The organism is Micromonospora sp. NPDC048063 (genome assembly GCF_043202855.1).
Taxonomy (GTDB): domain Bacteria; phylum Actinomycetota; class Actinomycetes; order Mycobacteriales; family Micromonosporaceae; genus Micromonospora.
The window spans coordinates 55,685-112,076 of record NZ_JBIDBG010000013.1 but is presented as its reverse complement, the minus strand read 5'-3'; the positions used below and the strand labels follow the sequence as shown (position 1 = coordinate 112,076).

General features: G+C 74.0%; 51 protein-coding genes, 1 tRNA gene and 1 pseudogene (2 of these 53 cut by a window edge). 26 read left to right on the top strand and 27 right to left on the bottom strand.

Translation table 11 applies throughout. The features are described 5' to 3' along the window. The 3 genes from eccCa to ACGFZ2_RS26655 form a co-directional block, all read left to right on the top strand. Positions 1-1,417, top strand: the 3' end of a protein-coding gene (gene eccCa, locus ACGFZ2_RS26665; protein ID WP_393458006.1) for a type VII secretion protein EccCa. The gene continues 2,528 nt to the left of window position 1, outside the view; the window shows 1,417 of its 3,945 coding nt (coding positions 2,529-3,945); its start codon lies off the left edge, out of view; its stop codon occupies positions 1,415-1,417. A gap of 88 nt (positions 1,418-1,505) precedes the next feature. Continuing rightward, a complete protein-coding gene (gene mycP / locus ACGFZ2_RS26660; protein WP_393458003.1) occupies positions 1,506-2,888 on the top strand; it encodes a type VII secretion-associated serine protease mycosin in 1,383 nt (460 codons plus the stop codon). A gap of 151 nt (positions 2,889-3,039) precedes the next feature. Continuing rightward, complete coding sequence (locus ACGFZ2_RS26655) at positions 3,040-3,774, top strand: phosphatase PAP2 family protein (RefSeq protein ID WP_393458000.1); 735 nt, start codon at positions 3,040-3,042, stop codon at positions 3,772-3,774. A 248-nt stretch (positions 3,775-4,022) separates the two neighbouring features. Here ACGFZ2_RS26655 and ACGFZ2_RS26650 read toward each other — a convergent pair whose 3' ends face one another. The 6 genes from ACGFZ2_RS26650 to ACGFZ2_RS26625 all read right to left on the bottom strand — a co-directional run bounded on the left by ACGFZ2_RS26650 (position 4,023) and on the right by ACGFZ2_RS26625 (position 9,453). Next, positions 4,023-5,201 carry a MarP family serine protease gene (locus tag ACGFZ2_RS26650; RefSeq protein WP_350709467.1) on the bottom strand — a complete coding sequence of 393 codons (1,179 nt, stop codon included), beginning with the start codon at positions 5,199-5,201 and terminating at the stop codon, positions 4,023-4,025. A gap of 63 nt (positions 5,202-5,264) precedes the next feature. After that, positions 5,265-5,957, bottom strand: a complete 693-nt coding sequence (locus ACGFZ2_RS26645) for a CoA pyrophosphatase (protein ID WP_357696116.1) — start codon at positions 5,955-5,957, stop codon at positions 5,265-5,267. Positions 5,958-6,048: 91 nt separating this feature from the next. Further along, positions 6,049-6,675: a TlpA family protein disulfide reductase gene (locus ACGFZ2_RS26640; protein WP_393457997.1), complete on the bottom strand. Its 627-nt coding sequence runs from the start codon at positions 6,673-6,675 to the stop codon at positions 6,049-6,051. A gap of 55 nt (positions 6,676-6,730) precedes the next feature. Continuing rightward, the gene (gene nth / locus ACGFZ2_RS26635) at positions 6,731-7,519 is read right to left on the bottom strand and encodes an endonuclease III (protein WP_393457994.1); all 789 of its coding nucleotides are present in this window, start codon (positions 7,517-7,519) and stop codon (positions 6,731-6,733) included. Between the two features lie 60 nt (positions 7,520-7,579). Further along, positions 7,580-8,734 carry a CapA family protein gene (locus ACGFZ2_RS26630; protein ID WP_393457991.1) on the bottom strand — a complete coding sequence of 385 codons (1,155 nt, stop codon included), beginning with the start codon at positions 8,732-8,734 and terminating at the stop codon, positions 7,580-7,582. A 56-nt stretch (positions 8,735-8,790) separates the two neighbouring features. After that, positions 8,791-9,453, bottom strand: a complete 663-nt coding sequence (locus ACGFZ2_RS26625; protein WP_393268415.1) for an adenosylcobinamide amidohydrolase — start codon at positions 9,451-9,453, stop codon at positions 8,791-8,793. 215 nt (positions 9,454-9,668) lie between these two features. On the opposite strand from ACGFZ2_RS26625, the gene ACGFZ2_RS26620 reads away from it, so the two are divergent. The 9 genes and pseudogenes from ACGFZ2_RS26620 to ACGFZ2_RS26580 all read left to right on the top strand — a co-directional run bounded on the left by ACGFZ2_RS26620 (position 9,669) and on the right by ACGFZ2_RS26580 (position 21,170). Further along, positions 9,669-10,346, top strand: coding sequence for a Crp/Fnr family transcriptional regulator (locus ACGFZ2_RS26620; protein WP_089003062.1), 678 nt, complete (start codon positions 9,669-9,671; stop codon positions 10,344-10,346). Positions 10,347-10,540: 194 nt separating this feature from the next. Then, entirely contained in the window at positions 10,541-11,284 is a 744-nt protein-coding gene (locus ACGFZ2_RS26615) for a metallophosphoesterase family protein (RefSeq protein ID WP_393457988.1), read from the top strand. Between the two features lie 536 nt (positions 11,285-11,820). Next, positions 11,821-12,426, top strand: a complete 606-nt coding sequence (locus ACGFZ2_RS26610; RefSeq protein ID WP_393268417.1) for a TetR/AcrR family transcriptional regulator — start codon at positions 11,821-11,823, stop codon at positions 12,424-12,426. 38 nt (positions 12,427-12,464) lie between these two features. After that, positions 12,465-13,250 (top strand): annotated as a pseudogene (locus tag ACGFZ2_RS26605) (TIGR03084 family metal-binding protein); the annotation flags it as partial. Between the two features lie 65 nt (positions 13,251-13,315). After that, positions 13,316-15,145 (top strand): acyclic terpene utilization AtuA family protein, encoded by a 1,830-nt coding sequence (locus ACGFZ2_RS26600; RefSeq protein ID WP_393457980.1) that lies wholly within the window; start codon positions 13,316-13,318, stop codon positions 15,143-15,145. Beyond that, positions 15,142-16,281, top strand: a complete 1,140-nt coding sequence (locus tag ACGFZ2_RS26595) for an acyl-CoA dehydrogenase family protein (protein WP_393457977.1) — start codon at positions 15,142-15,144, stop codon at positions 16,279-16,281. The genes ACGFZ2_RS26600 and ACGFZ2_RS26595 overlap by 4 nt, the downstream gene beginning before the upstream one ends. Before the next feature lie 10 nt (positions 16,282-16,291). Further along, positions 16,292-17,893 (top strand): acyl-CoA carboxylase subunit beta, encoded by a 1,602-nt coding sequence (locus ACGFZ2_RS26590; protein ID WP_393457974.1) that lies wholly within the window; start codon positions 16,292-16,294, stop codon positions 17,891-17,893. A gap of 11 nt (positions 17,894-17,904) precedes the next feature. Next, a complete protein-coding gene (locus ACGFZ2_RS26585) occupies positions 17,905-19,962 on the top strand; it encodes a biotin carboxylase N-terminal domain-containing protein (protein ID WP_393457971.1) in 2,058 nt (685 codons plus the stop codon). A 17-nt stretch (positions 19,963-19,979) separates the two neighbouring features. After that, positions 19,980-21,170, top strand: a complete 1,191-nt coding sequence (locus ACGFZ2_RS26580; RefSeq protein ID WP_393268427.1) for an acyl-CoA dehydrogenase family protein — start codon at positions 19,980-19,982, stop codon at positions 21,168-21,170. A gap of 52 nt (positions 21,171-21,222) precedes the next feature. On the opposite strand, the gene ACGFZ2_RS26575 is transcribed toward ACGFZ2_RS26580, so the two are convergent. Further along, the gene (locus tag ACGFZ2_RS26575) at positions 21,223-23,028 is read right to left on the bottom strand and encodes an alpha/beta hydrolase (protein WP_393457968.1); all 1,806 of its coding nucleotides are present in this window, start codon (positions 23,026-23,028) and stop codon (positions 21,223-21,225) included. A 268-nt stretch (positions 23,029-23,296) separates the two neighbouring features. Then, the gene (locus tag ACGFZ2_RS26570) at positions 23,297-23,731 is read right to left on the bottom strand and encodes a hypothetical protein (RefSeq protein ID WP_393457965.1); all 435 of its coding nucleotides are present in this window, start codon (positions 23,729-23,731) and stop codon (positions 23,297-23,299) included. 99 nt (positions 23,732-23,830) lie between these two features. On the opposite strand from ACGFZ2_RS26570, the gene ACGFZ2_RS26565 reads away from it, so the two are divergent. Further along, positions 23,831-24,175: a hypothetical protein gene (locus tag ACGFZ2_RS26565; protein WP_393457962.1), complete on the top strand. Its 345-nt coding sequence runs from the start codon at positions 23,831-23,833 to the stop codon at positions 24,173-24,175. On the opposite strand, the gene ACGFZ2_RS26560 is transcribed toward ACGFZ2_RS26565, so the two are convergent. The 7 genes from ACGFZ2_RS26560 to ACGFZ2_RS26530 form a co-directional block, all read right to left on the bottom strand. Further along, complete coding sequence (locus tag ACGFZ2_RS26560) at positions 24,152-25,657, bottom strand: protein kinase (protein ID WP_393457959.1); 1,506 nt, start codon at positions 25,655-25,657, stop codon at positions 24,152-24,154. The two genes, ACGFZ2_RS26565 and ACGFZ2_RS26560, sit on opposite strands and share 24 nt — an antisense overlap. Positions 25,658-25,689: 32 nt before the next feature. Next, the gene (locus ACGFZ2_RS26555; RefSeq protein ID WP_393457956.1) at positions 25,690-26,160 is read right to left on the bottom strand and encodes a hypothetical protein; all 471 of its coding nucleotides are present in this window, start codon (positions 26,158-26,160) and stop codon (positions 25,690-25,692) included. A 138-nt stretch (positions 26,161-26,298) separates the two neighbouring features. Then, entirely contained in the window at positions 26,299-29,889 is a 3,591-nt protein-coding gene (locus tag ACGFZ2_RS26550) for an adenylate/guanylate cyclase domain-containing protein (RefSeq protein WP_393457953.1), read from the bottom strand. Further along, on the bottom strand, positions 29,886-30,713 hold the full coding sequence (locus tag ACGFZ2_RS26545) for an MBL fold metallo-hydrolase (protein WP_393457950.1): 828 nt from the start codon (positions 30,711-30,713) through the stop codon (positions 29,886-29,888). The genes ACGFZ2_RS26550 and ACGFZ2_RS26545 overlap by 4 nt, the downstream gene beginning before the upstream one ends. Before the next feature lie 120 nt (positions 30,714-30,833). Then, positions 30,834-31,295, bottom strand: a complete 462-nt coding sequence (locus ACGFZ2_RS26540; RefSeq protein ID WP_393268440.1) for a RidA family protein — start codon at positions 31,293-31,295, stop codon at positions 30,834-30,836. 76 nt (positions 31,296-31,371) lie between these two features. Continuing rightward, positions 31,372-31,527, bottom strand: a complete 156-nt coding sequence (locus ACGFZ2_RS26535; RefSeq protein ID WP_013736319.1) for a DUF4177 domain-containing protein — start codon at positions 31,525-31,527, stop codon at positions 31,372-31,374. Positions 31,528-31,573: 46 nt separating this feature from the next. Next, a complete protein-coding gene (locus tag ACGFZ2_RS26530; RefSeq protein WP_393458093.1) occupies positions 31,574-32,062 on the bottom strand; it encodes a hypothetical protein in 489 nt (162 codons plus the stop codon). 311 nt (positions 32,063-32,373) lie between these two features. Between ACGFZ2_RS26530 and ACGFZ2_RS26525 the strand changes: the two genes are divergently transcribed. From ACGFZ2_RS26525 to ACGFZ2_RS26515, 3 genes are read left to right on the top strand one after another with little or no spacing between them, the layout of a single operon-like run. Next, on the top strand, positions 32,374-33,084 hold the full coding sequence (locus ACGFZ2_RS26525) for a hypothetical protein (protein ID WP_393457947.1): 711 nt from the start codon (positions 32,374-32,376) through the stop codon (positions 33,082-33,084). A gap of 26 nt (positions 33,085-33,110) precedes the next feature. Next, positions 33,111-34,088 carry an ArsA-related P-loop ATPase gene (locus ACGFZ2_RS26520; protein ID WP_393457944.1) on the top strand — a complete coding sequence of 326 codons (978 nt, stop codon included), beginning with the start codon at positions 33,111-33,113 and terminating at the stop codon, positions 34,086-34,088. A 54-nt stretch (positions 34,089-34,142) separates the two neighbouring features. Then, positions 34,143-35,294, top strand: a complete 1,152-nt coding sequence (locus ACGFZ2_RS26515; RefSeq protein WP_350679355.1) for an ArsA-related P-loop ATPase — start codon at positions 34,143-34,145, stop codon at positions 35,292-35,294. 6 nt (positions 35,295-35,300) lie between these two features. On the opposite strand, the gene ACGFZ2_RS26510 is transcribed toward ACGFZ2_RS26515, so the two are convergent. Then, positions 35,301-35,621, bottom strand: a complete 321-nt coding sequence (locus ACGFZ2_RS26510) for a WhiB family transcriptional regulator (protein ID WP_319460489.1) — start codon at positions 35,619-35,621, stop codon at positions 35,301-35,303. A 404-nt stretch (positions 35,622-36,025) separates the two neighbouring features. On the opposite strand from ACGFZ2_RS26510, the gene ACGFZ2_RS26505 reads away from it, so the two are divergent. Continuing rightward, positions 36,026-38,452, top strand: coding sequence for a penicillin-binding protein (locus ACGFZ2_RS26505; RefSeq protein WP_393457941.1), 2,427 nt, complete (start codon positions 36,026-36,028; stop codon positions 38,450-38,452). Positions 38,453-38,537: 85 nt separating this feature from the next. Here ACGFZ2_RS26505 and ACGFZ2_RS26500 read toward each other — a convergent pair whose 3' ends face one another. After that, on the bottom strand, positions 38,538-38,993 hold the full coding sequence (locus ACGFZ2_RS26500) for a GatB/YqeY domain-containing protein (RefSeq protein WP_393457938.1): 456 nt from the start codon (positions 38,991-38,993) through the stop codon (positions 38,538-38,540). Positions 38,994-39,018: 25 nt separating this feature from the next. Between ACGFZ2_RS26500 and ACGFZ2_RS26495 the strand changes: the two genes are divergently transcribed. After that, a complete protein-coding gene (locus tag ACGFZ2_RS26495) occupies positions 39,019-39,912 on the top strand; it encodes a metallophosphoesterase (protein ID WP_393457935.1) in 894 nt (297 codons plus the stop codon). Between the two features lie 164 nt (positions 39,913-40,076). Beyond that, positions 40,077-40,150 (top strand) — tRNA-Pro (locus tag ACGFZ2_RS26490). A 6-nt stretch (positions 40,151-40,156) separates the two neighbouring features. Here the strand turns inward: ACGFZ2_RS26490 and xerC are convergent. The 4 genes from xerC to ACGFZ2_RS26470 form a co-directional block, all read right to left on the bottom strand. Then, entirely contained in the window at positions 40,157-41,215 is a 1,059-nt protein-coding gene (gene xerC, locus ACGFZ2_RS26485; protein ID WP_393457932.1) for a tyrosine recombinase XerC, read from the bottom strand. Further along, a complete protein-coding gene (locus ACGFZ2_RS26480) occupies positions 41,215-41,412 on the bottom strand; it encodes an excisionase family DNA-binding protein (protein ID WP_393111491.1) in 198 nt (65 codons plus the stop codon). The genes xerC and ACGFZ2_RS26480 overlap by 1 nt, the downstream gene beginning before the upstream one ends. After that, positions 41,409-42,944 (bottom strand): replication initiator, encoded by a 1,536-nt coding sequence (locus tag ACGFZ2_RS26475; RefSeq protein WP_393458090.1) that lies wholly within the window; start codon positions 42,942-42,944, stop codon positions 41,409-41,411. The genes ACGFZ2_RS26480 and ACGFZ2_RS26475 overlap by 4 nt, the downstream gene beginning before the upstream one ends. Positions 42,945-44,042: 1,098 nt before the next feature. Continuing rightward, positions 44,043-44,504 (bottom strand): hypothetical protein, encoded by a 462-nt coding sequence (locus ACGFZ2_RS26470; RefSeq protein ID WP_393457929.1) that lies wholly within the window; start codon positions 44,502-44,504, stop codon positions 44,043-44,045. A gap of 298 nt (positions 44,505-44,802) precedes the next feature. On the opposite strand from ACGFZ2_RS26470, the gene ACGFZ2_RS26465 reads away from it, so the two are divergent. Both ACGFZ2_RS26465 and ACGFZ2_RS26460 read left to right on the top strand, forming a co-directional pair. After that, positions 44,803-45,231, top strand: a complete 429-nt coding sequence (locus ACGFZ2_RS26465) for a hypothetical protein (protein ID WP_393457926.1) — start codon at positions 44,803-44,805, stop codon at positions 45,229-45,231. A gap of 236 nt (positions 45,232-45,467) precedes the next feature. Continuing rightward, positions 45,468-45,671, top strand: coding sequence for a hypothetical protein (locus ACGFZ2_RS26460; RefSeq protein WP_393457923.1), 204 nt, complete (start codon positions 45,468-45,470; stop codon positions 45,669-45,671). Positions 45,672-45,899: 228 nt separating this feature from the next. On the opposite strand, the gene ACGFZ2_RS26455 is transcribed toward ACGFZ2_RS26460, so the two are convergent. Beyond that, positions 45,900-46,217 carry a hypothetical protein gene (locus ACGFZ2_RS26455; RefSeq protein ID WP_393457920.1) on the bottom strand — a complete coding sequence of 106 codons (318 nt, stop codon included), beginning with the start codon at positions 46,215-46,217 and terminating at the stop codon, positions 45,900-45,902. Positions 46,218-46,755: 538 nt separating this feature from the next. Then, a complete protein-coding gene (locus ACGFZ2_RS26450) occupies positions 46,756-46,980 on the bottom strand; it encodes a winged helix-turn-helix domain-containing protein (RefSeq protein ID WP_091269831.1) in 225 nt (74 codons plus the stop codon). A gap of 698 nt (positions 46,981-47,678) precedes the next feature. Between ACGFZ2_RS26450 and ACGFZ2_RS26445 the strand changes: the two genes are divergently transcribed. Next, entirely contained in the window at positions 47,679-47,852 is a 174-nt protein-coding gene (locus ACGFZ2_RS26445; protein WP_393457917.1) for a hypothetical protein, read from the top strand. 264 nt (positions 47,853-48,116) lie between these two features. On the opposite strand, the gene ACGFZ2_RS26440 is transcribed toward ACGFZ2_RS26445, so the two are convergent. After that, the gene (locus ACGFZ2_RS26440; protein ID WP_393457914.1) at positions 48,117-48,590 is read right to left on the bottom strand and encodes a hypothetical protein; all 474 of its coding nucleotides are present in this window, start codon (positions 48,588-48,590) and stop codon (positions 48,117-48,119) included. A 162-nt stretch (positions 48,591-48,752) separates the two neighbouring features. On the opposite strand from ACGFZ2_RS26440, the gene ACGFZ2_RS26435 reads away from it, so the two are divergent. Further along, complete coding sequence (locus ACGFZ2_RS26435) at positions 48,753-50,036, top strand: MFS transporter (RefSeq protein ID WP_393457911.1); 1,284 nt, start codon at positions 48,753-48,755, stop codon at positions 50,034-50,036. A 70-nt stretch (positions 50,037-50,106) separates the two neighbouring features. On the opposite strand, the gene ACGFZ2_RS26430 is transcribed toward ACGFZ2_RS26435, so the two are convergent. Then, positions 50,107-51,819, bottom strand: a complete 1,713-nt coding sequence (locus ACGFZ2_RS26430) for a bifunctional metallophosphatase/5'-nucleotidase (protein WP_393457908.1) — start codon at positions 51,817-51,819, stop codon at positions 50,107-50,109. Between the two features lie 310 nt (positions 51,820-52,129). Here ACGFZ2_RS26430 and ACGFZ2_RS26425 point away from each other — a divergent pair, with 310 nt between their 5' ends. Both ACGFZ2_RS26425 and ACGFZ2_RS26420 read left to right on the top strand, forming a co-directional pair. Beyond that, the gene (locus ACGFZ2_RS26425; protein WP_393457905.1) at positions 52,130-52,924 is read left to right on the top strand and encodes an alpha/beta fold hydrolase; all 795 of its coding nucleotides are present in this window, start codon (positions 52,130-52,132) and stop codon (positions 52,922-52,924) included. 90 nt (positions 52,925-53,014) lie between these two features. Further along, positions 53,015-53,644, top strand: coding sequence for a hypothetical protein (locus tag ACGFZ2_RS26420; protein ID WP_393457902.1), 630 nt, complete (start codon positions 53,015-53,017; stop codon positions 53,642-53,644). A 102-nt stretch (positions 53,645-53,746) separates the two neighbouring features. On the opposite strand, the gene ACGFZ2_RS26415 is transcribed toward ACGFZ2_RS26420, so the two are convergent. Next, on the bottom strand, positions 53,747-54,529 hold the full coding sequence (locus tag ACGFZ2_RS26415) for a phosphodiesterase (protein WP_393457899.1): 783 nt from the start codon (positions 54,527-54,529) through the stop codon (positions 53,747-53,749). 217 nt (positions 54,530-54,746) lie between these two features. Here ACGFZ2_RS26415 and ACGFZ2_RS26410 point away from each other — a divergent pair, with 217 nt between their 5' ends. Then, positions 54,747-56,168, top strand: a complete 1,422-nt coding sequence (locus ACGFZ2_RS26410) for a diguanylate cyclase (RefSeq protein ID WP_393457896.1) — start codon at positions 54,747-54,749, stop codon at positions 56,166-56,168. Positions 56,169-56,328: 160 nt separating this feature from the next. Here the strand turns inward: ACGFZ2_RS26410 and ACGFZ2_RS26405 are convergent, their stop codons facing one another. Beyond that, positions 56,329-56,392, bottom strand: partial view of an aspartate-semialdehyde dehydrogenase gene (locus tag ACGFZ2_RS26405; RefSeq protein ID WP_393268490.1) — the end only. 998 nt of this gene lie beyond the right edge of the window; only the last 64 of its 1,062 coding nucleotides appear in the window; its start codon lies off the right edge, out of view; its stop codon occupies positions 56,329-56,331.

Below are 56,392 nucleotides of genomic sequence, written 5' to 3'. Positions count from 1 at the left end.
GGCGCTGCGCACGCTGATCTGCGCGCTGGCGCTCACCCACACCCCGGCCGAGGTGCAGGTCTACTGCCTCGACTTCGGCGGCGGCGGGCTGGCCGCGCTGCGCGACCTGCCGCACGTCGGGGGCGTCACCGGCCGCGCCGACCCGACGGCCGTCCGGCGTACGGTCGGCGAGATCGCCACCCTGCTGGTCGACCGGGAACGCCGCTTCGCCGAGCTGGGCGTGGAGTCGATGGCCGCCTGGCGGCAGCGGCGGGCCGCGGCGGCCGGCGCCGACCCGTTCGGCGACGTGTTCCTGGTGGTGGACGGCTGGACCACCCTGCGCGGCGAGTACGACGACCTGGAGCCGCTCGTCACCGACCTGGCCACCCGGGGCCTGTCGTACGGGGTGCACGTGGTGGCGACGGCGGTGCGCTGGCTGGACTTCCGGCCGGCGATCCGGGACCTCTTCGGTTCCCGGCTGGAGCTGCGCCTCGGCGACCCGTCCGACTCGCTGGTGGCCCGCCGGGCGGCGGCGAACGTGCCGGAGAAGACCCCCGGCCGGGGCGTCACCGCGGAGAGCCTGCACTTCCTCACCGCGCTGCCACTGCTGGCCGCCTCCGGCGGGGACACCACCGATCTCGTCAAGCGGGTCGCCGGGAGCTGGACGGGGCCGGCCGCGCCCCCGGTGCGGCTGCTGCCGCCGGTGCTCCCGTACGCCGAGCTGGACCTGACCTCGACCACCGGCCTGCGCATCCCGGTCGGGATCGCCGAGGCGGACCTGCGCCCGGTGGTGCTGGACTTCGCCACCGAGCCGCACTTCGTGGTCTTCGGCGACGCCGAGTGCGGCAAGTCGTCGTTCCTGCGCGCGCTGGCCACCTCGATCATCACCCGGTTCACCCCCGAGCAGGCCCGGGTGATCCTGGTCGACTACCGGCGCAGCCTGTCGGACCTCACCGAGGCCCCGCACCTGATCGGGTACGGCTCCGCCGCGGCGCACACCACCGAGCTGATCGATTCGGCCGCCGGCTACATGCACGGCCGGGCTCCCGGGCCGGAGGTCACTCCCGCGCAACTGCGGGAGCGGTCGTGGTGGTCCGGGCCGGAGCTGTTCGTGCTCGTGGACGACTACGACCTCGTGGCCGGCGGGCCGGCCAACCCGCTGCGCGCGCTGGAGGAGCACCTGCCGCACGCCCGGGACGTCGGGCTGCACCTGGTGCTCGTCCGACGCTCCGGCGGCGCCGGCCGGGCCCAGTACGAGCCGATCGTGCAGCGTCTCCGCGAGCTGTCCACGGCCGGGCTGGTGATGGCGGGCAGCCCGGACGAGGGGGCGCTGGTCGGTCCGGTCCGGCCCGGGCCGCTGCCCCCGGGGCGCGGCCGGCTCGTCACCCGGCGCGAGGGCGTACGGCTGGTCCAACTGGCGTATCTGCCGTCGCCGTGACGGGTGTCCCCGGATCGCCCCGCAAGGCCGCGGGGAACCGGTAATCTCCGATCGTCATGTTTGCGTCTGGGATGAACGGCTTGAGGATGTGACCACGGTGCGGCACAGCTGTCCGCCGGCGGGCCGGCGGATCGCCGGACGCGCGTTGCTCGGGGTGGCGGCTGCCGTCGCCTCGGTTGCCGGTCCGGTCACCCCGGCCGACGCCGCCCCCCGACCGGTCGCCGCCGCCCAGCCGGTCGCCGCCGTCCCGGTGCCGCTCGCGCCCACCGACAGCCAGAGCCGCCCCGACCAGATCCGCGACGAGCAGTGGCAGCTCGACGCGTTGCAGGCGAAGGCGGCCTGGCGCAGCTCGACCGGGCGCGGGGTCACCGTCGCGGTGATCGACTCCGGGGTGGACGCCTCCCACCCCGACCTGGCCGGCCAGGTGCTGCCCGGCCTCGACCTGGTCGACCCCGGGGGCTCCGCCGACGAGCCCGACCCGGTCGGCCACGGCACGACCGTGGCCGGGCTGATCGCCGGGCGGAACGACGACAAGCGCGGCGCGGTGGGCCTCGCGCCCGACGCCCGGATCCTTCCGGTCCGCGTCCTCGACGCCGAGAACCGCTACGACGACGCGATGATCGTCGCCAAGGGTGTGCGCTGGGCCGTGGACAACGGCGCCCAGGTGATCAACCTGTCCCTCGGCGGCAGCGGCGACAGCGCCGCCCTGGCCGCCGCGATCGACTACGCCTTCGCCCGGGACGTGGTGGTGATCGCCTGCACCGGCAACGTGGCCACCTCGTCCAGCTCAGAGGTCTGGTACCCGGCCCGGGAGCCCGGCGTGATCGCGGTCGCCGGGCTGGATCGCGACAGCGACAACCTCTGGTCCGGGTCGATCACGGGGCGGGCCACGGCGCTCGCCGCCCCGGCCACCAGCCTGGTCGGGGCCCGCCCCGGCGGCTACTGGCGCGTGCAGGGCACGAGCTTCGCGGCGCCGCTGGTCGCCGCCACCGCCGCGCTGGTGCGGGCCCGCTACCCGCAGCTCTCCGCCGGCGACGTGGTGAACCGGCTGCTGACCACCGCCCGCGACATCGGCCCGACCGGTCGGGACGACCGCTTCGGGTACGGCCTGGTCGACCCGGTCGCCGCGCTGGACGCCGAGGTGACCCCGGTGGGCCGCAACCCGCTCGACGACCAGTCCTCGCCGGGCGTGGTCGGGTTCGGTCCCGCGCCCGGCTCGGCGCAGGCCGACGTCTCCGGGGCCGGCAGCGACCGGCTCGGCCTCACCGTGCCGCGTGGGCAGACCCGCTGGGCGGCGCAGCCGGCGGGCACGCACGAGGAGGCCACGCCGGAGCGGCTCTGGACCGGGGCCGCCCTCTTCGTCGCCCTGCTCACCGGGGCGGCGTTGATGGCGCGCCGGTTCCGCCAGTGGACTCCACCGGCCGCCCCGCCTCGCCCGGCCCGGGTGGAGCGCCGCCCGCCCGCGAGCTGAGCCGGCGATCCGAGCCGGCGGGCGAGTTGGCAGCCCGAGCCGGCGGGTTGGGGCGGCGGCCGGGCCGACCCGACCAGCACCCGCACGGCGAGGGCGATCCGACTGCCCGGTCCGCGTCTGGCCGGCCCGGGTACCGGGTAGAACGGATGTCATGAGCACGCCGGGCCCGCGTACCCTCGCCGCGCCGCCGCGACCCTCGTGGCGCAGCCGCCGCCTGCACCCGGACCACTCCCGCGGCCTGCGGCTCACCCTCGCCGTCGGGGCCGCGTTCCTGGTGGTGGTGCCGTTCACGCTGCTGGCGCTCCTGGTCCGGGGAGACTGGCCCCCGCTGCGCCGGCTGGACACGGCGGCGACCGACGCGCTGGCCGGCTACGCCGCCGACCACCCGGCCTGGGTACGCCTGATGTCCCTCTGGACCGACGTGTTCGCCCCGATGCCGCTGCGTGTCGGCGCACTGGTCCTGGTCCTCTGGCTGGTGCGGCGGGGGGCCCGGCAACTGGCGGTCTGGGTCGCCGTCACGATGACGGTGGGCGGCCTGCTCAGCCCGCTGCTCAAGCTGCTCTTCGGCCGGTCGCGGCCCGACCTGCCCGACCCGGTGGCCCAGGCGCCCGGCCTGGCATTCCCGTCGGGGCACGCGCTCAACGCCGCCCTGGCCGCCGGGGTGCTGCTGGTGGTGTTCCTCCCGCACGCCGGGCCGGTCGCCCGCCGGGTGGTGGTCGCGGCCGCGCTGCTGCTCGCCCTGGTGACCGGCTTCAGCCGGGTCGCTCTCGGCGTGCACTGGACCAGCGACGTGCTGGCCGGCTGGCTCCTCGGCGTGGCCGTGGTCGCCGCGACCGCCGCCGCCCTCACCGTCTGGCGGGCCACCCCGCCCAGCCGCCCGTCCTGACGCGGGCAGCGCCCGCCGGGCACGGACGGCCCGGGGCGGCCGGCAGAGCCCGGCCCATCGGGCGCCGACCGCCGGGAACGGCCGTCAGGACCTGGGCCGGCGCGCGCCGGGCGCCCGGGACCGTCGTCGGAACCCGGGCCGGCGGGCGGTATGGGCGGTGTGGCACCGCGCTGACGGGTCTCCGCGCCGACGCCGACCGGGAGAGCACGCGACTGCCTCCCGTCGCCCCCGCGACCCGGCGGGCAGGGTCAGGTGCACTCGCCGGTGCCGACGGCGCGGGTGCGCTCGGCGCCGGCCAGGGCGACCGGGCGGGCCTCGGCCGCGGTCACCGCGAACCCGGTGTTCGGGTCGTCGGCCGCCGCCGCGAAGATCACCCCGAGGACCAGCCCGTTCGACGAGACCAGCGGGCCGCCGGAGTTGCCGCTCTGCACGAGGGCCCGGATCGTGTAGATCTCCCGGGTCACGTTGCCGGCGGAGTAGATGTCCGGCCCGGTGATCCGGTCGACGTCCCGGACCCGCGCCGACTGGGCGTTGTACGGCCCGTCGAGCGGGAAGCCCAGGACGATGGCGTCCGCGCCGCTACCCGCGTTGCCGGCGGCGAAGCGCATCGAGGGGCCGGGCAGCCCGGGCACGTGCAGCACGGCCAGGTCCCGGTCGGGGTCGTAGACGACCACCTTGCTGTCGTACCGGTCGCCGTTCAGCTCGACGACGGTGGAGCGGGTGCCGGCGACGACGTGCGCGTTGGTCATGACCCGGTCGTCCGCGTAGACGAAGCCGGAGCCCTCGATGCGGCGCGAGCAGCTCGGGGCGGAGCCGAGCACCTTGACGACCGACCGCTGGCTGTTGACCACCACCTGCGAGCCGGCGAGCGCCGGGTCGGGCGGGGACACCTGCCGGGCGCGGGTGGGCGCCAGGTCGCCGAAGACGTCGGGGAAGCCGTTGGTGTCGACGGTGTCCCGCAGCGCCGTGGAGAGCTGCTGCGCCTGGTCCGGCAGGACCCGGTCCACGACGGTGAGCAGCGCGCTGTTGCGGACCGAGGAGGCCAGCCAGGGCAGCGACGACGAGCCCAGCGGCACCGCGACGAGCCAGGCGACCAGCAGCACGGCGAAGAGCGAGACGAACGCCCCGCCGACGTCGTCGGCCCGCCTGCCCACGTCGCTGGTGATCACCTTGCGCAGGTGGGAACCAACCCAGCCGGCGAGCGCCTGGCCGACCACCGCCAGCCCGAAGACCGCCACCAGGGAGATCAGCACGCGGGTGCCGCTGTCGACGAACTGCTGCGCCAGCAGCGGCCCGACCTGGAGACCCACCAGCGCGCCCAGGAAGAAGCCGCTGAACGACAGCACCCCGATGACGAAGCCCTGGCGGTATCCGCTGATCGCGAACACGAGCATGAGCAGCAGCAGTACGAGATCCACGGCGGACACGCGTCAAGCGTACGGGCACCCGGCCCGCGGAATGACCATCGCGTGCGGAAGGTGACCGTCCGTTCAGCGCACCGGAGTCTCGTCCACCGCGTCCGTGCCGGCCGAGGGCGCCGGGGTGGCCCCGGTCGGCGGCAGGTCGACGACCCGGTCGCGCGGCCACGGGCGGGCCCAGCCACCCATCTCCAGCAGGGCGGCCAGGACCCCGGCGGTGAAGCCCCAGACGAGCATCCCGCGCGCCGAGAACGCCGGGCCGATCCAGCCGCTCGGGTGGCGTACGCGCATCCGGTTCTCCGGGTCGACCAGCTCGCTGACCGGCAGCCGGGCCACGTGCGCCACCTCGGCCGGCTCCCGGGGGTGCACCGGGTGCGGGGCGTGCCACCAGGCGAGCACGGGGGTGACCACGAAGTCGCTGACCGGGATCCAGAGCTTCGGCAGCTCGGCCAGGACGGTGACGCTGGCCGGGTCGAGGCCGACCTCCTCGTTGGCCTCGCGCAGCGCGGTCGCCGGGGCGTCCGCGTCCTCCGGGTCGGCCGCGCCGCCGGGGAAGGCCGGCTGGCCGGCGTGGTTGCGCAGGGTGGCCGCCCGCTGGAGGATCAGCACGTCCGGGCCGGCGCCGGGCTCCTCGCCGAGCAGCACCAGCACGGCGCTCTCCCGCCCGCCGGTCTCCGGGGTGGCCAGCCTGGTGAAGTCCTCGCTGCGCGCGCTGCCCAGCCGGGCGAGCAGCGGGTCGAGCCAGCCCGGCGGCTGTCGGCTCACGCCGACACCTCCGCGCCCCACCGCGCCCACCGGCGACGCACGCCCGCACCTGCCCACCGGCGGCTCACGCCGACACCTGCCCGCCCGCGGCTCACGCCGACACCGCCAGGCCGAGGTGCTGCCGGACCAGTTCCGCCAGGCGGGCGTCGTCGAGCGTGCCGGAGGAGTCGACGTGCCGGACGTTGCCCTGCCCGTCGACGAAGACGGTCAGGGGGATGGCCTTGCGCCGCAGCTCCTGCTTCAGCCGCTCGCCCCGGTCGACCAGCACCGGGAAACGGACCCCGAAGTCCTCGCCGATGGCCTGGGCGCCCTCGCGGCTGTCCCCGCTGTTCACCCCGATCACCCGGAGCTGGCCGGCGGCCCGGTCGCTGAGCCGCTGGAAGGCGGGCAGCTCGTCGCGGCAGGGCGGGCACCAGGAGGCCCAGACGTTGACCACGGCCGGGCCGCGCAGCTCCCGGAGGGCGACCGGCGCGCCGCCGGTGAAGCAGTCCAGGGTCAGGTCGGGCAGTGCCTGCCCCGCGCCCCCAGACGCCGACGCCGGGGCGCCGGACGCGGGCGGGCTGCCGAGCGCCGAGCAGTCCTGGAACGGCGACGGCCGGTTCGCGGCGGCCTCCTGCCGGCCGGTCGGGCCGCTCTCCTCCTCGGTGCCGTTGCCGGCGGTGCACCCGCCCACGGCCAGCAGCACGGGTACGAGCAGGGCGGCGAGTCGGCGGTTCATCGGTTCACCGTGGTTCGCGACTGCGGGGCTCGCAACACCGGCTCACTCCTCGCACTCACGGTGCCTCCGCCACGACGGCCTGGACGGGCACCAGCTCCGGGTCGACCCCGGCGGCCACCGCCAGGTCCCGGGCGCGGGGGCCCTTGAGCAGCCGCGCGGCCGCCGCCGGCTCCGTCGGCCCGGTGCCGTACGACGGGCAGAGCTTCGTCAGCGTGCACGCGCCGCAGGCCGGCTTGCGGGCGTGGCAGACCCGCCGGCCGTGGAAGATCACCCGGTGCGACAGCATCGTCCAGTCCCGCCGGGGGAAGAGCGCCCCGATCGCGTGCTCGATCTTCACCGGGTCGGTCTCGGCGGTCAGCCGCCAGCGCTGCACCAGCCGCCCGAAGTGGGTGTCGACGGTGATCCCGGGCACACCGAAGGCGTTGCCGAGGATGACGTTGGCGGTCTTGCGGCCGATGCCGGGCAGCGTCACCAGGTCGACGAGCTTGCCGGGGACCCGGCCGTCGTACCGCTCGACGAGGGCCTGACCGAGCTTGATCAGAGAGTCCGTCTTGTTGCGGTAGAAGCCGGTGGGCCGGATCAGCTCCTCCATCTCCGTCCGGTCCGCCCCGGCGTAGTCGGCGGCGGTCGGGTAACGGGCGAAGAGCTTCGGGGTGACCTCGTTGACCTTCTTGTCCGTGCACTGCGCGGAGAGGATCGTCGCGACGGCCAGCTCCAGGGGGCTGGAGTGGTCGAGTTCACAGTGCGCGTCGGGGTGGGTCTCGGTCAGCGCCCGGCCGATCCGCCGGGCGCGGCGCGTACGCCCGAGGTCGGTCTCGGTGGAGCCGGAGGAGCTGGTGGTCACGCCGGCCAGCCTACGTCGCCGGAGTGACCGGACGCCGGGGCCACGCGCCGCGCCGCCCGGTCAGCCGCCCTGCGGCGGGCTGATCGCCCCGGAGTCGTCGAACCGGGCGCCGGTCTCCGGGAAGTCGCTGCGGGTGAGCTGCTTCACGAGGCCCAGGCCGCGGTCGTCGCCGTCCATCGTCGGCTTGCCGGCGGAGTTCATGTACGTCGAGACGAACGAGCCCCCGGCCCAGCTGCCGTCCGGCTTCAGCGACACCTTGAGCACCCCGCCCCAGCCGAGCCGGCCGGCGTTGCTCAGCGAGTTGCCCCCGCCGGCGAAGTTGCCCAGGCTGTACGCGATCAGCCGGCCCTTGTAGAACTCCATGCCGCGCAGCACGTGCGGGCCGTGCCCGACGATCAGGTCCGCCCCGGCGTCGATCATCGCCTTGGAGAACTTGACGGGGTCGCCCCGGTTCTCGCCGAGGAACATCTCGGTGCCCGGCCGCACCCGGGTCTTGTCGGCCCCCTCGCCGCCCATGTGCACCTGCACCACGACCACGTCGGCCTGACCGGCCGCCTTGGCGATCACCCGCTTCGCCTCGGCGATGTCGACGAGGCTGTTGGACCAGACGTACGACGAGAAGCCGGCGACCGCGACCTTGACCCCCTTGACGTCGACCACGGTGATCTGGTCGGGCGCCCCGGTGTGCGCGAGGTCGTGCTTCTCCAGCGCCTTCTGGGTGTTCTCGTAGCCCTTCGGGCCGAAGTCGTAGCCGTGGTTGTTGGCCTGGTTGAGCAGGTCGAAGCCGGCGTCGCGCAGGTGGGCCGCGTAGTCCGGCGGGGCCCGGAACTGGAAGCAGCGGGTCGAATTCGGGCCGCACTTGCCGGTGCCGGTGTCGACGGTGAGCGGCTCCTCCAGGTTGCCCATCACCAGGTCGGCGGCGAGCGCCTTCTCGACGGAGTCGAAGAAGCCCTTGCCACCGTTGGCGGGCAGCCGGTTCGGCGCGTTGCCCATGATGATGTCGCCGGTCGCGGAGAGCGAGATCGCCTGCTCTGCGGGCTGTGCGGGCTGGCTGGAGCGGACCGGGGCGCCGGTGCCGCCGGCACCCGCGCCGGGCTGCCAGACGGGGTCGCCCCCGGACCCGGGCTGGCCGCAGCCGGCGGCGAGCAGGACGGTGAGCAGCGCGCCCAGGGCGAGCGCGACCCGGCGGGGCGGAGGGGAGGCGGCAGAGTACATCGAGCGCGACCCTATCGGGTATGCAACGCCGGGACGAGACCCGATCGGACGGATGTTCAGCCAGTCGGCCGATCGGACCACGGGACCACGGTGCCCGCCCCGCCGGCCGTCACGGCGGCGTGCACGGCCCGGGCCAGCGGGGCGCCCCAGGTGGAGCGCGGTCCGCCGTACGCCGACTCCGGGCCGTCGAGCGGGCAGAGCACGGTGACGGCGTCGGTGGGGGTGCCGGTGCCGGGCACGCCCAGCTCCGCGATCGCCTGCGCCTTCGCCTCGGTGGCGGTCGCCACCGCGTTGACCAGGGCGGCGTCGCCGAGCCGGGCCGGGACGTACACCACGATGTTGACCGTGCCGACCCGCTGGCCGGGCGCCGCCGGGGCGGGCTCGGCCGCCCAGACCGGGGTGCCCAGGCCGACGGTGGCCCAGACCCGCACCCCGGTGTCCGTCCGGGCGACCACCTCGGCGACGTCCACCCCGGTCAGCAGGCCCACCCCGGGCCCGTCGAGGTCGAGCCCGCCGGCCAGTCCGGCCAGGTGGTCGGCCGGGTCGTCCCGGTCGTACGACATGGGTACGGTCGCGTTGACGACCCAGCGCCGGACGCCGATCCCGCCGCCCAGCGGCGCGGAACTCACCGCGCGCAGCGGGCGGTCGGCGCGCCAGACCAGCAGCGGGACGTCCCGACCGTCCTCCCGACGGGCGGTCAGCACGGGTTCGCTCAGCACGCGGTGACCCTACGACCCGGCACCCGCCGGCCCGCCGGCGCCCGGACGGCGCGCGATCTTACTGCTTGATCACGTCGGGCGGGTTACGCCCAACGATCAAGATTCCAGGGGTGCACCTCTGATTCCAGCTCACGTGCGCCTAGACTGGCCACGCGCGAGGGATCAGCGGACGGCGGACCCGGCCGACGGACGGCACGCGCAGGTGGAGGTGCGCGATGGACGAGGTACTGGCCCGCAGCGGGATCTTCCAGGGCGTCGACCCGGAGGCTGCCGAGGCGCTCGCCAAGGAGATGGAGACGCTCGAGGTCCGCAAGGGCGAGATCGTCTTCAACGAGGGCGAGCCCGGCGACAGTCTCTACATCCTGCTGTCCGGCAAGATCAAGGTGGGTCGCCGGGCGGCCGACGGCCGGCAGAACCTGATCGCCGTGATGGGCCCGTCGGACATGGTGGGCGAGCTGTCGCTCTTCGACCCCGGCCCGCGTACGGCGACGGCCACCGCGGTCACCGACACCCGGCTGGTGCGGCTGCGCAAGCAGGCCCTGCGCCCGTGGCTGAACAACCGGCCGGAGATCGCCGAGCAGCTGCTCCGGGTGCTCGCCCGCCGGCTGCGGCGGACGAACGACTCGCTGGCCGACCTGATCTTCACCGACGTGCCCGGTCGCGTCGCCAAGAACCTGCTCCAGATGGCCGGCCGCTTCGGCACCCGCGACGGCGGCGTGCTCCGGGTGACCCACGACCTCACCCAGGAGGAGATCGCCCAGCTCGTCGGCGCCTCCCGGGAGACCGTCAACAAGGCGCTGGCCGACTTCGCCTCGCGCGGGTGGCTGCGCCTGGACGGCAAGAGCATCATCATCCTCGACCCGGAGCGCCTGGCCCGCCGCGCCCGCGTCTGACGCCGCCGGGGCCGGGTCCACCCCGGCCGCCTCGGCAACACCGGTCCGGACCGCACGCCCGCGGCCGGGCCGGTTCGCGTTCGGGCCCGCAGCCACCGGAGCTCCCGACTGCCGGTCTGCCCAACTGCCGGTCTGCCGGTCTGCCGGTGGCAGAATCGCTGGACTCCGGCCGGGTCGGTGGGCATGGTGGAGCGATGCTGGACCGGGTCGCCGTCCTCTCCGACATCCACGGGGTGCTGCCCGCGCTGGAGGCCGTGCTGGCCGAGCCGGACGTCGCCGCCGCCGACCTGATCGTGCTCACCGGCGACATCGCCGCCGGACCACAGCCGGTCGAGGTGCTCGACCTGCTCGCCGGCCTCGGCGACCGGGTCTGCTGGGTGCGCGGCAACGCCGACCGCGAGCTGGTCGAGGCGCGCGCGGGCCGCAAGTCGCCGGTCGACGTCTCGAACTGGGCCGCCGAGCAGCTCCGTGCCGACCACCTCGCCCGGCTGGCGGCGTTGCCGCTGACGGTGACCCTGGAGGTCGCCGGCCTGGGTCCGGTGCTCTTCTGCCACGCCACGCCCCGCGACGACGAGGAGGTCGTGCTCGTCGACTCCCGGATGGAGCGCTGGGCGGAGGTGCTCGCCGGGGTGCCGACCGAGGTGGGGACGGTGGTCTGCGGACACACCCACATGCCGTTCACCCGGCTGGCCGACCGGCGGCTGATCGTCAACCCGGGCAGCATCGGGATGCCCTACGGCGGCCCCGGCGCCTTCTGGGCGCTGCTCGGGCCCGGGGTGCACCTGCGCCGCACCCGTTTCGACGTGGACGCCGCCTGCGCCCGGGTGGCCGCCGAGTCGGCCTTCCCCGACGCCGCCGAGTGGGCGGACGAGTACCTGCGCTCCCGCCACAGCGACGCCGACGCGCTCGCGGTGTTCGCCCCCCGCGACGGCCGCTGAGCAGTCCGGCCCGTCGACCCGCCGCATGGCCGACGGGCCGGCAGGGGCACGCCGTCGGTCAGGTTTGCCCTTGTACCAGTTACCCGGCGCCGCGACGTTCGGGCGCAGACCTGCGGGATTCCTCGTCGCTCCCTGTCGAGTTGCCCCATCCATGCGACCAACGGCACAGCGGGCCAGCGGCCAGCAGGCCAGCAGGGCAGCGGCCAGCGGGCCAGCAGGCCAGCAGGGCAGCGGCCAGCGGGCCAGCGGGCCAGCGGGCCAGCGGGCCAGCGGGCCGGCGGGCTGACAGCAGCGGCAGCGGGCCGTGCCCCATCCGTGGGGGCAGCTCGACAGCGTCCGGAGGACTGGTCCTCGTCAGGGTCGGCCCGGCTCCGAGAGCTGCCGGACAGGCCAGACCCTGGCGGCGGTCCCAGCCGGCCGGCCGGCGAGTACCGGCCCGCCACCGGCCGCCAGCCACCGGCCGCCAGCCGCCAGCCGCCAGCCGCACAGAAAAAGTCAGTCTTGACTGTTTGTTTCGGTGGCGGCACGCTGTCCCCGTGCCCGCCGCATCGACCCGCGTCCCTCAACAGGAGCGCAGCCGCGCCACCCAGGCCCGGCTGCTGGAGGCGACCGTCGAGTGCCTGGTTGAGCACGGCTGGGCCGGCACCACCACCACCGTCGTGGCGGCCCGCGCCGGCGTCTCGCGCGGCGCCCAGCTCCACCACTACCCCACCAAGGCCGCGCTGGTCACCGCCGCCGTCGCGCACCTCACCGAACGCCGGGCCGAGGAGCTGCGCAGCGAAGCCGAGGCGCTGCCGCCCGGCCCGCAGCGCCTCGACCGGGTGATCGACCTGCTCGGGGCGGCCTTCACCGGCCCGCTCTTCGTCGCCGCCCTCGAACTGTGGGTCGCCGCGCGCACCGACCGGGAGCTGCGCGAGGCCCTGCTGCCGCTGGAGGCCCGAGTCGGCCGCGAGATGCACCGACTCACCGTCGCGCTGCTCGACGTGGACGAGCGCCGCCCGGGCGTACGGGAGGCGGTGCAGGCGACCCTGGACCTGCTCCGCGGGCTGGGCGTGGCCAACCTGCTCAGCGACGACTCGTCCCGCCGCACCGCCCTGTTGCACACCTGGAAGCGCCAGCTCGCCGCCCTGCTCACGCCCTGACCGCCGCCCTGACCGGCCCGTCCCGCACCGGAGGCACCATGGTCGACCTGAAGGACCTGCTCGCGGAGCTGGCCGACGAGGCCGAGCAGCTGGACGGCCTGGTGGACGGCCTGTCACCAGGCGACTGGGAGCGGCCCACCCCGGCACCCGGCTGGAGCATCGGCCATCAGATCGCCCATCTCGCCTGGACCGACCAGGTGGCGCTGCTCGCCGCCACCGACCCCGAGGCGTTCTTCGCGTCCGTGGCCGCCGCTCCCGACCCGGCGCGGCTCGTCGATGCCGGCGCGGAGGAGTTCCTCGCCCCGCCGACCGAGCTGCTGCCCCGCTGGCGTGCCGGCCGGGCCGCGCTCGCCGCCGCACTGGCCGGGGTGCCGGCGGGCGGGAAGCTGCCCTGGTTCGGCACCCGGATGTCGCCCGCCTCGATGGCCACCGCCCGGATCATGGAGACGTGGGCGCACGGTGCTGACGTGGCGGACGCGCTCGGCGTCGTCCGTCCCGCCACGGCCCGGCTGCGGCACGTCGCGCACCTCGGCTTCCGCACCCTCGGCCACAGCTTCGCCGCCCACGGCCGGCCGGTGCCGGCAGCGCCGGTGCGGATCGAGCTGACCGCGCCCGACGGCGGCACCTGGACGTACGGGCCGGCCGGGGCCGCCGACCGGGTGACCGGCCCGGCGCTCGACTTCTGCCTGCTGGTCACCCAGCGCCGGCACCGCGCCGACCTGGCCCTGGCGGCGACCGGTCCGGTCGCCGACGAGTGGCTGGACGTCGCGCAGGCCTTCGCCGGCCCGCCCGGCCCCGGCCGCCCGCCACAGGCCGAGGGAACCGACGCGACCGGCACCGACGCGGGCGCGCCGGCCGGCACGGGCACGGGCACGGCGGTGGTGCCGGCATGAGCGGAGTGCTACGCGTCGGCAACGCCTCCGGCTTCTACGGGGACCGGTTCAGCGCGTGGCGGGAGATGCTCGACGGCGGCGAACTCGACGTACTGACCGGCGACTACCTGGCCGAACTGACCATGCTGATCCTCGGCCGCGACCGGCTGCGCGACCCGTCCCTCGGCTACGCGAAGACCTTCCTCCGCCAACTCGAGGGGTGCCTCGGCACCGCCCTGGACCGGGGCGTGCGGATCGTCACCAACGCCGGCGGGCTGAACCCGGCCGGCCTGGCCGCCGCGATCGGGTCGCTCGCCGACCGGCTCGGCCTGACCGTGCGCGTCGGCCACGTCGAGGGCGACGCCCTCCCGCGCCCGGACGCGCTGACGGCCAACGCCTACCTCGGGGCGTACGGCATCGCCACCTGCCTGGACGGCGGGGCCGACGTGGTGGTCACGGGCCGGGTCACCGACGCGTCCCTGGTGGTCGGGCCGGCCATCGCCCGGTTCGGCTGGGGGCGCGACGACCTGGACGCGCTGGCCGGGGCGACCGTCGCCGGCCACCTCGTCGAGTGCGGGGCGCAGGTGACCGGGGGGAACTACAGCTTCTTCACCGAGCTGCCCGACGGCGGGCACCGCCCCGGCTTCCCGATCGCGGAGCTGCACCCGGACGGCTCCTGCGTGATCACCAAGCACCCCGGCACCGGCGGCGCCGTCACCGTGGAGACCGTCACCGCCCAACTGCTGTACGAGGTCGGCGGGCCGGCCTACCTCGGGCCGGACGTCGTGGCCCGGCTCGACACGGTCGAGCTGAGCGCCGCCGGGCCGGACCGGGTGCGGGTGAGCGGCGTCCGGGGCGCCCCACCGCCGGACACCCTGAAGGTGGGCGTCAACAACCTCGGCGGCTTCCGCAACTCGATGACCTTCGTCCTCTGCGGGCTCGACATCCCCGCCAAGGCGGCCCTGGTCCGGGGCCAGATCGAGGAGGCGGTCGGCACGGAGGGGCTGGAGTTCACCCTGGCCCGCACCGACCACCCCGACGCCACCGACACCGAGGCGGCCAGCGCGCTGCTGCACGTACACCTGCGGGACGGCGACAGGGCGCGGGCCGGGCGGGCCTTCTCGGCGGCCGCGGTGGAACTGGCCCTGGCCTCCTACCCGGGCTGCACGCTGACGACGCTGCCCGGCGACGCGACGCCCTACGGGGTGTTCACCGCCGACACCGTGCCGCAGGACGCGGTGCCGCACGTCGCGGTGCTGCCCTCCGGGGAGCGGCTGCCCGTCCCGCCGCCGCCCCGCACCGTCGGCGCGCCCGACGGGCCGGCGCCCGTCGCCGACCACATGAACGCCGGCCCGCCCGCCGTCGACCCGGAACGACCCAGCCGCACCTCACCCCCGCCCCTGTCGGCCGACCCGGCAGCGGCCGGTGACCGACGCGGGGCCGGCCCGGGGCGGCCCGTCGCGCCCGCCGACCGACCGGCCCGGCGCGCGCCGCTCGGCGAGTTGGTCGGGGCCCGCTCCGGCGACAAGGGCGGCGACGCCAACCTCGGCGTCTGGGCCCGCACCGACGCGACGTGGTCGTGGCTGCGCGGCTGGCTCACCGAGGCCCGCCTGCGCGAGCTGCTGCCGGAGACCGCCCCGCTGGCCGTGGAGCGGTACGAGCTGCCGAACCTGCGGGCGGTCAACTTCGTCGTCCGGGGGCTGCTCGGGCAGGGGGTGGCCGCCTCCACCCGGTTCGACCCGCAGGCCAAGGCGCTCGGCGAGCTGATCCGCTCCCGGGTCGTCGACCTGCCGGCGGACCTCGCGCCCGGGGCGGCCGGCACGACCACCACCCAGGAGGAGCCGTGACCATCGTCGACACCCCGGAACGGCGGCAGCTCCGGGAGCTGACCAGGGCCTTCGTCACGCGGGAGGTGCTGCCGCACCTCGACGACTGGGAGCGGGCCGGCGAGGTGCCCCGCTCGCTGCACGAGACGGCCGCGAAGATCGGCCTGCTCGGCGTCGGTTTCCCGGAGGCGGTCGGCGGCAGCGGCGGCGACCTGCTCGACTCGATCATCGTCACCGAGGAGGTGATCCGCTCCGGCGGCTCGTCCGGGCTGATCGCCGCGCTGTTCACCCACGGCATCGCGCTGCCGCACATGGTGGCCTCCGGTGACGGCGAGCTGATCGACCGGTACGTCCGGCCGACGCTGGCCGGGACGATGATCGGCGCGCTGGCGATCACCGAGCCGGACGGCGGCTCGGACGTGGCGGCCGTCCGCACCTGCGCACGGCGGGACGGCGACCACTACGTGGTCAGCGGGTCGAAGACCTACATCACCAGCGGGGTCCGCTCCGACTTCGTGACCACCGCCGTCTGCACCGACTTCCCCGGATCCGGGTCGCTCAGCCTGCTGGTGATCGAGAAGGGCACCCCGGGCTTCACCGTGGGCCGGCGGCTGGAGAAGCTGGGCTGGCACTGCTCGGACACGGCCGAGTTGTCCTTCGTGGACGTGCGGGTGCCGGTCGCCAACCGGATCGGCCCCGAGGACACCGCCTTCCTGGCGATCATGCAGAACTTCGCCAGCGAGCGGCTGTCGCTGGCGACCCAGGCGTACGCGACCGCGCAGCGCTGCGTCGAGCTGGCCGCCCGCTGGTGCCGGGACCGGTCCACGTTCGGCCGTCCCCTGGCGAGCCGGCAGCTCGTCCGGCACCGGCTGGCCGAGATGCACACCCGCAGCGAGGCGGCGCGGGCGTACGTGCACCAGGTGGCGGCGCGGGTGGCGGCCGGCGAGCCGGTGGTGACCGAGGTGGCGATGGCGAAGAACGTCGCCGTGGCGGCCTGCGCCGAGGTGGTCGACCAGGCGCTCCAGCTGCACGGCGGCTACGGCTACCTGCGCGACGCCGAGGTGGAGCGGCACTACCGGGACTCGCGGATCCTCGGCATCGGCGGCGGCACCACCGAGATCATGAACGAGATCATCGCGAAGGGCATGGGCCTGTGAGGGAGGCTCTGTGACGACGCTGCGGAGCGCGGTCGACCCGTCCTCGCCCGACTACCGGGCCAACCGGGCGGCCCTGCTGGAGCGCCTCGCCGAGCTGGAGGCCGCTCTCGACCAGGCCCGGGCCGGCGGCGGGGAGAAGTACGTGACCCGCCACCACCGGCGGGGCAAGCTGCTGCCCCGGGAGCGGATCGAGCTGCTGCTCGACCGGGACAGCCCGTTCCTGGAGCTGTCCCCGGTGGCGGCGTACGGCACCGACTTCCCCGTCGGGGCGAGCGTGGTGACCGGCATCGGGGTGGTCGAGGGCGTCGAGTGCCTCGTCGTCGCGAACGACCCGACGGTACGCGGCGGCGCGGTGAACCCGTGGTCGCTGGCCAAGACCCGCCGGGCCGGCGAGATCGCCCTGGCCAACCGGCTGCCGATGGTGAACCTGGTCGAGTCGGCCGGCGCCGACCTGCCCACCCAGGCGGAGATCTTCATCCCGGGCGGCCGGGTGTTCCGCGACCTGACCCGGCTCTCGGCGGCGAAGATCCCCACGGTCAGCGTGGTCTTCGGCAACGCCACCGCCGGGGGCGCGTACGTCCCGGGGATGTCCGACCACGTGATCATGATCCGGGACCGGTCGCAGGTCTACCTGGCCGGGCCGCCGCTGGTGAAGATGGCCACCGGCGAGGTCACCGACGACGAGTCCCTCGGCGGGGCGGCCATGCACGCCAGCACGTCCGGCCTGGCCGACTTCCTCGCCGCCGACGAGCGGGACGGCATCCGGCTGGCCCGGCAGTGCGTACGCCGGCTCAACTGGCGCAAGCAGGGGTCACCGCCGCGCAACCCGTTCCCGCCGCCCCCGAGGTACGACCCGGAGGAGCTGCTCGGCATCGCCAGCGCCGACCTGAAGGTGCCGTTCGACCCGCGCGAGGTGCTGGCCCGGGTGCTCGACGACAGCGCCTTCGACGAGTTCAAACCCAACTACGGCACCGCCCTGGTCACAGGCTGGGGCGAGCTGCACGGGTGGCCGGTCGGGGTGCTGGCCAACGCGCGGGGCGTGCTGTTCAGCGAGGAGGCGCAGAAGGCGGCGCAGTTCATCCAGCTCGCCAACGCCGCCGACACCCCGCTGGTCTTCCTCCAGAACACCACCGGCTACATGGTGGGCACCGAGTACGAGCAGCGCGGCATCATCAAGCATGGCGCCCTGATGATCAACGCGGTGTCGAACTCGACCGTGCCGCACCTGACGGTGAACCTCGGCGCCTCCTACGGCGCCGGCAACTACGGCATGTGCGGCCGGGCGTACGAGCCACGGTTCCTGTTCACCTGGCCGAACGCCAGGTCGGCCGTGATGGGTCCGGCGCAGCTCGCCGGCGTGCTGTCCATCGTGGCCCGGCAGGCCGCCGCCGCCCGGGGCCGGGACTACGACGAGGAGTCCGACGCCGCGATGCGGATGATGGTCGAGCAGCAGATCGAGTCCCAGTCCGGCGCGCTCTTCCTCTCCGGCCGGCTCTACGACGACGGGGTGATCGACCCCCGGGACACCCGTACCGTCCTCGGGCTCTGCCTGTCGGCGATCCACAACGCACCGGTGCGGGGCGCCGACGGCTTCGGCGTCTTCCGGATGTAGGGAGCGCGCTCATGATCACCCGACTCCTCGTGGCCAACCGGGGCGAGATCGCCCGCCGGGTCTTCGCCACCTGCCGGGCGCTCGGCATCGGGACGGTGGCCGTGCACGCCGACGCCGACGCCGACGCGCCGTTCGTCGCCGAGGCCGACCACGCCGTCCGGCTGCCCGGGAACACGCCCGCCGAGACGTACCTGCGGACGGACCTGATCCTCGACGCGGCCCGGAAGGCCGGTGCGGACGCGGTCCACCCCGGCTACGGCTTCCTCGCCGAGAGTGCCGGGTTCGCCACGGCGGTGACCGACGCGGGGCTGACCTGGGTCGGTCCGCCGGCCAAGGCGATCGCCGCCATGGGCGACAAGGTGGCGGCCAAGGCCCTGCTCGCCGAGGCGGGCGTGCCGATGCTGCCGACCTGGACCGACGCCGACGAGATCGCGGACTTCCCGGTACTGGTCAAGGCGTCGGCCGGCGGCGGCGGGCGCGGCATGCGCGTCGTCCGCGACCCCGCCGCGCTGGCCGAGGCCGTCGCCTCCGCGCGCCGCGAGGCGGCGGCGGCGTTCGGCGACGGCACGGTCTTCGTCGAGCGGTACGTCGAGCGGGGCCGGCACGTCGAGGTGCAGATCTTCGGCGACACGCACGGAACGGTGGTCGCCCTCGGCGTGCGGGACTGCTCGATCCAGCGCCGCCACCAGAAGATCGTCGAGGAGGCCCCCGGAGTCGTTCCCGCCGAGGTGCGGCAGCGGCTGCACGAGGCGGCGACGGCCGCCGGCCGGGCGGTCGACTACGTCGGCGCCGGCACGGTCGAGTTCCTGCTCGAGCCCGACGGGGAGATCTACTTCCTGGAGATGAACACCCGCCTCCAGGTCGAGCACCCGGTCACCGAGCTGACCACCGGCCTGGACCTGGTCCGGCTGCAACTGCTCGTCGCCGAGGGCGAGCCGCTGCCGGTGGCGGCGACCCCGCCGGCACAGGGCCACGCGATCGAGGTACGCCTCTGCGCCGAGGACCCCGCACAGGGGTACCGGCCGGCGACCGGCACCCTGCACCGGCTCGCCCTGCCCGGCGTGGCGGCCGAGTTCGGGCCGCTGGCCGGGCCGGGCCTGCGGCTGGACTCGGGCGTGGTCGACGGCTCCGTGGTGGGCGTCCACTACGACTCGATGCTCGCCAAGGTGATCGCCTGGGCGCCCACCCGCGCCGAGGCGGCCCGGGCGCTGGCCGGCGTGCTGGCCCGCGCCGAGTTGCACGGGGTGGTCACCAACCGGGACCTGCTGGTCCGTGTCCTGCGCAGCCGGGAGTTCGCCGCCGTCGACGTCGACACCGGTTTCCTGGACCGGCACCCCGAGGTCTTCGCCCCGCTGCTGCCCGCCGATCAGCTCCCCCTGGTCGCGCTGGCGGCGGCCCTCGCCTCGGCCGCCGCCCGCTGCGCCTCGGCTCCGGTGCTGGCCGGGCTCCCCTCGGGCTGGCGCAACGTGCCGGCGTTCCCGCAGTTCACCCGCTTCACCAGCCCGGACGGCGAGATCGAGGTCCGCTACCGCCTGGACCGCTCGGGCGGCCTCGCCGAGTGGTCGGTGTCGCCGGGCACCGGCTCCACCGCCCGCGCCGGTGGGCCGACCCCGGACGGAGCGGCCCCGTCAGGCGGGCCGGCGTCGAACGGTTCGGCCCCGGCAGACGGGCCGACGCCGGTGGTGAGCCTGGTCGAGGCCGCCCCCGACCGGGTGGTGCTCGACGTCGACGGCGTGCGGCGGGCCTACCGCGTACGCCGGGCCGGGTCGGCGGTCTTCGTGGACGGCCCGGACGGGGCGGCGGGCCTGGCCGAGCTGCCGCGCTTCCCGGAGCCCACCACGGAGCTGGCGGCCGGGTCGCTGGTCGCGCCGCTGCCCGGCGCGGTGACCCGGGTGCACGCCGAGGTCGGCCAGCGGGTGGCGGCCGGCGACCTGCTGCTGACCCTGGAGGCGATGAAGCTCGAACATCCCGTGCTCGCCCCGACCGACGGTGTGGTCGCCGAGCTGCCGGTGCCCGCCGGCGGGCAGGTCGACACGGGCACCGTGCTGGCCGTGGTCGACCCCGAGTGATCCTGGAGGGCCCTGCGATGAACTTCGACCTCACCCCCGAGCAGGAGCAGCTCCGCGACGCGGTCCGCGCGCTGGGCCGGCGGTACGGCCACGACTACTTCGTCACCCGGGCCAAGGCCGGCCAGCACACCACCGAGCTGTGGGACGAGGCCGGCCGGCTGGGCTACCTGGGGGTCAACGTGCCCACCGGGTACGGCGGCGGCGGGGGCGGGATCACCGAGCTGGCCATCGTCTGCGAGGAGCTGGCGGCGGCCGGCTGCCCGCTGCTGCTGCTCGTGGTCTCCCCCGCCATCGCCGCCACGGTGATCGCCAGGCACGGCACCGAGGAGCAGCGCAGGCGCTACCTGCCCGGCTTCGCCGACGGCTCGCTGAAGGTGGTCTTCGCGATCACCGAGCCGGAGGCCGGGTCGAACTTCCACCGGCTGGGCACGGTGGCCCGCCGCGACGGCGACGACTGGTTGGTCTCCGGCCGCAAGTGCTACGTCTCCGGCGTCGACGAGGCGTCGTACGTGCTGGTGGTGGCGCGGGTCGCTGTCGAAGACGGCCAAGCCGGCGCAGGGGACGCGGCTCCGCAGAAACTGAAACCGGCGCTGTTCATGGTGCCGACCGACGCGCCGGGGCTGACCCGGTCCAAGCTGGACATGGAGATCGTGTCCCCGGAGAACCAGTTCCTGCTCTACCTCGACGACGTGCGGGTGCCCGCCGACGCGCTGGTCGGCGAGTCCCTGGACGCCGGCCTGCCGGCGTTGTTCGCCGGGCTCAACCCGGAGCGGATCACGGTCGCCGCGATGGGCGCCGGCACCGGCCGGTACGCCATCGAGCGGGCCTCGGAGTACACCGCCGCCCGCAAGGTCTGGGGCGGCCGGAGCATCGGCTCGCACCAGGGCGTCGCGCACCCGTTGGCGCACGCGGCCGTGCAGGTCGAGCTGGCCCGGCTGATGATCTACAAGGCGGCCACCCTCTACGACGCCGGCCGGGACCTGGAGGCCGGGGTGGCCGGCAACATGGCCAAGTACGCGGCCGGGGAGGCGGCGGCGCTGGCCGTCGACACCGCCGTCCAGGTGCACGGCGGGGCCGGCATGACCACCGAGTACGGGGTGGCGACGCTGCTCGGCGCGGTGCGGGCCGGCCGAATCGCCCCGGTCAGCCGGGAGATGATCCTCAACTTCGTCGCCCAGCACGTCCTCGGCCAGGACAAGTCGTACTGACGGTGGGGCCGGGGTACGGCGGGCGCCCGATCGCCCGCCGTACCCCGGGTCCTCAGCGGATGGTCAGCGAACCGACCGCCGGCAGCGGCGCGACCACCGGCGGGAGCCGCTTCGGCTCGCCCCGGCCCGGCGCGCCCGCGGCCGCGAGGGCACTCTTCGACGACTCCGCCCGCCGCGTCGCCCCCGGGTTCTGGGGCGGCTCGGCGAACGGCTGGACGTCGCCCGTGCAGACCGTGCCCTTCGCCGGCAGCGTGCCCCGGACCAGGTAGGCGTCCACCGCGCCGGTCACGCAGGCCGAGGTCCCGTACGCGGTGTGCCCCCAGCTGTCGCTGCTCAGCAGGCGGCTGTTCGGCAACAGCCTGGCCGCGCCGACCGCGCCCCGGTAGTTGGTCGACGGGTCCCAGTAGTTGCCGACCACCAGCACCGGCGCGGCGGTGCGCCGGTTGAACGGGCCCAGGTAGGCGTCCTCGTCCCGCACCGTCCACGTCTGCCGGGCGCAGGGCGAGCTGCCCCAGGTCCACAGCCGCCCGAAGTACGGGTCCCGCCTGTCGGCCTTCGCCGCCAGCGCCGGGAACGAGGCGGCGTCCGCCGGGTGGTAGGCGTCGGTGCAGTCCACCCCGAGGAACGTCTCCAGCCCGTTGTCGTACGGGAAGTCGTACCGGCGGGCCTGCTCGCGGGCCGTGGCGGCGCGCCGGACCACGTCGGCGCGCGCCTGCTGGCGGGCGGTCGCGCCCGACGCCGGGTCGGTGAGCACCAGCAGCTCGGCGGTGAGGCCGACGACCTGGTCGTAGCCGGCGGGGCTGTAGAGCGCGCCCAGGGTGGCGGAGACGAAGTCGGCGTAGCTGACGCGGACGAGGCCCAGGTCGGGATCCTCGATCACCAGCGGCTTGGCCCGCAGCCGCTGCGCCACCAGCTCGAACGACGCGAGCGGGTCGCCCTGGGCCAGCGGGCAGACCTCCGCGCCGGCCCTGTCGCAGCGCACCAGGATCTCCCGCAGCGCCTTGTACGCGCCCTGCGCGCTGCGCAGCCGGTCCTCCTGCGACAGCGTGCGCGCCCTGCCCCGGCCGACCCAGGCGTCCGCGTCGAGCACGCCGTCGATGGCCAGGGCACGGACCCGGTCCGGGAACATGTTGGCGTAGTACTGGCCGAGCGCGCTGCCGTAGCTGAAGCCGAGGTAGGTCAGCTTCGGGTCGCCGACGGCGCGGCGCAGCACGTCCATGTCCCGGGCGACCTCGGCGGTCGACATCGCGCCGGTCAGCGGCCGGCCCGTGCTGGAGCAGCCCTTCCCGACGGCCTTCGACGACGCGACGTACGCCTTCTCCTCGGCCCGCGTCCACGGAAACGCCACGTTGAGCCCGGCGTAGGCCCGGGTCTGCTCCTTGACCGACGGGAAGCACCTGACCTGCTGGCTCGCGCCGACGCCGCGCGGATCCACGCCGACGATGTCGAACCGGTCGAGCACCTCGTCACCGAGGAAGTACGGCGCGGCGAGCGCGACGTCGGTGCCGGAGCCGCCGGGCCCGCCCGGGTTCAGGAAGAGGCTGCCGATCCTGCGCTGCTGGTCGCGGGCCTTCACCCGCAGCACGGCGATCTCGGTCGTCGGGCCGTTCGGCCGGTCGTAGTCCAACGGGAGCCGGACGGTGGCGCACTCGGCGTAGTCGTAGCAGGCGTACCAGTCCAGGTCGGGCGTGGGCACCCGGTCGACCCGGCGTGCCTCCTCGGGGCTGGTCCGGTCGGACGTGGCCGGGCGACCCCAGCCGGTCGGGGACGGTGCGGCGGCGGCGGGCGCGACCGCCGATCCGGCGAGGATGACGCCGGCGATACCGGCGGCGGCGAGGGACCGGGTTCGTCGTGGCATGTGGACCCTTCCGGTGGACGACAGGACGGGTCGGGGCGAGGCCCGACCCTTCGCACTCTAGGGATCGCGGGCGATGAATACCGCCCGAAGAGGGGCCGCATATCCGACAATCCGTCGAACCGGTGTAACGAGTTCCCGACGACCGACGCTGTTCTCGCCCGACCCGGCGGACGGCCACAACTCCCACGGACCGGGCCCGACCGCACCGGCGGGCTCGACCGCAGCGGCCGGCCCGACCGCACCTGGCCCAGCCGCCCGGCAGGTCCGGCTAGTCGATGCCGGCCATCCAGGCGGGCGTGGACGCGTCCGGCTCGCCCGGCACGTGGTCGTCCACCACCCGCCAGCCGTCGGGCCCCTCACGGAGCAGCAGGAAGCCGACGACCTCGCTGGACGGGGCTCCCACGCCGTAGACGTCGCCACCGTCCACAGTGGCCACCTTGATCGCACAGACCGCGTCCGGGTCGGGTTTCGCCTGCGCGCACTGCCCCACGTAGCGGGCCCCGGAGGCGGCCGAGAGGTGGCGGGCCACCGCCTGGTCCACGCTGGCGAACCCACCGCCGCCCGGGGACGACGCCTCGGGCGTGGTGGTGCCCCCGGCGGCCGGCGTCGGGCCGGTCACCGTCTCGGGTGGACGGTCGGGCCCGCAGGCGGCCAGCGCGCCCGACACCAGCACGGCGGCGACGATCCGGCAGAACCGGGACACCGGCGCTCCTCTCTCCGGGAAACGACCTGCACCGGAGATCATCGCACCGGCGGTGGCGCCTCCGGTTGACAGCGGCCCCCGGGTGGACATGCTGGACGGGTGAGGTTTCCCAGACCCGACGCGCGGACGAAGGCGGTCGTCGCGGCACTGGCTGCGGTCTCGCTGCTGGCGACGCTGGTCGTGCGCGGTCGTCAGGATCTCCTCGGAGTGGCCCTGGCGCTGCTCTGCGTCCTGATGGCGATGATCGCGGCGGTGTCGGTGGCGGCGGCCCGCCAGGAGGGCGGGCGGCGACCGGCGGTCACGCCGACCGTCCCTGGGCAGCCGGCGGGCGGCCTGTACGGCATCGACGCCGACACGCTGGAGACGCTGGACGGCCGGGAGGCGGTCCGCGCGATGCGGGAGCGCCACCGGGGGCGCGGCTCAGCGACCGGTGAGGGTGGGTGACACGAGCGCGTCCAGCCCGCGCCCGGCCAGGCAGCGGTACGTCCGGTCGGCGTCGACCGTCGGGGGCAGCACCTCCAGGTTCCAGCCGTCGGCGTGGCCCATCCCGCTGGTGAGCCGGAAGGTGGTCTCGTTGCAGACCCGGCGCACCGCCGGGGCCTCGCTGACCCGGGTGTGGTCCGCGCCGACCAGGGTGTCGGGGAGCCTGCCCTCGGCGTAGCTCTCCCAGGTGTGGTCGCCGTCGCAGGACACCCGGGCCGCCCTGGCCCGCGCGCCACGCACCTCCATCGGCCCGAAGCACTCCAGCTCGTCGGCGCAGCCCGCCCCGTCGGGCAACCCGGTGGCCGCGGCGCAGGCGGGCAGCACCCCGCTCGTCGCGGCCACGTCGGCCGTCGGGGACGGGGCCGGGGTGGCCGCCGGGCCGGCGAGCCAGGCGCCGGCGCTGGCCGAGGCGGCCAGCGCGACCATCCCGGCGCCGCCGAGGAACCAGCGCCGCCGACGCCGCCGGTCGGAGGTGGGCACCGTCGGGTGCATGTCCTCCACCGGTGGCCGGGGCGCGGGCCGGGTCGTGCGGCCGGCAGTGTACGGGCCGGAGGCGGCGGGACCGCCGCTGACCGGGGAGCCCGGCGCCGGTGCGCCGCCAACCGGCGGGCCGGCCGGGTCGAGCGGCAGGCCGACCAGCAGGTCGCGCAGCTCGACGGCCGACGGGCGCTCCCCCGGGTCGTTGGACATGCCGACCCGGAGCACGTCGATCAGCTCGTCCGGCACGCCGGGCAGGCCGGGGACCGGCTGGTGGAACATCTCCAGCACCGTCACCAGGCTGGGATTGCGCTCGGACTGCCAGCGCGGTGGGCGCCCGTGCATGACCGCGTAGAGGGTCGCGCAGAGGGCGTAGACGTCGACGGCGGGAGATGGCGGCGCGTGGTTGAACATCTCCGGCGGCGCGTACGCCGGGGTGAGCACCTCCAGGGCGACCGAGGCGTCACGCATCTCGGCCACCACGGCCAGCCCGAAGTCGGCCAGCACCGCCGAGTTGAAGTGCGAGTAGAGGATGTTCGCCGGCTTGACGTCGCGGTGCAGCACGCCGGCCGCGTGCGAGTGGGCGACCGCGTCGGCGATCTTGACGCCGAGGTCGCGGGCCTCGGCCGGCCCGAGCGGCGACGTCCGCATCCGCTCCGCGTACGAGCCGTCGCAGAGTTCCATGATCAGGTAGGGGTGCTGGTCGACCGTGACCCCGACGTCGAAGAGGTCCACCACGTGCGGGTGGGACGACATCCGCCCGGCGGCCCGCGCCTCGCGCAGGAACCGGGCCTGGTCCCGTTCGCTGTCCAGGGTGCGATTCTCCACCTTGACCGCGACCTCGCGCCCCACCGAGATCTGGGTCGCCTTGTAGATGGTCGCGTAGCCTCCCCGGGCGAAGACCCTCAAATCAGTCAGACCGGGCACAATGGGCAACGGCAGGGCACCGGGCGGGGTCGCGGTCACAGTTCTAGAAAATACCCAACCGGACGGGCTGCTCAGTGCACCGCGTCGGGGGCCGGGGCGGCACCAGCGGAAAGACGGCTCCCACCCCCGCCGGCCACCGGGCCCGCGCGCCGTGCGTCCCACCAGAGCCCGGCGGCGGTCGCCACCGCGCCGAGGCCCTCCCAGGCGGCCACCCCGAAGAACCGGCCGGGCGCGATGTCCGCCAGCACCGCGATGGCGAACACGGTGAACGTGACCAGCCGGAACACCACCGTGAAATGGTAGAACGGGCGCCACTCGGTCGCGGTGGCGAGCAGGTAGTAGACCCCCATGTTGAACGAGGCCATCGAGGACGCCAGGAGGAAGGTGCCGGTGTGGTCACCGGCCGCGCGGGTCGCCGGCACCTCGAAGCCGAGCAGGCGCAGCAGCGCCTCGGGCCAGAGCAGCCCGACCACGCCCATGAGCAGGGCCAGCACGCCGAAGACCGCGATCGTCCATCCCGCGGCCGAACGCGGCAACCTCATCCCGGCCCCTCCCAGACCCGGCGCGGTCGACATCGGACCGCCCCTCCGGCCTGACACGCTAGCGGCCACCCCCGACATGCCACATCACCGGAACCGCCAGACCTGCCCGGGCCGGGGCCCCGCCGAGCCGGCCAGGAGTCAGCCGGTGGCGAGGCGGGCGCGGAGGGCGTCGGCGGCGGCGCGCTCGCTGCGCTGCTCGGTCCCGTACGCCAGGCGCACCGCCTCCTCGGCGGCGGCCAGCGCCTCCGTCGGCCGGCCGCACGCGGCCAGCGCCTCGGCGAGCACCATCGCGCCGACCACCTGGCTGCGCACGTCCTCCGCCGGGGCGGCGACCGCCCGCCGGGCCCAGTCCAGCGCCTGCTCGCGCTGGCCGTGGGCGAGCAGCGCGGCGGCGTACCGGGCCATCGTCTGGCGGCGGGAGAAGAGCAGCGAGGGCACGGTCGCGGCGACGGTGGCGACCGGGGCGAGCAGCCCGACCGCGGTGGCGGAGTCGCCCGCGGCCAGCCGGGCGGTGGCCAGCAGCACCCGGGGCGCCACCTGGGCGGGCGCCTGCGGGTTGTGCGGCTCGACGGCGGTCAGCACCGAGCGGGCGGCGCGTTCGGCCGTGTCGTAGTCGCCCATGTCCAGCGCCACGAACCCCCGCAGCGTGCCGGCCATGCCGGTGAGCAGCGGGTGCGACGTCCGATGGGCGTACCGCAGCGCGTCGGTGAGCAGGTCGGCGGCGTGTTCCGGCTCGCCCAGCCCGCGCGCCACCACCCCCCGGACGACCAGCGCGAAGCCCTGCCCCCAGTCGTCGGAGGCGGCGGCGAACTCCCGGTACGCGCGGCGGGCCCCCCGGTCCGCCTCGGCCAGCTCGCCCAGCTCGGCGGTGGCGTACGCCTCCACCGCCCGCAGCGTGCCCACCGCCCACGCCTCGCCGACCCGCTCGCCGAACGGCAGGAAGACCCGCGCCATCCGGCACGCCTCCCGCAGCCGGCCCGCCAGCAGCCGGGCGAACGCGGTGGTGCCCCGCAGCCACGCCCGCCCGTACGGGTCCTTCAGCTCGGCGAAGAGGCGGGCGGCCCGGCCGAGCACCGCGTCGGTCCCGGCGAAGTCGCCCCGGGTGGTGGTGACCCAGGCCAGGTTCTGCAACGACCACGCCTGCCCCCGGCGGTCCTGCGCCTGGCGGCTCACCTGGTACGAGGCGGCGAGCCGGCTGCTCGCCTGCCCCAGCCGCCCGGCGATGAAGTCGGCCATGCCGAGGCGGCGCATCGCCGAGGCACGCAGGGTCGGCAGGCCGCCGTCGGTGGCCACCTGCAACGCCTCCTGCCAGCAGGCCGCCGACCGCGCCTGGTCGCCCATGGTCTGGTGGGCCTGCCCGGCGAGCAGCAGCGCGCTGGCCCGGACGGCCGACTCGTCGCCGGCGTTGGCCGCGATCTTCTCGGCGGAGGCGAGCGCGTCGGCGGGCCGGCCGATCTGGAGCAGCGCCCGGGCGTGCACCACCCGGTCGGCCGCCGGCACCCCGTCGCGGGCCAGCTCGGCGGCGCGTTCGGCGTACTCCACGGCGAGCGCGGGCTCGCCCGCCTGCAGCGACCGGCGGGCGGCCCCGCCGAGCGCGGCGACGCCCAGCGGGACGACGGTCCGCGCCGGGGCGTCCGGCCGCAGCCCGACCGCGTCGGCCAGCGCGGCGGCCCGCTCCACGTGCTGGGCCACGAAGACGTCCCGGGCCGCCCCGGTGAAGCCGCCCGGCGCGCCCGCGCCTGCGGGCGGGTCGGTCGCGGCCCAGCGGGCCAGCGCCGCGTGCCGCTCGGCCAGCTCGGCCTTGCTCACCCCGGCGTACGCGGCCTCCCGCATCAGCGGGGTGGCGAAGGCGTACCCGGTGCGGGTGCGGTGCAGCATCCGGCGTTGCAGCAGCTCCTCGACGGCCCGCTCCAGCTCGACGGCGACCACCGCCGCCGGGCGGCCGTCCCGGCCGGCCCGCTGCTCGCGCAGCGCCTCCAGCGCCCCGGCCGGCACGGTGTCGCCGACCACGGCCGCGTCCCGCAGCACCGAGCGGGCGTCGACGGGCAGCGCGTCGATACGCGCGGCGAGCACCGCGGCCAGGTCGCGGGAGAGCAGGCGGCTGCCGAGCGAGCCGGGCACCAGCCGCCAGGCCCCCGGGCTCGGGGCGTTCCGGTCGGCGACGGCGGTCAGGGCGCCCCGCTCCATCAGCAGGGTGACCAGCTCGGCCAGGTAGAACGGGTTGCCCTGGGCGGTGGCGAGCAGCCGGTCGGTGTCGGCCTGCGGCAGCCTGCCCCCGCCGAGATAGCTGGTGAGCAGCCGGGCCGCGTCGGCGCCGCGCAGCGGCGGCAGCGCGTGCACCTCGGCCTCCGACACCCGGGTCAGCGCGCCGGCGGTGCGTACCAGCTCGGGCCGGCCGAGCAGCAGCACCAGCGCCGGGCCGGCGAGCCGGGACAGGGCGAGCCCGAGCGCCCGGATGGTCTCCGCGGTCGCGTCGTGCAGGTCGTCGACGACGACCACCAGGGGCGCCTCCGCGGCGAGGGCGCTGAGCAGGTCCGCGACGGCGTTCGGCACGGCGTCGGCGTCGGCGGGCTGCTGGGGGTTGGTCCACTCGCCCTGGTCGGCCGGGCCGCCGCCGGGCAGTTCGGCGTAGCCGAGCAGGGCCATCAACTGGTCGGTGGCGACCGGGGCCGGGTCGCCACCCGCACGGCCGAGCCGCTGGTTGAGCCGGCGCAGCCGCTCCTCGACGGCCGGGCGGGTCAGCGCGGTGGCGGCGTCGTTGGGCAGGCCGACCGCCGCCCGGACCAGGTCGGCCAGGGGCGCGAGCCGGCGCCGCTCACCGAACGCGGCGCAGCGCACCGACAGCACCCGGGCGCCGGTGTGCGCGGCGTACCGGCCGGCGCCCACGTCGTAGCCGGCGGCGAGGCGTTCCACCTCGGCGGCGAACCGGGACTTGCCGAGCCCCGCCTCGGCGGTCATCAGGAGCACCCGGGGCTCGCCGCGGTCGATCACCTCGGCCAGCCGGCCGGCGACCCGGCCGATCTCGGTCTCCCGGCCGACGAACGGGGCCTCGTCACCGAGGCCGGACCGGGTGCCCGGCGCGTCCAGGAGGCCCAGCAGCTCGTACGCCTCGACCGGCTCGCGCTTGCCCTTGAGCCGCAGCGGTCGCAGCGCGCGCCAGGAGGCGACGTGCCGGGTGGCGGCGGAGGTGCGGGCCCCGGCGTAGACCGCGCCGACGGCGGCGGCGTCGGCCAGCCGGGCGGCGGTGTTCACGGTGTCGCCGATGACCGTGTACTCGATCGCGGCCTGGATGCCGGCGATCACGTCGCCGGTGTTCAGCCCGACCCGCAGGCCGAGCGGCGCGCCGCCGCCCCGCTCGTCGTCGAGCACCCGGCGGACCGCCCGCTGCATGGACAGCGCGGCGCGGACCGCCCGCTCGGCGTCGTCCTCGTGCGCCACCGGCGCGCCGAAGACCGCCATGATCCCGTCGCCGGTGAGCTTGTCGACGTGCCCGCCGAAGGTCTTGACCGCGCCGGCCAGGGCGGCGAGCACCCGGTCGGTGACCGCGCCGACCCGTTCCGGGTCGAGGTCCTCGGACCAGGAGGTGAAGTCCGACAGGTCGCCGAAGAGCACGGTGACGACGCGGCGCTCGGCGGCCGGCAGCGTCGCGGCGGCCGGCAGGGCGGCCCCGCAGTTGTGGCAGAACCGGGCGCCGGGGACGGCTACGGTTCCGCACACCGGGCAGGTCACGCTTGCTCCAACCCCGCGGCGCCCGCGCCGGATTCCCGCCCGAGGTGTTCCAGTTGGGCCCGCACCGACCACTCGGCCGCCCACCACAGCGACCGGTCGACGTCCGCGTAGACCTTCGCGACCACCTCCGCGGCGGTGGTGGCCCCCTCGGCGACCGCCGCCCGGACCTGGTCGAGGCGGGCCCGGCGGTGGGCGAGGTAGAACTCCGCGGCGGCGGCGCAGTCGGCCAGCGCCGGGCCGTGCCCCGGCAGCGCCGGGATCCCCCGGTACGTCGAGAGCAGCTCCAGGCTGGCCAGGTAGTCCCCGAGGTGCCCGTCGGGGTGGGCGACCACGGTGGTGCCCCGGCCCAGGATGGTGTCGCCGGTGAGCACGACCCGCTCGTCGCCGTGCGCGACGACGAAGCAGACCGAGTCGCCGGTGTGGCCGGGGGTCGGCACGAGCCGGATGTCCAGGCCGGGGCCGCCGAGGCCGTCGCCGGGCGTGGTCAGCGGCTCCCCGCCGAGGCTGTGCGCCGGGTCGGCCGCGCGCACGGGCACCCCGTCGAGCAGGTCACGCAGGCGGGGCGAGCCCTCGGTGTGGTCCGGGTGGCCGTGGGTGATCAGCACCAGCCCGATCGGCCCCCGCGCGGCGATCGCGGCCAGGTGCTCCTCGTCGGCCGGGCCCGGGTCGACGACGACGGCGTGCTCCTGGCCGGGGGCACGCAGCAGCCAGGTGTTGGTGCCGTCGAGCGTCATCGGCCCCGGGTTCGGGGCACGCAGCAGCGTCACCCAACCCGGCAGCTGGTCGGCGAGCGCCGCTGCCGGCGCGGTGAAGTGCCCGGTCATGGCTGCGATCGTACGGCCCCCGCCGCCACTCCCCGCGATCTTGCAGTTTCCGCCCGGGATACGTCCCACTTCACGGCTTTTGCCGGGGCGGTCAGTGCAAGATCGCGGGGTGGGCGCGGGTCAGGCGACCTCGACGATGACCTCGACCTCGACCGGGGCGTCGAGGGGGAGTTCGGCGACGCCGACGGCGGCGCGGGCGTGGCGGCCGGCCTCACCGAATACCGCGCCGAACAGGTCGGAGGCGCCGTTGATCACGCCGGGAACGGCGGTGAAGCCGGGGGCGGCGGCGACGAAGCCGGTCACCTTGACGACCTTGACGACGTTCTCCAGGCCGACCAGCGAGTCGATCGCGGCCAGCGCGTTGAGCGCGCACCGCTCGGCCAGGTCCTTCGCCTGCTCGGCGGAGACGCCGGCGCCGACCTTGCCGGTGGCGAGCAGCTTCCCCTCCGCCATCGGCAGCTGCCCGGAGACGTAGACGTGCTGCCCGGACTGCACGGCCGGCACGTAGCTGGCCACGGGCGGGACCACCTCGGGCAGCGTGTGCCCGAGCTCGGCGAGCTTCCCGTGCGGACCGTTGCTCATGCCGCCACCTCGCTCCGCTCGGCGGCGCCCCGAGGCACCGACACGCTGATCCCGATGATTCGCTCGCTCCGCCCGCTCATGCCTTCGGCCGCTTCAGGTAGGCGACGAGCTGCTCCGGGTTCGGGCCGGGAACCACGGAGACGAGTTCCCACCCGTCCTCACCCCAGTTGTCGAGGATCTGCTTGGTCGCGTGGACCAGCAGCGGGACCGTGGCGTATTCCCACTTCTGCATCGGTGGAGGGCTCCCTCTGATGGAGTACGACTCTTCGACGCACAGCCTACGGTCCGGCGGACGGTCGGGGCGCGGGACGCTGCTCCGGGGCGGTGGGCACTTCCCCGCAGGGGCCACTGTGCTCGTACGGCTGCGGGCAGCGGGACCGGTCCGGCAGCAGCAGGTCGCAGAAGACCCGGTGCCGGTTGTTCTGGTCGTCCGCGGTGGACACGGTCGTCTCGCCCGCGTCCAGTTCCGGCAGGAAGCTCAGTGACGTGGCGACGGTGCCGGCCAGCGCGGTGGCCGCCGCCAGGTCGGCGACCCGGATCGGCAGGTGGATGACGTACCCGGGCTCCTCCTCGTCCCGGCCGCGCCCGCCGGGCCGGCCAGCCGTGCGCACCGCCTCGACGGGCTGGGCGAACCGCCGGTACGACCGCTCGTTGATCGGCAGGCCGCCGGCCACGCCCTCGGTCTCGCCGGAGGAACCGGCCCCGGTCCGCCAGGCCCGGTCACCCGCCGGGAACTGTGCTCGGGGGATCTTGTCCACGTCGCGCATGCCTTGCCTCCGGACGTCGTACCTGGTCACGTCATCGCCTTGCGGGCCGGGCCCCGGTGCCCGGCCTTTCCCCCGCGCCGGTGAGAACGTAGGACCGGAGGAAGAGTCCCGCCAACAGGACGCGCACGCCCGGTCACGCCGAGTCACATATGCGACACATCCCTGGTCAGGAACGAGCCCCCACCTGCCGCCCCACGAAACCGGCCGACCGACCGCTACCCTTCCCGTCGGACGGGCGCTCGCCGGCTCGCCGCCAGCTCGATCACACTCGTCGCCGGGGCAGGCGACGACGTCGCACCCCGGGGGAAGAGATGACCCAACCACCCAGCGGCGGCCCCACCGGATCGCCGGCCGGCCAGCCGGACGTCCCGGCCGCTCCCGGCGCCGCCGTGCCGCCCACGCCGGCGGCAGCCCCGAACCCGTCGGTCCCGCCGCCCCCGGCCGGGTACCCGCCGGTCCCGCCGCCCCCGGCCGGATACCCGCCGAACCAGCCGCCCTCGCCGGCAGCAGCCCCGGACCCGTCGGTCCCGCCGCCCCCGGCCGGGTACCCGCCGTACCAGCCGCCCGCCGCACCGACGAAGAAGAAGCGCGGCGTGCTGATCGCCGCCATCGCCCTGGCCGTGATCCTGCTGCTCTGCGCCGGTGGCGGCGTCGTCACCTTCCTGACGCTGCGCAACGCCGAGAGCGGCGAGGGCGCCAAGGAGCCGGCGGTCGCCGTGGAGCAGTTCCTCACCGCCGTCTACAAGGACCGCGACGCGGGCAGGGCGGCCGCCCTGGTCTGCTCCTCGTCCCGGGACGAGGAGAAGATCGCCGCCAAGGTCGCCGAGGTCGAGAAGTACGTCTCGGCCCACCAGAACCCCCGGTTCCGGTGGAGCAGCCCGAAGGTGGACGACCAGACCGGCGACCGCGCCACGGTCACCACCAAGGTCACCATGACCACCGCCGACGAGAAGGTCGCCGACCAGGACCTGCGGTTCACCGTGGTGAAGAAGACGGGTTGGTGGGTCTGCGAGGTCGCCTGAGCCCGGCCGCTGGATAGGCTCGACGGGTGCGAGCAGCAGAGCGGCCGGCCGATCCGGCCGGCACCCAGTGGCCGGCCCGACTCCACGTCGTGACCGGCAAGGGCGGCACCGGCAAGACCAGCGTCGCGGCCGCCCTGGCCCTGGCCCTGGCCGCCGGTGGCCGGCGCACGCTGCTGGTGGAGGTCGAGGGGCGGCAGGGCATCGCCCAGCTCTTCGGCACCGACCCGCTGCCCTACGAGGAGCGGCACCTGACCGACGCGCCGGGCGGCGGCGAGGTGCGGGCCCTGGCGGTGGACGCCGAGGAGGCCCTCCTCGAGTACCTGGACATGTTCTACAAGCTCGGCGCGGCGGGCCGGGCGCTGCGCAAGCTCGGGGCGATCGACTTCGCCACCACCATCGCCCCGGGCCTGCGGGACGTCCTGCTCACCGGCAAGGTGAAGGAGGCGACCACCCGCACCGTCGACCAGCGGCGCGCGTACGACGCGGTGGTGCTGGACGCCCCGCCGACCGGGCGGATCGGCCGCTTCCTGAACGTCACCGCCGAGACGGCCCGGCTGGCCAAGGTCGGCCCGATCAAGACCCAGAGCGAGGGGGTCGCGGCGCTGCTGCGTTCCCCGATCACCGCCGTGCACGTGGTGACCCTGCTGGAGGAGATGCCGGTCCAGGAGACGGTCGACGCGATCGCCGAGCTGACCTCGTTCGGCTTCCCGGTGGGTCGGGTGATCGTCAACGGCGTCCGGCCGCCGCTGCCCGCGGGTCGCGCGGTGGGCCCGGCCGAGCTGGAGCGGGGGCTGCGCGCCGCCGGGCTGCCGGCGGACCGGGACACCGTCGTTGGGCTCGCCGTGGAGGCACGCGACCAGGCGATCCGCCGCGAGCTGGAGGATTCGCTGCGGGCCGACCTGGTGGAGCTGGGGCTGCCGCTGACCGAGCTGCCGCTGCTGCCCGACGGGGTGGACCGCGCCGGGCTGGACCGGCTGGCCGACGCCCTCCTCCGGGCGGATTGACTCACACCTGCCACCGGCACGGGCGCGGCGACCGACCCGGCCCGATACGCTCGATTGGTGCCTTCCGAAGACGCGGCGCCGCAGCTGGACGTCGACCAGATCCTCGCCGATCCCGGCGTGCGGATCGTGGTCTGCTGCGGGGCGGGCGGGGTGGGGAAGACGACCACGGCCGCCGCGCTCGCGCTGCGGGCCGCGGAGCAGCACGGCCGGCGGACGGTGGTGCTCACCATCGACCCGGCCCGCCGGCTGGCCCAGTCGCTCGGGCTGACCGAGCTGGACAACACCCCCCGCCAGGTCAAGGGGATCGACGTCGAGGCCAGCGGCGGCGAGCTGCACGCCATGATGCTGGACATGAAGCGCACCTTCGACGACGTGGTGCTCCAGCACACCGATCAGGCGAAGGCGGCGGAGATCTTCGCCAACCCCTTCTACCAGGCGATGAGCTCGACCTTCGCCGGCACCCAGGAATACATGGCGATGGAGAAGCTGGGCCAGTTGCACGCCCGGGGCGAGTGGGACCTGATCGTGGTGGACACCCCGCCGTCCCGCTCGGCGCTGGACTTCCTGGACGCCCCGGCCCGGCTGTCCCGCTTCCTCGACGGGCGGATGCTGCGGCTGCTGCTCGCCCCGGCGCGCACCGGCGGGCGGAGCATGTTCAGCCTGGTGACCGCCTCGTTCGGGATGTTCTCCAAGGTCGTGCAGAAGGTGCTCGGCGCCCAGTTGCTGACCGACCTCTCCGGCTTCGTCGCCGCGCTCGACTCGATGTTCGGCGGGTTCCGGCAGCGCGCCGAGCAGACGTACCGCATCCTCCAGGCGCGGGAGACGGCGTTCCTGCTGGTCGCGGCGCCAGAGCCGGACGCGGTCCGGGAGGCCGCCTACTTCGCGGGCCGGCTGCGCGAGGAGCGGATGCCGCTGGCGGGCCTGGTGCTCAACCGGGTGCACCGGCCGGCGGTGCCCGGCCTGGGCGCCGCGGAGAGCCTGGCCGCCGCGGAGCGCCTGGCCGACCTGGGTGGGCACGAGGGCACCGTCGACGTGCTGCGGGCCCACGCGGCCCTGGCCCAGCAGGCGGTACGCGAGCGGCAGGTGGCGGCCCGGTTCACGGAGGCGTTCCCGGCGGTGCCGGCGGTGTCCGTGACGGCGCAGCCCGCCGACGTGCACGACGTCGACGGGCTGCGGACGATCGGCGCGGCGATCAGCCGGCCGTGACGGCGATCAGCCGGCGGCGGTGACGAGGATCTTGTCCTTGCCGGCCTTGTCCTTGGCGTTCTTCTTCATCGCGGCCTCGAACATCTTGCGCCAGCTCGTCACCTGGGGGTGACGGCGCAGCAGCGCGCGGCGTTCGCGCTCGGTCATGCCACCCCACACGCCGAACTCGATCCGGTTGTCCAGCGCGTCGGCCAGGCACTCGTACCGGACTGGGCAGCTCCGGCAGATCCGCTTGGCCACGTTCTGTTCGGCGCCCTGTACGAACAACGCGTCCGGGTCCCCGTTCTGACACGCCGCCAGCGACGGCCAGTCAGTGATCATGCCCATGTGTACTCGTCCCCCCTTGCAGTACCTACCGACCCCGTCGCGGACCAGCCGGCAATTCCCCCCGATCGCCCGGCGCGCCTTCCCCAAGGCCGCACGGACGACATGTGGCTCGGTCGCCGCCCCCATCATGCTCTGTAGTCGCCTGATTACGCAACGTTGTCGGCTAAATCCATCATTCCGGACACTCCCGGCTTCCCGGGCTTCGCGACCGCCGGTTACCCCGCCGGAGTCCGTGAAAACGCTGCGGGCCCCCTCGGGAAGGAGGGAGACTCGACGCCGGATTCACGCAACCACGCACCGGGGGTCGTGCGTTTAGCACAACGAGGTCGGCGCGCGCAGGAAATGGGGAAAGAAGCCCCGGCGCCCCTCGTTCCCTACTCGCGTACCCTGTCGAGGTGACCTGGATGCGGAAACGTGACCACAATGTGCTGACCAACGCCGCATCGCTACTCATATGTGGCCTACTGGCCGGCGTGGTGGTCGCGGCGGCGGCCTTCCCCGCGGTGGCGATGTCCGGCCTGGCCGCCAAGGCCGGCGCCGAGACCTTCGGCGCGTTGCCCAAGGAGCTGACCGTGGCCCGCGCGCCGCAGATCAGCTACCTGTACGCCTCCGACGGCAAGACCCCGCTGGCGACCATGTACGACGAGAACCGTCGCGACGTGAAGCTGGCCGACATCGCGCCCATCATGCAGAAGGCGATCATCGCCGCCGAGGACCACGACTTCTACAAGCACAACGGCGTGGACCTCAACGGCATCGCCCGGGCGTTCGTCAACAACCAGTCCGGCGCGTCCAGCCAGCAGGGCGCCTCGACGCTGACCATGCAGTACGTCCGCCTGGCCATCGCCTACTCGGCGACCCACCCGGCCGACGTGGTCGCGGCCACCGAGGACACCAGCGCCCGCAAGTTGCGCGAGATGCGCTACGCCATCCAGATCGACAAGGAGCTCTCCAAGGACGAGATCCTGGAGCGCTACCTGAACATCGCCGCCTTCGGCAACGGCGCGTACGGCGTCTACGCCGCCAGCCAGGTCTACTTCAACAAGCCGCCGAGCAAGCTGAAGATCGAGGAAGCCGCCATGCTCGCCGGCATGGTGAAGGCGCCGAGCACCAACGACCCGACCACCAAGAGCGGCTACAAGGCGGCGGTCGAGCGGCGCAACTACGTCATCGACAACATGGTCGAGATCGGCGCCATCACCCAGCAGGAGGCGGACGCGGCGAAGGCCGTCCAGCTCAAGGTCACCGGCAAGCGGGCGCCCAACGGCTGCGTCTCGACCAACGAGAAGGGCTGGGGCTTCTTCTGCGACTACTTCTACCGCTGGTGGATGCAGCAGGAGACGTTCGGCTCGACCTCGTACGACCGGGAGCGGCGACTCAAGAGCGGCGGCTACACCGTGGTCACCACGCTCGACCCGCAGGCCCAGCGGGGCGCCGACAAGGCCGTCCGCAAGGCCAAGCCGGAGAAGAGCAAGGAAGCCGCCATGGTGGCGGTGGTCGAGCCCGGCACCGGCCGGGTCCGGGCGCTGGCGGTCAACCGCACCTTCAAGCTCGACGACCCGAAGAAGCCGGCGAACAAGCCGCACAGCGACCCGAAGCAGCGCAAGAAGGGCAAGCTCGGCAACTACCCGAACACGGTGAACCCGCTGCTCACCGGCGGCGACGGCATCACGGGCTACCAGGCCGGCTCGACCTTCAAGATCTTCACCATCGTGGCCGCGCTGGAGAAGGGCATCCCGCTCGGCTACACGATCAACGCTCCGCAGCAGTTCAAGTCGGAATACATCATCGACAGCAGCAGCTCGGCGGCGTGCGCCGGCACCCACTTCTACTGCCCGACCAACTCCGGCAAGAAGGCCGGCGGCGTGCAGAACATGTGGAGCGCCTTCGCGCAGTCGATCAACACGTACTTCGTGCCGTTGCAGCAGCAGGTCGGCGCCGAGAACGTGGTCGACGTGGCCAAGCGGCTCGGCATCCAGTTCCGGCAGAGCGAGGACGCGAAGTTCGCCAGCACGAAGGACTACGCGCACCAGTGGGGCGCCTTCACCCTCGGCGTCTCGCAGACCACCCCGCTGGAGCTGGCCAACGCCTACGCCACCCTCGCCGCGGACGGCAAGTACTGCGAGCCGATCCCGGTGCAGGAGATCAAGGACCCGGAGGGCAAGAAGCTCGACATCGCCAACCCGCGCTGCGAGAAGCGGGTCAGCACCGAGGTGGCCCGCGCCGCCGTCGACGCGGCCCGCTGCCCGGTCGGCGACAACTCCTCCACCAGCAGGTGCGGCGGCAGCCGTACGGCCGCGAACGTCAGGGGCATCGTCGACGCGCCGGTGGCCGGCAAGTCCGGCACCACCGACTCGGAGAAGACCGCCTCGCTGGTCGCGATGACCAGGCAGTACGCGGTGGCCGGCATCATGGCCGACCCGGACTGGCCGCAGACCAACGTCAAGATGAAGCACAACCAGCGCGACGGCATCAACCCGCCGGTCTACGAGACGCTGCGCGACGCCATGAAGGGCAAGAAGCGGATCAACTTCGAGCCCCCGGGCCAGAAGATCTCCGAGGGCGACCAGCGCCGCATCCCGGACGTGAAGTGCCTGGACGTGGAGCAGGCGAAGTCCCGGATCGAGGCGGAGGGCTTCGACGCGGTCGTCTCCGACATCAAGGTCCCGTCGAGCTGCGCCCCGGGCAAGGCGGCGGGCACCAGCCCCGACGGCCGGACCATCAAGGGCGGCGTGGTGACCATCCAGATCAGCGCCGGCGGGGGCACCGCCCCGGGCAGCGGCACCAAGCCGACCAACCCGGGCCGTCCGCCGGGCCGCAACGGCGGCTGAGCCGCCCGGACCGACGGAAACGGGCGGGCACCCCTCGCGGGGGTGCCCGCCCGTTTCGCGTACGCGGATCGGGTCGCGCGGCGGCTCAGAGGCCGAGCTGCCGGCGTACCTCCGCGGCCACCCGACCGCCCTCGGCCCGGCCGGCCACCGCGGCCTGGGCCGCCTTCATGGCCGGGCCCATCTGCGCCTTGCCGGTGAAGCCACCCTCGGCGAGCGCCCCCGCGACCAGCTCGGTCAGCTCGGCCTCGGAGAGCTGCTTCGGCAGGTAGCGCTCCAGCACCTCGCCCTCGGCGGTCTCCTTCGTGGCCTGCTCGGTGCGGCCGGCGTCGGCGAAGGCGGTCGCGGCCTCCCGGCGCTTCTTCGCCTCCTTGGTCAGCACCGCAAGCACCTCGTCGTCGGTGAGCTCGCGCTTGGCCTTGCCGGCGACCTCGGCGGTGCCGACGGCGGCGAGCGCCATCCGCAGGGTGGAGGTGGTCAGCTCGTCGCGCGCCTTGAGAGCGGCGCGCATGTCGGCGGTCAGACGGTCCTTCAGCGTGCTCATGGACGGTGAAACTACCCTGAATGCCATGCGAAAGCGCACACTATTCCGGCTTGCGACCGGGACCGCCGCGTTGGGCGCGGCGACCCTGGCGTACGCGTCGCTCGTCGAGCGCAACATGTTCACCCTGCGGCGGTACGACGTGCCGGTGCTGCCGGCCGACGCCGAGCCGCTGCGCGTCCTGCACCTGTCCGACCTGCACATGATGCCCAATCAGGGGCGCAAACAGCGCTGGGTGGCGTCGCTGGCCGCGCTCGACCCCGACCTGGTCCTGGTGACCGGGGACAACATGGCGCACCCCGGCGCCGTGCCCGGCGTGCTGCGCGCCCTCCAGCCGCTCCTCGACTACCCGGGGGCCTTCGTCTTCGGCTCCAACGACTACACCGGGCCGGTCTGGAAGAACCCGTTCACCTACTTCCTGCCCGACCGCGAGTACACCGAGGGCGCGGAGCTGCCACACGAGGAGCTGCGCGACGTCCTCACCGGGGCCGGCTGGACGGACCTGAACAACGCCCGCACCGTCGTCAAGGCCGGCGGCCGGGCGGTCGAGCTGCTCGGAGTCGACGACCCGCACATCGAACGGGACGACTACGACTCCGTCGCCGGGCCGGTGTCGCCCGCGGCCGACCTGTCGATCGCGCTGACCCACTCCCCCGAGCCGGCCGTGCTCGACCGGATGGCCGCCGACGGCTTCGGGCTGCTGCTCGCCGGGCACACCCACGGCGGCCAGGTCTGCGTGCCGGGCGTCGGGGCGCTGGTCACCAACTGCGGCCTGCCCCGCTCCATGGCGCGCGGCCTGCACCGCTGGCCCGGGTCCGACTCCTGGCTGCACGTCTCCGCCGGCCTCGGCACCCACCCGACCGCGCCGGTCCGGTTCGCCTGCCCGCCGGAGGTGAGCGTGCTCACCCTGATCCCCCGCTGACCCGTACGCCGGCAGGCCGGGCCGGTTCCCCCGGCCTGCCGGGACAGTGCTGCCGATCGCCCTGTCGAGCTGCCCCGTCCATCGGACCGGGCGGGCCACCCGGACCACCGGGGGTACCGAGTTTGACCACCGGAGCGGGTGGGCTACTATTTGTCGGCACGCCTCGGGGTGTGGCGCAGCTTGGTAGCGCGCTTCGTTCGGGACGAAGAGGTCGTCGGTTCGAATCCGGCCACCCCGACCGAGGTCAGGGGCCACTCTCCATCGATGAGAGTGGCCCCTGATGCATTTCGTACAGCAGTCGATCCCAGGAACGGTTGAAGTTGCGCGGCTCGACCGGCGTTCCGTAGCGGGTGGTGAACAGCAGCCGGGAGCCCTGCCAGGCGATGCCCGCCTGATCACGGTCGTTCTTCGCCGCGTGGCGGAGGTCGAGTGCCGCCGCGCAGATGTCCGGCAGCGGGAGCGTGGCGTCCGAGGTCTGCGTCTTGGTCTCGCGGTGGAGCAGTTGGCCGCCGACCCGCTGCAACTGCCAGCCGATCGACAGCTCCCCCGCCGCCAGGTCGACGGCGTCCTCGGTGAGGCCGAGCACCTCGCCCTTGCGCAGGCCGAGCACCAGGATCAGCACATACGCGGCGTACAGCGGATCGCGGTCGGCCCGCGCGGACTCCAGGAAGCGACGCGCCTCGTCACTGGTCCACGCCCTGCCCCTACGGCGGCGGACCGGTGGAGGCTTGACCAGGGCGGCGGCGTTGCGGGTGACCAGTTCCTCGGTGGCGGCGTGGTTGAGCGCCGAGCGCAGCACGCCCCGGATGTCCTTGACGGTGCGGGCGGACGGCGTGTCACCGCAGCACCGGCCGAGCGCGCAGCATCGCCGTCTCAGTTCCGGGCGGCGGGCGTCCTTGCCCTGGGCGCAGCACTGGCAGGTGCGGGCCACCTCGTTGATCCACGTCTGCACGTCGCGCACCTGGAGCCGGTCGAGCCGCTTCCCACCGAGGCCGGGGATCACGTACAGCCGGAGGATCGTCTCGTACGTGGCGCAGGTCAGCGGCGCGAGGTTGGGGCGCACGACCTCCCGGTGCCAGTAGGTCAGGTAGTCACCGAGGGTCGGAACCCGGGTGGCGACCGGCCCTGCTTTGGCCTGCTGGTGCAGCTTGATCCACTTGTCGTGGACGACCTCGCGGGTCTGTCCGTAGACGTACTTGCGGGTGCGTTTGCCGTCGGGCTTGGTGACCCAGACGTACGCGGCGAAGCCGTTGCGGTACGGGAAGATCGAGCCTTCGCCGTTGGCGCGGGTGCGTCCGGGCATCAGGCCGCCTCCTGCCGCTCGACCTGCTCGCGGATGTAGTCGTCGACCCACTCGGGGAGGACGCGGCGGTACTTGCCGTCCTTGATCGAGCGCAGCTCGCCGGTGGCGATCTTCATCTTGACCTTCGACAGGCCGAAGCCGAGCAGGACGGCGACCTCGGCGGGCGAGTACCAGCGCGGGGTGAGTTCTCGGCTCATGCGGCGGCCCCGGTCAGCCACGCTTCGTGGGCGAGTTCTTCCCGGCCGACGCGTTGGCGTTCGCGGTGTTGGGCGGCGGCGGTGTTGGCGAGCAGGGCGTCACCGTTGGTGAGCCAGCCGGAGCCGATGAAGGTCAGGGCGCCGACGGTGATGGTGTCGGCGGTGTCGTCTTCGGCGCGGCGGTAGGTGGCGCGGATGTCGCGGAGCAGGCCGAAGGTGATCGAGTAGCGGCGGGCCTTGGTGAGGAAGTGGCCACCGTAGCCGAGCATGTGCGCCCAGCGGCGCAGCCCGGCGTAGGGGTTCGGTTTGCTGTCAAGGTCGCCTTGACGCCCGCCGGTCGGGGTGGCGGTGTTGCTGCTCCGGGTGTGGTTGGGGCGGCCGAGTCGCCAGCAGGCGTCGATGAGGCGGGCGAGGTGGTCGCCTTCGGGGTCGGCGTAGGCGTCGACGGTGTCGGGGGTAAGTCGGGTGGAGCAGTGGCCGGTGGCCTCGGTGGACTTGGTGGCGTACTTGGCCAGGTAGGCGGCCACCTTCCCGTCGGTCACGTCCCCGTCGCCGGTGCCGATGCGGCGTACGTCGACCTGCTCGCCCCAGGCGATCGGCCAGCCCTGCGGCCGGTCGGGGTGCGCGGGGGTGGTGACGGTGATCTGCCGGGCGGCGGCGTGGACGGCGGCGTCGAGGTCGTCGGCGGTGATGCCGGCCAGCGGCGGGACCAGGGCGTGCCGGTCATGCGGGTCGACGCCGTCGAGGCGAAGCAGGACGTGGAAGTGCACCGCTCCTCGGCGCTGCATCTCGGCGACCTTCCCGTGCGACACCCGCACCGGCGGCACCCGACGGACCTTGCCGGAGTCGGTGACGACCCGGACGAGACGGATGCCGCGTTGACGGCACAGGGCGGTGAGATGGCGTTCGATGGCCTGCTTGGTACGCCGCCACAGCTCGCCGGCGTTCCACACTGCCTGGTGGTCGTGGTCGTAGCAGTCCAGGCACAGCGGCCGACCGAGCTGCGGATCATCGGCGTCGTGGCGGACGAAGCAGGCCGCGGGCTGCCCGTGTGGGCAGGTGCCGGCGTTGCGACGGGCGTGGCAGGGTGCCGGGCGGCAGTCGCAGCACCGACGGTCGGCGCAGGTGTGGCGTGGGATATGCCGGTGGTGCACCGGGCCGAAGGACGGTGCGGTGAAGGTGACGAAGACGACCGGGTGCCGGGCGACAGTGGTGGGGACGGTCTTGCCGCCGGTCAGACCGCAGCGGACCACCTGGAAGGCGTCACCGGCGTAAACCCAGGCGCAGTCGGGGCACTGAGCGGCACGCCGGTTGCCGCACGCCTTGTACAGCGTCCGGTCAGGCAACTCGTCGGTGTGCCGCTGTTCCACGACGCGGCCGGTGCCGGGCTCGACGGCGGTAAGGGTGCCGGTCAGGCGAATCGGGCGGCTGCAGCCAGCGGCGGCACGGGTGTGCTCCAGCCAGCCGAAGAAGTCGGGCGTGGCGGCACGGTGCAGGGCCTGGGCGTCACGCCCGGCGGCGATGGTGGGCAGGGTGGACACGGGGCTCTCCTCAAGGCGGTGGCAGGGACGGGGCGACGAACTGCCACCGGAACGCCGGAGCGGGTATCCGTCGGTGGTGTTCGTGGTGTCTCCTGGCACCGCCTGCGAGGGCGGCTCACGCCGGAGGGCGGGCACAGAGCATCGGCCTCGGACCGTCGGTGAGCTGGGTCCTTCCGGTTGCTGGACCTTGATGCCGGGACGGGTGGGGTGCCTGGTCGTCGGCTTCCGGTGGGTTGCCGCAGGCGAGCCCCACCCGTCGAGGTGCGCGAATCCGAGGGCCATCGTGGACGGCGGGAAAGGTCGCGCTGGGCCGTTCAGCGGATTCCGGGCCGGCGCAGCGGCCGGTGCGATCGAGAGCCGGCGGGACTTGGCCCGCATCAGCGGCAGGATGGCCGCTCGGCAACTCCGAAGTCGAGTTCAGCGATCCGGCAGTGAGGCCGCGCTGGCGTGCTCGACGAGGGCCAGAGTAGCACCGGGTACCGACACGTCAACCCGCCGTGACCCTCAGCATCGAAGCGGGAACGGCCGACTGCCGGCCGGCGTGGGAGGACTTTCTGTACATCTATCAAGGCGGCCCTGAACGGGCCGCACGCGCCGCCGCCAGGGCGCGTGCCCGTCGCTCCGCTGGCGCTCCGACTCCGGTCACGCAACACGCCCGGCGGCTGGCGCGGAGGGCGGGTAGCCCGGTGGGCCGCCGCAGCACGACAGGCCGTTTCCCGGTGGGGTGGTGGGCCGGCAGCCGGCCGCGCCGCACGGCTGGCACCCGCGCGGCGTGGGGGAGCGGACGCCGGGTCCGTCGGCGGCTGCCGGGCGGGTGGCCGGGTTGCGGTTACTGCGCCTCCGGCGGGGGCGCTCCGGCTCCAGGATGGCCGGGGCTCCGTCGGCGCGTCGCGGTCCGTGGGTGGTTGCGGTAGGCCATCCCGCCCGCCGTCGACCCGGGCGAGCCGAGCAGACCACCGCCCGACCCGCCAGCGTCCGTACGAGCCGTCAAGGTCCGCTTGACGTGGCGGGCCGGGCGGCGGCCCGCTCCCCAGGAGGGCGGGTCGACGGCAGACGGGATGGCGAGACTCCGCTGGCTGATCAATGCCCTCACCATTCGCGCCACTCGTCAGTAAGTTCGGTCCGCGCGATGTCGCGTCGGGCGGTGAGAGCTTTGACATCAATGCCCGCATCTGTCAGGACACCGTCGATGTACTGACACAGCTCCTCGCGCTCGTCCGTCTCGATCCTTTCGTGTTCCTCATTAATCGCGTTGAGCGCCATGACGACCCGCTCGACCGATGCGACGACCTCGTCATCAGACGGTGACGGCATCGGCAGCGGCGGCATCCCTGGAAGCGCCTCGGGCCCAGATCGCGTGACGCTCTCGGTCTGGGAGAGCGAGCGTATGTCTGCTTCGTAGGCGTCCAGAGCCGTATCGACAGCAGCGATGAATGCCTCTGGCCAGAGGTGTAGGGCGTAGGCGTCAACTTCAGCGAGGGTGCCTGCGGCGATGCGGCCCTTCTGGTTACGTACCTCGCGGCCCCACTCCTCGGTAGGTCGTGTGATCATGGCGCGCAGCCTAGCGATGGCATCTGACGGCAGGCCGAGTCGATCGGCGTAGGTGACGGCAGCGGTGCGGGAACGAGCCGTAAGCGCGGCGCGTGAGTGACTAACTGGGTGACGACCGGGACCGACGTGGGCGGACAACCATGGACGCTGGTGGACCGTTCTTGCAGCTCACCTGTCATGGAGAGGCAGGTCAGCGCTCCGTGTTGGTTGCCTGGGGGTCAAGGAGTCGTGGCGCTGGCTTGCCTTCGGGCGCGCGGTCGTTCGGATGGCAGCCGCTGACTGTCCTTAGGATCCGACCATGCCCGTGCCGATAGATGAGCTGATCGCTTACAGCGAGGGACACCTGGACGACAGGGACGTTAGCCGCTTCCTGCGGGCGTACGAGCGCGATTGCGGCAAGCTGAGCTGGGTTGGCGAGAGGGCGGAAGCGTTCGATGAGGTCGACCGGGAGGGCGCGCGCCAGATCGGGCTTACACACGCGTTTCTAGCGCCGGGACCATGGGCGACGCCTGCGGTGGAACGGCGGTTCTTTGCCGAGCTCCGGTGGCTGGTGGCGTGGCTGGAGGAGATCTCAGGCGAGCTTGGACTGGTGTTTGCGCTTCGCTACAACGACCGTGATCTCGGTTGGATACGTAGGGGCGTCACCGACGACGCGATCAGCGAAGGGCTGATCGCCGTTTGGGAGCGCGACTTGGAGCGCCTGGATCGCGACTCGCCGAGGCGCTGAGTAAGGCCATCGGCTCGTGCGGTCAGGGCTGGTCCCGACGATCGCGGGCAGTCGCCCCACCCCGCGAGGTGGTGTCGACAGCAACGGTGACAGCAACGAAGGAGGACGAGTACAGCCGCCGACCGCCCTGCGCGGACAGTGGCCCGAGGTCGCGGATGCGGATGCGGACGGACCCTGCCAGACGGAGCGCCCAGAACTTACAAGCGAGGGGTCGGTCTGCCTGTCATAGTGGGCCGGTGGATGAAGCATGGCCCGATCAGCTCGACGAGTTGCGGAGCCAGTTGGCGGATGGCATGCCGGTGGAAGAAGCCATCGCTTTGATGCGCAAGCGCGGCTTGACCCGGATCGAGTCGATTAAGGTCCTGAGGCACTTGGTGGTCACGGATCTTGGTGCCGCCAAGCAACTGATCGATGACAGTCCGACGTGGGCTTGTCGTTGATGAGGCTGCAACGCCACGCCGGCAACCGATAGGTAGGTGCAGCGGCGGTGGTCGTGCAGCGAGGCGGTCCGGCGTGCCCGTGGCGTGCCCGATGCAGCGGTCAACACCGGCCTACAACGCGACGCCGACACCTTCAACATGAACGTTCCGTGATCGTCCGGTGGCCAACCCGGCTACTCGCGGTGTAGATCAACCTGATTCCCAAGCTGACAGTTCAAGTTGATCAGGTCACGCTCGCCGCGCTAGTTGGTTGGGTCGGACCCGGAATTGGGTGGTTCCGTCCTCAGCTTCTACGTGGTCCGGCACTGTGTTAACGATCAGGCTCTGATCCTCCTGCTGACCGACGACATAGCACCTCACGAACGCCGGCCGGGGGAGAGAAGCGCCAGGAGGGACGTCGTCATCGAAGAAGATCGGGACCTTGTCGACGAAGAACCACGTTCGTCCGTCGGCGTCGACCAGGCGCACACGGACCCACCCCGGCTGCCAGTCTTCGTCGACCCATGCGATCGCCTCGCAGCGCAGCAGCATGACGGAACTCATCACCGGGCTGATCCTGCCAGGTCGATCACCCTTGGTCGGCTCGCGGCTGCCTGGGGCACACAGGGGGCACGAGACACTGTCAAACGTTGTCGACCAGTGAGCAGCTCTGGCAACCTGCGACGCCGTGTGAGCAGGTGTCGAGTGCTGTTCCCGCTGGTGAACCAATCACGGCTCGCAGTTCCGCTTCAACCTCTGTAGTTGCTGTGACGGCAAGGGTCAGTGGCGACGGCTGGGCCAGGCGGCCCATGCCGCAGCTACGGCGCAGAGCATTAGGCAGACGAACAGACAGGTCAGCGCGCCGCAAAGTACCAGTGCAACCGCCCCGAGGCCCTCCACCGGCACATCGTAGGCGCTGCCACCGCCGTGCCGTAGCCATGTGATGCCGACAGCAGCGATGACAGCAACAGGGCCAGACAGACCGGGGCGAGGCCGAACAGCGAAGGATTGCCATCCGAGGTCAGAGACACGTGCGGACTGGGCTGGACGAGGCGCACAGAGCTTGTAAGCGAGGCGTCCGCGCCTCAGAGAGAGCGACCCCGGCTTACCGGGGAAGCGGGTTGGCGACGTAGACGCCCTTGCCCTGCCGGCCGTCGATCAGGCCCTCGGCCTTGAGCAGGAGCATGGCAGCGCGGATGACGGTGTTGCTGACCTTGTAGTGCTCGCAGAGGGCGGCGAACGAGGGCAGCTTGTCACCCGGCTTCAACTGGCCGGAGCTGACCTGCTCGCGGATATCTCGGGCGACCTGTAGGTAGGCAGCTTCAGACATAGGTGGTGCTCCCAGCTTGGCGGCTGGTGCAAGCAGACCACATCGCGGGCTCGACTTACAACGCTATGTGTCGTAGCTGTTGACCCTGCGCACATTGCGTCCTAAGTTGCTCGTGGGGCTACCCAGCTTGGCGGCCGGGTCGTCCTGCCGTGGGTGCCCTGTCTCCGGGAACGGCTGGCCGGGTGCCCACGGGACCCCAGCGTCGGCGGGAGGCGTGATGACCAGAGCGAACGATGCAACTGGTTCGACCGCAGGTGACGTGCGGGGTACCGGCTACCACCAGAGGCGGGACAACAGCCGGCGGCGCGTGTCCTACGACGAGTACGTCTTGGCGGCAGCGCTCACCCTCGCCCGACGACACCGGCCCGTCTGGTCCTGGCGGCACTGGCGGCGCATCTGCCGCTGCGGAAGCGACCTGCCGTGCCGAAGCCGTCATCCCATCCCGATCAACCGCGGCCACTGGCCGAGCCAGGATGCGCCGCGATGACGACGCACCTCCCGGTAACACCGGCTTGGACGTGCGGCGGGTGTGGTGCCGACTGGCCCTGTCAGACCCGGCGGCGGGAGCTGCGAGCGGAGTACGACCGCGCCCCGGTGTCACTGACCCTCTACCTGGCCGCCCAGCTCGTCGACGCCGCCCAGGACCTGGCCCACGTCCCCGCCGGCCATCTGCACCGCCGATTCCTCGGGTGGACCCGATGAGCATCCTTCGGCCCGGCGACGAGAAGTTCCACTACAGCGACGGCTCCCACAAGTGGATCCCGCCGGACCCGGACTACGACCAGGAGGTCTGGGACGAACAGGTCCGCCAGCACAAGCAAGGCCACCTCAGGAACGAGCAACCCAAGGTCCGTATCCAGCGCCTCATCTAACGCCAGCAGTACAGCAGCGAAGTACAGCAACCGTGCCAGCCGAACCGGACCGGGAGGCACGTCAGCAGGCCGGATGACCTCGGACGACACCAGATCCAACCGGCCCGCCGGCAGTTCGGGACGAAGAGGTCGTCGGTTCGAATCCGGCCACCCCGACCAGAGGTCAGAGGGCATGTCCGCTCAGCGGACATGCCCTCTGGTGCATTCGGCGACAGTGCTCCGATCCGGCTCGGGCGATGGCGCCTCGGCGGCACTCGGACGCGCTCAGTCGTGGCGTTCGGTGCGGGCGATCTCGGCGAACGCGGCGGTCAGGTAGCCGTCGAACGGCCGGCCGGTCGCGGCGAGCAGGTCGGCCACGAGCAGCGGGGCGTGCCGCGCCACGGCCGGCGGGTCGGGTGGGGATTCGTCGCCGTCCGGGTCGTAGACGCCCAGGGCACCCGCCAGCAGGACGAGCACCACGTGCGGGTCGACGTCGGGCCGCCACCGCGCCGCGCCCCGGACGCAGCGTTCGAGCACCTGCCGCACGTCGTCGCCGTCCAGGCCGTCCGGGTGGCCCTCCTCAAGCAGCAGCCGGACGACCGCGCCGAGGACCAGGCCGGACCGTTCGGCCACGGCGAGCCGGGCCACCGAGACGTCGTACGCCTCGGGGTCGCGTTCGCGCGCGGCGGCGACCGCGTCGGCGGCGGCGGTGGCGATCTCGCGGGCCGGTGCGGGCAGGTGTCGCCAGGTCGTGGTCATCCCGGCCAGCATCGCAGACGGGCCCGACAGCGAGCCGGCCCCGGCACGACGGCGCGGGCCGGTCGGCGCGGACGTGTCCTTGGTCACCGGACGGCGGCGGGCCGCGCGGGGCGGGTCGTAAACGGCTCGCCCGTCGTCGTACCCGGCGCACAGAATCGCGGCATGCTCAGTCGTGCCCTGCCCCGCCGTCCGGAAGCCCGGCGGATCCTCGTCGGCACCCTGCTGTCGGCGGTCGGGCGCGGCCTCACCCTGCCGTTCCTGTTCATCTACCTGACCGACGTCCGCGGCCTCACCGACGCCCGCGCCGGCCTGGTGATCGGCTGGTACGGCGCCGTCACCCTGGCCCTGTCACCGCTCGGCGGCACGCTCATCGACCGCTTCGGCGCGCGTCGGGTCGTCATACCGTGCCTGCTCGTCGAGGCGGTCGGCACCGGCTCGCTGGCGCTGGTCGACTCGACCGCCTCGGCCTTCGTGGTGATCACGCTGATCGCGATCGGCAGCTCGGCCATCTGGTCCGGGCAGAACACCATCCTCGCCTCGCTCACCGACGACGACGAGCGGCAGCGGGTCTACGGGCTGAACTTCGCCCTGCTCAACCTCGGCATCGGCATCGGCGGCCTGATCTCCGGCGCGATCGTCGACACCGCCCGCCCGGTCACCTTCCAGGCGATCTACGTGCTCGACGCGGTCAGCTACCTGATGCCCGCGCTGATCCTGCTGAGCCTGCCCCGGGTGGGCCACCGGCTCGCCGCCGGGCCGACCGGGGACCGTCCGTCGGCCGGCGGCTACCTCACCGTGCTGCGGGACCGGCCGTTCCGCCGGCTGGTCGTCTTCGGCCTGGTCCTGACCACCTGCGGGTACGCGCAGATCGAGGTGGGCTTCGCCGCGTACGCCGTGCGGGTGGTGGAGGTGACGCCGCGCGTGGTGGCCTGGGCGTTGGCCGGCAACACGGTGATGATCGTGCTCGCCCAGCTGTTGGTCATCCGCCGGATGGAGGGGCGCAGCCGGACGGGCGGGCTGGCCGTGGTGGGCGCCGTCTTCGCGACCGCCTGGCTGGTCCTCGGCGCCGCCGGCCAGGTCGGTCCGGGCAACGCGCTGCTCGCCGCCCTCGGCGTGGTGGCCTGTTCGGCCATCTTCGGCTTCGGCGAGACGCTGTTGTCGCCGGTGATGCCCGCGCTGACCAACGCGCTCGCCACGGACGAGCTGCGCGGGCGTTACAACGCCATGAGTTCGATGATCTTCGGCATCAGCGGGGTGATCGGCCCGGTGACGGCGGGTCCCCTGATCGGGGCGGCCGACGGCCGGATCTGGGTCGCGGTGGTGGTCGGCGGCTGCCTGGTGGCCTCGCTGCTCGCGCTCTCCCTGCGCCCGCTGCTCACGGCGGTCCAGGACGGCCGCGTGCCGGCTGCCCCGCCGGCCGCCGAGCCGGCCCCCGCCCACGTCTGACCGCCACGGGGCGCAGCGGAGACGGGCCCCGGAGCAGGTGCTCCGGGGCCCGTCGGGTGCGCACGTCGCCTCAGGCGGCGGGGACCTCCGCGGTGGTGCGGATGCGGTCCAGCGCCGGCGCCGAGACCGGGGACTCGGCGGTCAGGTACGCCACGAACGCGTCCAGGTCGATCATCCCGGTGGCCACGTTCTTGCCGCCGGTGAGGACGCTGAAGCCGTCGCCGCCGCCGGAGAGGAAGTTGTTCACCGTGACCCGGTAGGTGGCACCGGCGTCGACCGCCACGCCGCCGAAGCTGAGGCTGCCCCGGACCACCCGGGTGCCCGCGCACGGGTCCGCCACGGTGCCGGTGGTGCCGGCCGGGTCGACGACGTACCGGACGGTCGACGACGGGTAGAGCGTCCGGCCGGTGACGAACTGCTGCTCCAGCATGCAGTAGAGCTGCGCGCCGGTGAGGTCGAGCGTCACGAGGTTGTTGCCGAACGGCTGCACCGTGAAGGCCTCCTCGTAGGTGACCGGGCCGGCGTCGAGGTCGGCGCGTACACCACCGGGGTTCATGAAGGCGGCGACCGCGCCCTGCTCGTCGTCGGTGGCGGCGAGTTGCGCGTCGGCGATCAGGTTGCCCATCGGGGACTCACCCAGGGTCGTACCGAAGAGGGTCTCCTGGGTCTTCTTGATCGCCGTGGTGGTCTGGCCGACCTCGCGGCCGGCCACCGGGCCGAGCACGGTCTTGTAGCGGTTGATCAGGTCGGTCTGCGCCGGGTCCCTGTCGACGTCCCGGTTGACCACCACGTTCTCGGCCTTGGCGGTGATGACGTCACCGGTGCGCCGGTCGATGGCGAGGTCGATGTCGGTGACCAGGCGGCCGAAGGAGCTGGCGCTGGTGACCAGCTTGCCGTTGATGTCGCAGTTGTACGCCTGGTGGGTGTGGCCGCTGACGACGACGTCGATCGACGGGTCCATCCGGTTGGCGATGTCCACGATGGGGCCGGAGATGCCCTTGCAGTCGTTGATGCCGCCGGTGGCGTCCTGGGTGCCGCCCTCGTGCAGCAGCACGACGATGGTCTCGACGCCCTTGGCACGCAACTCGCGGGCGTACCGGTTGGCGGTCTGCGCCTCGTCGGCGAAGGTCAGGCCGGCGACGCCCTGCGGGCTGACGATCTGCGGGGTGCCCTCCAGCGTCATGCCGATGAAGCCGACCTTGACGCCCTGCACCTTGTGGATGGCGTACGGGGCGAGCAGCGGCTGGCCGGTGGCGGTCCTGAACGCGTTGGCCGACAGGTACTGGAACCCGGCGCCCTCGTACGGGGTGCCGTCGGCGCAGCCGTCGACGGGGTGGCAGCCGCCGTTCTGGATGCGCAGCAGCTCGTCGGCGCCCTCGTCGAACTCGTGGTTGCCGACGCTGGCGTAGTCGAGCCCGGCCAGCGACAGCGCCTCGATGGTCGGCTCGTCGTGGAACGCGGCGGAGAGCAGCGGGGAGGCGCCGATCAGGTCGCCGGCCGCCACGGTGATGGTGTTCTCCTCCTCGACGGCGCGCTTGCGCAGCTCGGCGAGCTGGGTGGCGAGGTATTCGGCCCCGCCGGCGGGCTGCCCGGCGATGGTGCCGTTGGTGGTGCCGGTCGGCGGTTCGAGGTTGCCGTGGAAGTCGTTGAGGGCGAGCAGCTTGACGGCGACCGGCTTCGGGCCGGCGTCCGCCTGGTCGGGGGTGGTCGTGACCGCGCCGAACGCGGTCACGGCGAGCGCGGTCAGGCCGATGGCGGCCCGACGCATCCCGGGGATGGACATGGAACTCCTCGTGAGAAGCCGGCGCGGGCGCCCGGGCGATGGTGACGCCGGTCGGGCCCGCGCCGTCGGCGGCGTTCGGTCGCGGTGGCGGCGGTGGGGGACCGCCGCCGCGTCGGGGACAGCCTCTCATCGCCGGTCGCCGCCGGTCGACCGGGGCGGGCCCCGCAGACCTGGGGATACGTCTCCGATCGGGGGACGTCTGGACGGGCGTTTCCGACATGCCGGGCCGGTGATGGCCGGTCGTCGCGGTTGTCGGTGGGCTGGTCTAGAAAGGACCGGACGGACGGCGTACGACGGGAAGGATGAGCGGATGAGCGGGGGCTTGGCGGTGGAGACGGTGCGGTCGGCCGACGGCACCCGGATCGCGTACGAGCGCGCGGGCGACGGGCCAGCGATCATCCTGGTCGGCGGCGCCTTCAACGACCGGTCGACCACCCGGGCGCTGGCCGGGGCGCTCGCGCCGGACTTCTCCGTCGTCGGCTACGACCGGCGCGGCCGGGGCGACAGCGGCGACACCGCGCCCTACGCGGTCGACCGGGAGATCGAGGACATCGCGGCGCTGGTCGCCGCGGTCGGCGGCACGGCGCACCTCTACGGCGTCTCGTCCGGCGCGATCCTCGCCGCGCTCGCCACGGCGCACGGGCTGCCGGTCGGCGGGCTCGCCCTGTTCGAGCCGCCGTTCCAGGTCGGCCCGCAGACCGGCCCCCGGCCGGACGTCTCGGCCCGGACGGCCGAGCTGATCGCCGCCGGCGACCGGGGCGGTGCGGTCGAGGCGTTCATGCTCCACGCGGTGGGGCTGCCCGCCGAGGCGGTGGCCGGGATGCGCGGCGAGCCGGTGTGGCCCCACCTGGAGTCGCTGGCGCACACCCTCCCGTACGACACGCTGATCAGCGCCGGCGGCGTGCCGCCGGTCGACCGCCTGGCCACGATCACCGTCCCCACCGTGGTGGTGGACAGCACGGGCAGCCCGCAGTGGTTGCGCGACGGTGCCCGCGCGGCGGCCGAGGCGATTCCGGGTGCCCGCCACGTCAGCCTCGACGGCGGCTACCACGAGGTGCCGGCCGAGGCGCTCGCCCCGGTGCTGCGCGACGTCCTTCTCCGCTGACGCCCGTCCGCCTCACCGACGGCAGCGGGATGCCGGCCGCTATTGACGGCCGCTGATACACCGGAGTGCGTGAGCGCCGGAGGAGGCAGGGTGTCGGAGGAGCAGAAGAACCGGGCCCTCGAGGCGGCCCTGGCGGACGCGGCGGCGATCCGGACGACGATCGAGCGCAAGGCCAACCACAACCAGGCGCTCGTCGGGGCGAACCTGACCGCGGTCGCGGCGGTCGCCGGCTTCGTCCTCTCGGAGAAGGCAGACCTCCGGATGTTCCTGCTCCTGCCGGTGCTCAGCACCGCCCTGGGGCTGAGCGTCGTCTCCCAGTACCGGGACATCCGCATCGCCGGTCACTACCTTGAGCAGGTGTTGCGCCCCGCCATCGCGCGCTACACCGGCGAGCCCAGCCTCTTCGGCTGGGAGGCCTTCTACTGGCGACGCAAGCACGACGGGCACGTGGCGCAGGCGCTCGCCATGGGGGTGATCTTCCCGGGGGTGTCCGCCCTCGCCCTGGCGGTCATGCTCCCCGGCATCCGCACGACCGCCGACAAGCTGGCCTGGGCCGTCGGAGCGGCCATGCTCCTGCTGCTGCTCGGCGCGTGGTCCAACCGGCTCCACGAGATGGTCCGCGCCCGTTGGGCCCGGTTCCGCCGCGCCTCTCCCCGCCGGGCGTCCGACGAAGCGGCCCTGTCCGGCGACGACGGCACCCGCACGCCGACGGCGGCCTGACCAGCCCCGAGGGCCCTGGTCCGCCGAGTTGTCCGGCCCGAGGGAGAGACGGTGCGCCGGCCAGCCCGGCACCCGGTCCGGCCCGGCGGTCAGCGCCCGGGGTCAGAATCCGCAGGTCTTGCCGGCGGCGTGGCTGACCTGCACCAGGTGGGTGACGCAGCCGCCCCGGGCGACCCGGTGCAGCAGGAAGCCGGTCGGCTCGGTGACCCAGCCGATCTGCTCGTCGGCGCTCATGGTGAGCGTGCTCTGCCGCCAGGTGCTGGGCGCGGTGGTGAGCACCGTGCCGGCGAAGGTCACCGTGACCGGGCGGTGGACGTGCCCGGCGACCACCCGGGCGACGTGCGGGTGCCGGGCGATCACCTCGGCCAGCGCGTCCCCGTCGGTCAGCCGGGTGTCGTCGGCGGCGGGGATGCCGACCGGCGCCGGCGGGTGGTGCAGGCAGACCACGGCCGGCACCTCCGGCCGGCCGGCCAGCACCCCGTCCAGCCAGCCGAGCTGGTCCTCGCCGAGGCAGCCGGCGCCGTCGCCGGCCGGCATCAGCGAATCCAGCACCACGATCGTCGCCTCGGGGTGGTCGACGTGGTAGTAGGCCGAGAAACCGCCGCCGAGCCACGGCGTGCCACCGAAGGTGTCGAGGAGCGACTCCCGGTCGTCGTGGTTGCCGGCGACCAGGTGCACCGGCAGCGGGAACCGGCCGATGATCTCGCGCAGCGCGGCGTACTCGTCGGGGCGGCCGTGGTCGACGAGGTCGCCGGTGATGACCACGCACTCCGGCCGGGGGTTCAGCGCCAACACCCGGCCGAGGGCACGGTGCAGGCCGACGGCCGGTTCGGCGGCGAGCACTCCGGTGGTCACGTGCGGATCACTGAGCTGGGCGATGAGCATCCGTGCCTCCACTCGACCGGGACCCTCACGCTATCGCCGCGAGCCCCGCCGCGCGGCCCGCCCGAACCCACAGGCCGTGTCCACAGGCTGTGGATAGCACATGTGTACGAAGGCCGTTGACGATCTTGCTCCCGGGCGGTACGACGCCTCGCTGAGTACCCTTGGTGCGGGCCCGCCCGCCGGCTGGCACCCCTCCCAACCTGGAACGACGTGCCCAGTGGATCACGAGCGAGTCATCCGTGACGTGACGGTCCGCCTCCCCATGGCGTCGACCGCCCTGGAGGCGTGCCAGTGGACCGTCACCGCGCTCGCCCGGTACGCGCCGGCCACCATCTCCGTCCTGCTCCAGGTGCACGACCGGCTCCGCTGCGTCGCGGCGACCGGCTCCTGGCAGGTCTTCTCGACCGTGCCGCCGAAGACCGGGATCGTCGGACGGGTGTACGCCTCCGGCGAGACCGCCGTGGTGCCCGACGTCGCCGACGACCCCGACTACATCCCGGTACACCCCGACGTCACCGCCGAGGTCTGCGTACCGGTGCTGGACCCGGCGGGGCGGCCGATCGGCGTGCTGGACCTCCAGTGGCGCGGGCCGGCCGACCTGGCCCGGTGGGGGGAGACCGCCGAGCGGCTGGCCGCCCGGCTCGGCGCCCGGATCGTGGCTCTCGGCGGGCCGCCCGCCGAGAGCCGCAGCGAGAAGCTGCTCCGGCACGCCACCGCGCTGACTTCCGCGTCGACGGAGTGGGACCTGTTCGCCGCCGCGATCGCCGCGGCCCGGGACGTCTCCACCCTCTCCGCCGCCGTGCTGGTGCTCGCCGGGCCGGAGGGGCCCCGGCTGGGCGCGCCCACGGCCACCCCCGGCGAGTTCGAGTCCCGGATCCGGGCGGAGCTGACCGAGGCGGGCCCCGCCGCGCTGGGCCGGATGATCAGCCGCGCCCACCACCACGGAGTGGGGTACACGCTCGGCGAGGCGGGGCACCCGCCGGTCCCCGACCACCGGCCGCTGTCCCGGGCCGGGGTGCGCACCCTGGTCGCGGTGCCGGTCGGCCCACCCGGCGACGGCGGGGTGCTGCTGGTCGCCGACGAGCGGCTGGTGCGCCCCGACCCGACCACCGTCAACCTGCTGGAGCTGCTCGCCGGCCAGGCATGGAGCTGCCTGGACCGGCTGCGTACCGTCGCCCGGCTGCGCGAGCAGGCCAACTCCGACCCGCTGACCGGGCTGCGCCACACCGGCCCGTTCGGCCGACGCATCGCCGTGGCCACCCCCGGTCGTACGGCCCTGCTGGCGATCGACGTGGACGGCTTCAAGAGCGTCAACGACACGTACGGCCACCAGGCCGGTGACCGGGTGCTGGTCCGGCTGGCCCGGGCCCTGGAGGGGGCGCTGCGGCACGGCGACGAGCTGTACCGGATCGGCGGCGACGAGTTCGTGGCGGTGATCGAGGTGAACCGCCCCGACGAGGCCGTCCGGATCGCCGAGCGTCTCACCGAGGCGGCGCGGCAGATCGGCCGCACGATCAGCGTGGGGGTGGCCCTGCCCCGCCCCGGCGAGCCCCCCGAACTCACCCTGCGCCGCGCCGACCAGGCGCTCTACGCGGTGAAGCGACACGGCCGCGACGGCGTCCGCCTGGCCGCCGCCTAACCCACCCCGCACCCGCACCCGCACCCGCACCCGCACCCGCGATCTTGCACTTTGTGCCGTCGTTATGCACCTCTAACCCCTTTTGTCGGGGCCAAAAGTGCAAGATCGCGGAGGGTCAGCGGCGGTGGGAGGGGGCGGTGAGGGTCAGGGGGGCAGGGGGTTAGCGGGGGGTTAGTTCCTTGGCGAGGAGTTCGGCGATCTGGGCGGTGTTGAGGGCCGCGCCC

What these genes read in the sequence shown, in the direction of transcription:
- ACGFZ2_RS26655 (WP_393458000.1), top strand. Translation starts at nt 3,040, where the DNA reads ATGAGCACGCCGGGCCCGCGTACCCTCGCCGCGCCGCCGCGACCCTCG.
- ACGFZ2_RS26640 (WP_393457997.1), bottom strand. Translation starts at nt 6,675, where the DNA reads ATGAACCGCCGACTCGCCGCCCTGCTCGTACCCGTGCTGCTGGCCGTG.
- ACGFZ2_RS26630 (WP_393457991.1), bottom strand. Translation starts at nt 8,734, where the DNA reads ATGTACTCTGCCGCCTCCCCTCCGCCCCGCCGGGTCGCGCTCGCCCTG.
- ACGFZ2_RS26620 (WP_089003062.1), top strand. Translation starts at nt 9,669, where the DNA reads ATGGACGAGGTACTGGCCCGCAGCGGGATCTTCCAGGGCGTCGACCCG.
- ACGFZ2_RS26615 (WP_393457988.1), top strand. Translation starts at nt 10,541, where the DNA reads ATGCTGGACCGGGTCGCCGTCCTCTCCGACATCCACGGGGTGCTGCCC.
- ACGFZ2_RS26600 (WP_393457980.1), top strand. Translation starts at nt 13,316, where the DNA reads ATGAGCGGAGTGCTACGCGTCGGCAACGCCTCCGGCTTCTACGGGGAC.
- ACGFZ2_RS26585 (WP_393457971.1), top strand. Translation starts at nt 17,905, where the DNA reads ATGATCACCCGACTCCTCGTGGCCAACCGGGGCGAGATCGCCCGCCGG.
- ACGFZ2_RS26580 (WP_393268427.1), top strand. Translation starts at nt 19,980, where the DNA reads ATGAACTTCGACCTCACCCCCGAGCAGGAGCAGCTCCGCGACGCGGTC.
- ACGFZ2_RS26575 (WP_393457968.1), bottom strand. Translation starts at nt 23,028, where the DNA reads ATGCCACGACGAACCCGGTCCCTCGCCGCCGCCGGTATCGCCGGCGTC.
- ACGFZ2_RS26555 (WP_393457956.1), bottom strand. Translation starts at nt 26,160, where the DNA reads ATGAGGTTGCCGCGTTCGGCCGCGGGATGGACGATCGCGGTCTTCGGC.
- ACGFZ2_RS26545 (WP_393457950.1), bottom strand. Translation starts at nt 30,713, where the DNA reads ATGACCGGGCACTTCACCGCGCCGGCAGCGGCGCTCGCCGACCAGCTG.
- ACGFZ2_RS26540 (WP_393268440.1), bottom strand. Translation starts at nt 31,295, where the DNA reads ATGAGCAACGGTCCGCACGGGAAGCTCGCCGAGCTCGGGCACACGCTG.
- ACGFZ2_RS26535 (WP_013736319.1), bottom strand. Translation starts at nt 31,527, where the DNA reads ATGCAGAAGTGGGAATACGCCACGGTCCCGCTGCTGGTCCACGCGACC.
- ACGFZ2_RS26530 (WP_393458093.1), bottom strand. Translation starts at nt 32,062, where the DNA reads ATGCGCGACGTGGACAAGATCCCCCGAGCACAGTTCCCGGCGGGTGAC.
- ACGFZ2_RS26525 (WP_393457947.1), top strand. Translation starts at nt 32,374, where the DNA reads ATGACCCAACCACCCAGCGGCGGCCCCACCGGATCGCCGGCCGGCCAG.
- ACGFZ2_RS26510 (WP_319460489.1), bottom strand. Translation starts at nt 35,621, where the DNA reads ATGGGCATGATCACTGACTGGCCGTCGCTGGCGGCGTGTCAGAACGGG.
- ACGFZ2_RS26505 (WP_393457941.1), top strand. Translation starts at nt 36,026, where the DNA reads ATGCGGAAACGTGACCACAATGTGCTGACCAACGCCGCATCGCTACTC.
- ACGFZ2_RS26500 (WP_393457938.1), bottom strand. Translation starts at nt 38,993, where the DNA reads ATGAGCACGCTGAAGGACCGTCTGACCGCCGACATGCGCGCCGCTCTC.
- ACGFZ2_RS26495 (WP_393457935.1), top strand. Translation starts at nt 39,019, where the DNA reads ATGCGAAAGCGCACACTATTCCGGCTTGCGACCGGGACCGCCGCGTTG.
- xerC (WP_393457932.1), bottom strand. Translation starts at nt 41,215, where the DNA reads ATGCCCGGACGCACCCGCGCCAACGGCGAAGGCTCGATCTTCCCGTAC.
- ACGFZ2_RS26480 (WP_393111491.1), bottom strand. Translation starts at nt 41,412, where the DNA reads ATGAGCCGAGAACTCACCCCGCGCTGGTACTCGCCCGCCGAGGTCGCC.
- ACGFZ2_RS26470 (WP_393457929.1), bottom strand. Translation starts at nt 44,504, where the DNA reads ATGATCACACGACCTACCGAGGAGTGGGGCCGCGAGGTACGTAACCAG.
- ACGFZ2_RS26465 (WP_393457926.1), top strand. Translation starts at nt 44,803, where the DNA reads ATGCCCGTGCCGATAGATGAGCTGATCGCTTACAGCGAGGGACACCTG.
- ACGFZ2_RS26450 (WP_091269831.1), bottom strand. Translation starts at nt 46,980, where the DNA reads ATGTCTGAAGCTGCCTACCTACAGGTCGCCCGAGATATCCGCGAGCAG.
- ACGFZ2_RS26445 (WP_393457917.1), top strand. Translation starts at nt 47,679, where the DNA reads ATGAGCATCCTTCGGCCCGGCGACGAGAAGTTCCACTACAGCGACGGC.
- ACGFZ2_RS26440 (WP_393457914.1), bottom strand. Translation starts at nt 48,590, where the DNA reads ATGACCACGACCTGGCGACACCTGCCCGCACCGGCCCGCGAGATCGCC.
- ACGFZ2_RS26435 (WP_393457911.1), top strand. Translation starts at nt 48,753, where the DNA reads ATGCTCAGTCGTGCCCTGCCCCGCCGTCCGGAAGCCCGGCGGATCCTC.
- ACGFZ2_RS26430 (WP_393457908.1), bottom strand. Translation starts at nt 51,819, where the DNA reads ATGTCCATCCCCGGGATGCGTCGGGCCGCCATCGGCCTGACCGCGCTC.
- ACGFZ2_RS26425 (WP_393457905.1), top strand. Translation starts at nt 52,130, where the DNA reads ATGAGCGGGGGCTTGGCGGTGGAGACGGTGCGGTCGGCCGACGGCACC.
- ACGFZ2_RS26415 (WP_393457899.1), bottom strand. Translation starts at nt 54,529, where the DNA reads ATGCTCATCGCCCAGCTCAGTGATCCGCACGTGACCACCGGAGTGCTC.